Below are 53,529 nucleotides of genomic sequence, written 5' to 3' on the forward strand. Positions count from 1 at the left end.
ACTTCACCAGCTGCTTTAATCACAACTTCCGAAGAACTTGCTAATGAAACAGTGAAAGAGATTGAGCGTCAGCTTGAAACTCTTGCAACTGCTGATGTTGCCCGTGCTGCTTGGCAGGAATACGGAAAAATTATCGTTGTAGACAGTATTCAGGAAGCAGTAGTTGAGGCGGACAAGCTTGCTTACGAGCACGTTGAAGTTCTGACTGAGGATCCACGCAACTTCCTTGAGAACATGACCAACTATGGTGCGCTGTTCCTTGGGCCTGAAACAAACGTTGCTTTTGGTGATAAGGTAATTGGTACAAACCATACTCTACCGACTAAAGGCGCTGCACGCTACACAGGCGGCTTATGGGTTGGTAAATTTCTAAAAACCTGCACCTATCAGGAAATCAGAACACCAGAAGCAAGTGCTATGATTGGCGAATATGCTGAGCGTCTTTGCAACCTTGAAAACTTTGCAGGACACCGTGAACAAGCACTTCTTCGGGTTCGCCGATACAAAAAAGAAACTGTAACAAATTAATAGAGATAAAGAAGGGCGGCATGCTTCTATAAGCCGCCCATATAAAAAACCATATATCCATAGTGATAAATTTGGTAAAAATTAACTGAAGTATTTTAATTTTTTGAATTGCAAAGGGGTTAATCCGGCTGTCTTACAGCCGTTTTAATAAGGGAGAAATCACACGAAAACTTAGGAGGAACTATATGGAACTGATTGTTATTCTGCTTGCCCTGGGGCTATTAATGTTTATCGCCTACAGAGGATTCTCAGTAATCCTGTTTGCCCCGTTATGCGCTCTGTTTGCTGTATTGCTCACAGATCCATCACATGTACTGCCATTCTTCTCTAATATCTTTATGGAAAAGATGGTCGGATTTATTAAACTTTATTTCCCTGTATTCTTATTGGGTGCCATTTTTGGTAAGGTAGTAGAAACCTCTGGCCTTGCTGCTTCTATCGCTAAAACAATCGTTAAAGCAGTTGGAGCAAAGCGTGCTGTTCTTGCAATCGTATTAATGGCAGCTATTTTAACATACAGCGGTGTAAGTCTTTTCGTTGTTGCATTTGCGGCTTATCCATTTGCAGCTAAGTTGTTCCAGGAGGCTAATATTCCAAAACGCCTGATTCCAGGCACGATTGCTTTGGGAGCGCTTTCTTTCACAATGGACGCTCTTCCGGGTACACCACAAATTCAAAACGTTATTCCAACAACATTTTTCAAAACAGACATTTATGCAGCTCCAACTTTAGGTTTCATTGGTGCAATTTTTGTATTTGTCCTTGGTATGCTTTATCTTGAATCCCGCCGCCGTAAAGCTGCAAAAGCAGGTGAAGGCTATTTCGGAATTGGAGATTCTGCAAAGGAACAAATGGCAGCAGCGGCTGAACAAGCAGCTATTGCCCCAATTTCATTAGGTACAGAGAATGAAGGTGTTCTTCGCCAGGTTCTTGCTTTTGTACCACTGGTTCTTGTAGGGGTCATGAACAAGTTCTTTACGGTTTCCATTCCAAAGTGGTATCCAAATGGATTTGATTTCACAAAAATCGGTCTTGATGCTTTCGGAAAGGTTGAACTGCCAACCGTTCTTGGCGTATGGTCTGTTGAACTAGCACTGGTAATCGGTATCTTAGCAACAGTTTTATTTAATTTTAAATCTGTTACAGTTGATTTTAAAACTTCACTTAACGCTGGTATCGGCGGAGCTTTACTTGCTGCTATGAATACTGGTTCTGAATATGGTTTTGGTGGAATCATTTCCTCACTTCCTGGCTTTGGAGTAGTTCGTGATGGTATTTCTCATACTTTCACAAATCCGCTTGTAAACGGTGCTGTAACTACTAACGTGCTTGCTGGTATCACAGGTTCCGCGTCCGGCGGTATGGGTATTGCGCTTAGTGCGATGGGTGAAAAGTACGTGGAAGCTGCCAATCAGTATGGTATTCCTATGGAAGTAATGCACCGTATCATTGCTATGGCATCCGGCGGTATGGATTCTCTTCCGCATAACGGTGCTGTTATCACCCTGCTTGCAGTCTGCGGACTGACTCATAGGCAGTCCTACAAGGACATCTTTGCGGTAACTGTTATAAAAACATTGGCCACATTCTTCATAATTGGAGTTTACTCATTAACGGGCCTTATCTAAATAATGGAGGACAGGACACTATAATTTGGTGTCCTGTCTGTTTTAACAAACTAGAATTTATATCCTAAATTCTGAACGCAATAGAAAAACTAGGGCATTCACCTAAACGACTTGGCAGATGCCGAGTTTTTTTAAAAAATAAGAAAGTAAAAATTTTTGACCATTAAAATTGTCTGGCTCCAGCGCCCAGCGCCTAGTGTCCATCCCGTTTCTCCCTACGATAAGTCAACATCGAAATGCTTTGCATTTCGTGTTGTCCAGCTTCAGTGTCTAGGGGCTCGAGGTCATAAGCCAATCCGTCTGAAGGTTAAAGAACAACCTTCTCGTCGGCTCGTCTTATGCTTGTCGCCCCTAGTCAAGACACTTCAGCATTTCATTATCCTTTATCTCAGTCGAAGAGGAGGCGCGCAGGACGCGGGTCAGAAAGGCGTTGCCACAGGACGTGGCGACCTTAGCCTTTCTTCAAATGGCCATACGTCGCTGAACGGGCGCTTGCGCTTTTCTTAGGAGGGGTATTACATGGATTACTTTTCAGAGCTTCGTGGCAAAAAGGTATTAGTTACAGGAGGGAGTAAAGGGCTTGGATTGGATATTGCCCTTGCTTTTGCTGGTCTTGGGGCAAAGGTTGTTATAACAGGACGGCAGGAATCCGCTCTCGAGGAGGCCGTCAGCCGTTTAAAAGAACTACAGAGTAATAGTTCTTATATCACTGCTGATATGAAGGATGTTGCTAGTGTCCGAAAAATGGTAGATGAAGCCACCGAACGAATGGGCGGTCTCGACGTTCTGGTAAATAACGCAGGAGTTAATATTCCGAAGCCAGCAGAAGAAGTAACAGAAGAAGACTGGGATCAAATTATAGATACCAATTTAAAAGGTCTTTTCTTTTGCTCGCAGCAGGCGGGCAAATACATGATCCCGAATAAAAGCGGAAAAATCATCAATATCGTTTCTCAAATGGCGTTTGTGGGTTATTACAACAGAACTGCATACTGCTCCAGTAAAGGCGGTGCTGTTCAATTAACAAAAGCGCTTGCCGTTGAATGGGCAAAACACCATATTAAGGTAAATGCAGTAGCACCAACTTTTGTAGAAACCGAGATGACAAAAACAATGTTTGAGAATCGGGATTTTTATGAGGATGTAATGAATCGCATTCCTCTCGGTGAACTTGCCCGTCCTGCTGATATTACAGGTGCCGTCTTGTTCCTGGCTTCTGATATGGGAAACTTTATTACCGGTGAAACTATTAAAGTAGATGGCGGATGGACCGCTATTTAATAGAAAGGGAGAATGAGAATGCCTGTTAATGAAAAAGTAGCGATAATCGGATCGGGTACCATGGGCCATTCTATTGCCTTATCTGCCGCCATGGCCGGATTAGAAATAAAGATTTGGGGAAATAGCCAGGAGGACCTGGAAAAAGGGCAAAAGGGGCTTGAGGATAAAATTCAGGTACTAATCCGTTATGAAGTGATAGATTCGGATGAATTTGAAACTGTCAGAAATAGTGTCTATTTACAGACTCTCTTGAGGAATGTATTAAGGACGCAACTTTTATTATAGAAGCGATCCCTGAAAAACTGGACCTTAAACAGGAATGGTATGAAAAACTAGATGGACTTTGCGGACCGGATGTTATTTTAGCCAGCAATACATCAGGATTAAGCCCGACTGAAATTGCCTTACATACAAAAAAACCAGAACGTACAGTTGTAACTCACTTCTGGAATCCGGGACACCTTATCCCTCTTGTTGAAATTGTGAGGGGAAAGCACACCTCTGATGAAACGGTATCAAGGTCACTCGATCTATTGCGATTAATGAAGAAAAAGCCAATTGTGGTACAGAAGGATATTCTCGGTTCAGTTGGAAACCGAATACAATATGCCCTATTTAGAGAAGCCCAGTACATACTTGAACAGGGAGTAGCGACAATAGAAGATATCGATGCGGCTGTCCGCTATAGTATTGGCCGCCGCCTGCCGGTAACTGGGCCATTTATTACGGCAGATATGGGAGGCCTGGATGTTTTTCATTCCATCTCCAGCTATCTGTTTCCGGATCTAAGTACAGAAAGCGAATCATCTCCAGCAATGCGAGGGCTTGTAAATGAAGGAAACTTTGGACAGAAAAACGGAAAGGGATTCTACGACTGGCCATCCTCCTTTTCTGACCAAATGAACGATGAGCGCGAACGGGAACTGATCTCCTGGTTAAAAAAAGATTTAGCGGAACTTTAATTTAAAAGAGGACTACGGATTCCTGCTATCATTAGCGGAAACTGTAGTCTTTTTTATTTTTTCTACAAAAAAGCAGACCTAATCTACAAAAATGAAGATGTGTTCTACATTTTTGAATGGCAGTTCTACAAATATGTGTTTTTTCAACAATAAAGTAGATCTAATCTACAAAAATGAAGATGTCTTCTACATTTTTGAATGAGTGTTCTGCAAAATCGGGGGAGCATTCTACAAATATAGGTCTTTTCTACAAAAAAGCAGACCTAATCTACAAAAATGAAGATGTGTTCTACATTTTTGAATGGAGGTTCTGCAAAATCAAAGGAGACTTCTACAAATATAGGTCTTTTCTACAAAAAAGCAGACCTAATCTACAGAAATGAAGATGTGTTCTACATTTTTGAATGAGTGTTCTGCAAACTCGGGGGAGACTTCTACAAATTTAAGAAGGCTGTGTTAAAAAGCAGTGAAAGTTTTAATTTTATTATTGTAGTGGAGACCCCCAGCATTGGGAAAGGAGCGGTTTCGTTACCGGCATAAAATCGCCTATCCCAGCAATGATTCTTCAAGGAAGATTTGCTTTGTGGAGCAGAAACCATTTTTCCAATAGCGCCTTAATAGAGATCTATGAAAAAATATATTTTTTAACAATGAAACGAATCCATCTTCTACTGCGTCAAATAAATATAATTGAAATTATTTCTTTTTTTAAAATCTTTCATTCTATTACGACTAAAGGTTTGAGAAAGGGGTATAGGAATAGCAAAAGATAGAATATTCATGCCTGTTGCTTCGTATACTTAGCCAAGAACGAATAAGAGGAAGAGGATGGTAGAGATGTTAAAAAAATTGTTTTCGGGTTTTGCAATTGCTGCTATGCTTTTAGGAACTGTTTCTGTATCGGAGGCCCGGACAACCTCGCATCCAAAGCCGGTCACTGAAAACTCCCCTACATATATTACAAGCTTGAAAAGTGTGAACGGCCAACTTGTTGGCAAATTCGACTATATTCAATGGTATTTTGGTAAAGCTGCTGATCGTGAGTTTTTAAAGGACTGTAAGTGCAGTAAGGATATGCAGCATGCCCCGGATGGCTACTGGATCCGAAACGTGAATCCGCGAATCCGTACCTTCGCTATTTCAAAATATGCAACATACGTCCTTCAAACACGTGGGGAGGATATAAAATGGAACGAAAAGGTAACGAAAGCCCAATTCCTTGATTTCCTCAAAAAAAGAAATAAGGATGGCCAAATTCCATTCCACATTCAGGTGAAAAATGGAGTAGTGGTTAAAATAACTGAACAATACATTCCATAAAATGAACCCTCACCGGTTCATTTTTTTTGATTCAAAACGAACGGTTACTTAAAAAAATATTGCTGTTTCACAAATTGTTTGAAATGGCTTTCATTCCTGCTTTTCACTGGGTGTTATAATTTTTATAAGCACAGATTTATGGGAGGCAGGACATGAAAATCAAAGTCGTTTTCGGTATTATTTTATCGTTGATATTGGTCCTTGGAGGTCTGGGAACTCTTTTTTACACAGAGGGTAATGCCAAAAAAGCTGAAGAATATATAAAAAAAGCGAATCAAGAGACATCTTCTCTGTATAAAGAAATGGAAGAAAACCTTCAATTTGTACAGGAAAACGGTACTTTGGCAAAATTAGATGAAGATAAAATAAAAAAAGCAAATAATCAGTATAAAAAAGCAGCTGCTGCTTTGGATAAAGTACCACGTGGATTCAGAAAGAATGAGACAGAAGTTTTAGAAAACGCAGCTTCAAAACTTGATGAAATTGAAGACTTTCAGCAGGCTGCCATCATAGGGAAAAGCTTGGATATCCAGCTGAATCAAGTGCAAACGAATGAAGTTACTGATGAAATAGCTTTATTAAAAACAAAACTTTCTTATGAGAACCACAAATTTTCATATGTCCAAAACCAAAGGATAAGAGATGTATTTGAAACGGTTTATGGGAATAAGCTCATGCAGCTTGGAAATTCTCTTATCGCCGATAAATAAACTTCATAAAAAACCCCATACTAAATAGAAACTACTAAAGAAGGGACTGTATGTATGGGAAAATGGAATGAACAAGGGGCACCGAATAATAACCTGGCTCCTAAGACAATTGCAACATCTAAGCTTGTTGGCAAAAATACGGAACATGAATTTTCTGAAGAACTATCGGACGGCGGAGAGCGGGATCGCATCATTCAAAAACAAATTCTTGAAATGAATGAATAGGAAAGAAGCAGCTGCGGAAACGCACTGCTTCTTTTTTAGCTAATCAGAATCTACAACCATAAATTTTGATCTCACAACGGACAGGATGAGTCCTGGGCAGGTGTCTTTTTGAGCATGAAAAAGATGTAAAATTTTTCCGATAGGGGAAAATTGTCTAAACAGCTTATTTTTAGGGAAAAGGATAAGGACAACTTATAGGAGGGATTCAATATGGCAAACGAAAAGTTTGAAAAAGAAAACCTACTTGAAGTGGAAAGAAAAATGCAGGGGAATCAAAATCCCAAAAAGGATTCGACAGTGGAAGGACGCCTTCCCGACCAGCAAAATCGAATGAAAGATCGATTTGCATTATTTTAAAAAGAAAATCAAAGAATAATCGATTATTATTGTTGTTGCAGTTTTAAAACACATAAAAAGCCAGTTGTTTTTCCTGATATACCCCCTCTCAAACAAATAAATGCACGATTTCACCCAAGTAATGCACGATTTCCTCCAAGTAATGCACGATTTCACCCAAGTAATGCACGATTTCCTCCAAGTAATGCACGATTCCGCCCGAGTAATGCACGATTTCCTCCAAGTAATGCACGATTCCGCCCAAGTAATGCACGATTCATCGAAGCAAATGCCAATCATGACAAAATAAATCTCTCGCCTAAACAGCTAAATCGCGATTGCAATTTACTGGAAAACTTTATAAAAACTCACCACGGAAATAGCTCCAAAGCTTGATATAATCCCAGTTCCATTTAGCAATCTGGAATCAAATTGGCTCAAACCCAGCGGCATAACTTATGAATCCCTCAGGGTACAAAGCAATATCTTGGAGTGCTTTTTTAAATTGACGAAAACAGCGCCCCATCCTATACTGATGAAGGTAAATGTAAAGGGCAGGGTGAGCAAATGGACTTTGATATTAATTTCTTATCTTTTTTTGTTATACAAGTTGAGGGTAAGGGTGAACAGGCCGATAAACGCTACAAGCATTATCAGACGCTTGATGGTGAGGATTATGACGATAGCCCCTTAAAGGATTTCCTTGACGGTGAATTGGCCAAGATTGTGAAGCGAAAGGTGGACCGTCATCCGAAAACGGAGGAAGTACCTACAAAAATTGGTTATTTTGTTGTCGAGGAGGGCCATGATCTGACCTCTAACCCCAATTATAATTTATTTAACCGGGTACGCGTTGCGGATGAAAAGGAAGTATTTATGCAGCAAAGTGAGCAGTTTGTGTCTGCTTATATTGATACTAGCGCAGTTCGTGGCGGTGTTTTTATTGTTGTTTCCGCTAAATTAAACCGTTATTTCGATGACCCGTTTGTGTTTATTCTAAAATGTGATTTTGAACCGAAGGTGGCGTCTATTTCTGATGAAAAAACACTCATTCGGCAAGTAGAAATGGCCATTACGACAAAAAATATGAAGTCTATCCAGTATCCGTATATGGAAGAGGAAGGTATGCTGGAGGAGCATGAGCTGAAAATAAACCAGGCCTCACATGCTCGTTATTTTGAGGACTTTCTCAAGTATGTGGAATACGGGGAGTCAATGCCGGAGATTGTTAAGTCTCAGGTCATCGAAATGGTGAGAGGGCATATGGAAGAAGTTTTTGAACCTGAAAGTGAGGAACTGGAGCAGCTTGAATCAGCAATGGAGATTTGGGCAGCCAGTGAAAAAAGAGAGCTCCAGGAACGGTTTGATACTCAACAGGTAATAGAGGCAGCAGCTCAAATTGTTGAGCAAACTCCAGATCTTGAATTAAAAATGAAGATGGACCATATTTCTGTAAGAGGTCTTCTTGCCGATTTTGGAGATATGATTCACTTAGCAAAAGTAGGGGATAAGTATGTCCTTCTTATTGAAGCTGATTCGGTGGTTTTTGAAAAAGGCTTTTCTCCGGTGGAATTTTTGAAGCCAGACAGAATAGAAGATGTAATCGGAAAAATTCAAAGGAAACAAAGTTAAAAAACGCACAGCAGTGGAAACTGCGTGCGTTTTTTATTGTATTATTTCGGGCTGGAAAGCGTAAACCCCGATCTATTCCAAATATAAAAGATTCCCTGTTTAAACGATTTAAAGGTTTTGGCACCGATAAAAATCTGGTCCCTCACCATGGAACGTGCCATATCTGGCCTTATCCCTACATAAATAGGTTCTGCTCCCATTAATCTGAGTGCCCCCTGCATTTGCTGGAGGCGGGAGGCGGTTTGAGGGTCGAGCTCATTCAAAACTCCGGAAAAATCAAAAAGAATGTCCGATATTGGATTCTTAGAACAGAAGACAAGAACTTTTTCTTCAATATGGCTAATTCGTTCATCTGTCAGTTTTCCTAAAATAGGTACAAGAATAGAAATATCATTCGCAAGAGGGATGATGGGTGTATCGATCTCTTTTAATTGCTCGTCACGTTCTTTTAAGATATTGTCAAATTCTGTGAGGTCCTTCCACGTAAGGATATACCCAACTTTTTCTCCTGTCTCAGATGTTAAAACATTTACTACAATATTCGATTTGAATTTTTGAAATAATGTGATGGTTGCTGAATGAGGAAACGTCCCATTTTCTATGTATTCCTGTGAGCTTCGGCTGTGAAAACGTGAAAGGTTTTGACCAATAAAATCCTCAGGTTTTTCTATTTGAACAAAGGGGCCAATTATTTTAAGAAGTTCTTTAGCAGATTGGTTCAGCCACACAATATTATAATCAATATCGGCAATTAAAATATTTTCGCTAATTTTATCGAGCAGATGCAGAGTGTTCAGCTTTTTTAAAAAGTCGATGGCGAACCTCTCCTTTACTGTTAAGTATGATAAAAGTATATACAAGTTAATTAGATAACACAATTCAGAATGTTTAATAATAAAAAGACAGTAAAAAAGACACCTGCATAGCAGGTGTCTTTTTGCGTATTGAGGCGGAAAACCACACTCCACATAGTGTGCTCCAAAAAGGAATGTTTCCCGGCTTACACAACTCAGCTCATCGCTTATTTAATATAACATTATCCCTAAGAGGATACAAGTGGGAAGAGTTGGGTATTTACTAGTTTTCTTCGTTTGAAAAGGTTCTATCTTTATCTTCCACTCGGTCCTTGCTCGACTGATAAGAAAGCGTCCATGATTACCTTTAATTCCAAAAATGACGCAGCGGCCAATTTTCAAAGGAAAATGGATTGCAGCCCTAACGAAGAAAAGAAACTCCCAAAGGAAGAAGATCACTCAGAATCATGGAAGGTTAAGCTGACTAATCTGGTACTCCATAATGCCCCTCATATCGGAAAAATGTCACGATTGAAAGATAATGCGAAACTGGTGCCCTAAAAACGAAGTTTCTTAACAAAGAGCTGCTTCCTATACGGAAACAGCCGTCTTTTATAAATGGATAATAAAGTATAAAGTTTTACCTTTTAAATTGTCTAGCTCCAGCGCCCAGCGCCTAGTGTCCATCCCGCTTCTCCCTACGATAAGTCAACATCGAAATGCTTTGCATTTCGTGTTGTCCAGCTTCAGTGTCTAGGGGCTCGAGGTCATAAGCCAATCCGTCTGAAGGTTAAAGAACAACCTTCTCGCCGGCTCGTCTTATGCTTGTCGCCCCTAGTCAAGACACTTCAGCATTTCATTATCCTTTATCTCAGTCGAAGTGGAGGCCCGCAGGACGCGGGTCAGAAAGGCGTTGCCACAGGACGTGGCGACTTTAGCCTTTCTTCAAAATAGCCATACGTCGCTGAACGGGCGCTTGCGCTTTTCCTATCTCAATCCCCATCCAAAAGGTTGAAAATGCCTTTTGCTATACTTCCTTCATCACTATGTCCGCCTCGGGATGGCATCGCCGCAAATACTCGGCTTGCCAGCCTGCTGAATGGCAATGACTGCACCCAAACGGTTCCAGGCCCGCGCAATGTGGCAAAGAATAAACCTTCTCCTCCAAACAAAGCGGTTTTAATACCTTTTACCATTTCAATATCATAGTTAACACTGCTTGTCATGGCTACAAGACAGCCAGTATCCACACGCAGTACCTCGCCAGGGAGAAGTTCTTTTTTATGTATAGTCCCGCCGGCATGAACAAACGCGAGTCCAGCGCCTTCAAGCTTCTGCATAATAAAGCCTTCACCGCCAAAAAAGCCTGTTCCGATTTTGCGCTGGAATTCGATTCCTACGGTTACTCCTTTAGCTGCTGCCAGGAACGCATCCTTCTGGCAGATTATCTTTCCGCTCAGCTGGCTAAGATCCATGGGAATAATTTTTCCTGGATAAGGAGAGGCGAAGGATACATGCTTTTTACCATAACTCTGATTCGTAAAAGTGGTCATAAATAGGCTTTCCCCAGTAAGGACCCGCTTGCCGGCGTTAAAAAGCTTACCCATAAGCCCGCCGCCACCGCCGGAACCATCGCCAAAAATGGTTTCCATTCCGATTCCATCTTCCATCATCATTAAACTGCCGGCTTCAGCAACAACTGTTTCCTGTGGGTCCAGTTCTACTTCAACAAATTGCATGTCATCGCCGTAGATTTTGTATTCTATTTGATGGCTGTTCATCCAAAAACCCCCATAAAAAAGATATCAATTATATTTTAATAGATTGCCTAATTTAATGCTAATATTATCCAAAAAAGTACGAGTTGGATTTTTTTAGCTAATCAGAATTTATATCCATAAATTCTGAACGCATAAGCAAAACTAAGGCAACGCCAAAAAGGACTTGGCGAATGCCAAGTTTTTCTAATAAAAATTTTTACATAATTTGAAGGCGTTTTCCAATTTTGTCCGTCTTATTTATGGAAATATATTTGAGAGGGAAATGGGAGGATTTCATTGATTAAGGTTAAAAATGTGAGCCATGACTTTGAAATAGGAAAAAAAGGCCGGTCCACAATTATTCCGGTCCTTAGGGATATTAATTTTTCGGTTAATAGGGGAGAAATCGTTACAATTGTAGGCAGAAGCGGGTCAGGAAAATCAACACTTTTAAATTTAATAAGCGGATTTATCCGCCCAAAGGAAGGTGGAATCTGGATAAACGAGGAGCAGGTATCAAAGTTAAATGAAGCTCAGTTTGCGGATTTTAGAATTAAAAATCTTGGTTTTATTTTTCAAAGCTTTCAGCTGATTCCAAGTATGACTGCATTTCAAAATATAGAACTTCCATTGATTTTAAAAGGAATGGCTGAAAAGGAACGAAGGGATAAGACAGAAGAGATGCTTAAAAAAGTGGGTTTATCTGAATATCAGGACCACTATCCTGGTGAATTGTCGGGCGGCCAGCAGCAGCGTGTCAGCATAGCAAGGGCATTGATTGTTAATCCTCCAATTATACTCGCAGATGAACCGACCGGGAGTCTGGACAGCGAGACAGAAGAAGATCTTTTAAGCTTTATAAAGGAATTAAATCAGGAGTTGGGCATCACTTTTTTGATTATTACTCATGATGATAAAGTTGCCAGAATTGGTCAACGTACAATAGAACTGAGTGATGGCAGAATTACGGATGGGGTGCTGATATGAAGCTTAAAGATCAATTCCGCTTTGTACGGCAAAATATGAAAAAAAATCGCACAAGGGTGTTTATGACGATTTTAGCAACGGCGATGGGCTGTGCCTTTCTGATTGTTCTTTCCTCTGTTGGATTTGGTTTTCAAAAATCGATTGTAAAGGACATTACGGAGAGACAGGTTGTTACTGCCATTGACATTCATGGAAAGCAAGATATGGAAAATGGATTTACCCCATTAACAGATACAGATATCAAAGTTTTAGAAAAAATAAAGAATGTAAAGGCTGTGACAAGGAGAAAAATGCTCCAGCAAAACACACAGTTCCGTCTTAAGGATTATCAGATTGATACTCAAACCATTATTGCTGATTTTCCATCTGAGATGAAGGCTGGATTCAAACTCTCTTCAGGTCATCTTCCTAAAAAATCAGATGAAATGGTGGTTGGATACCATTTTTTAACCAACTTGGCTTCCAAGAATGCCAAACCGGAGGACATGTATGATAAAAGAGGGGTTCTAAAGGATGAGTACCGATATACCGAAGAACTGATTGGCCAAACAGTAGAGCTTCCGGTGAAACAGAATGAAAATGGAAAGGAAATAGAGAAAATCTTTACTTTTACGATTACCGGGATTGGAGTAAAGCCGACTAAGAAGTGGATTGAGGACAGGAATGCCTATATTTCAAACGATCGTTTAAAGGAAATTGAAGCCTTCACTGGTACTCCTAAGGGAATGTTAAAAGATTCAAATCTTGCAGAACAGCCTGTACCTAAGGAAGAAGGAGATGTTTACGATGAGGTAAAGGTTTATGCGAAGAATATGGAAGCTGTAAAGAACATCGATCAGCAGCTTAAGGATAAAAAGTATGAAACCTATTCAGTCCTTAATGAGTTGAAGGAAGTCAATCTTGTGTTTTTAGTTGTTAAGGCTGGTCTGATTTTTATTGGAACGATTGCGATTCTGATTGCCTCGATTGGAATTTATAATACAATGACGATGGCCGTAACGGAGAGGGCACCTGATATAGGTATCATGAAAGCGATTGGTGCAAACCCAAAGACGATCAGGCGTATTTTCCTGCTCGAAAGCAGTTATATTGGTTTGATTGGTGCCCTGATTGGCACGGTTGTTTCCTATATTATCAGCTACACGGTAAACTTTGCCCTTCCTCTTATTATAAAAAATGCATTTGGTGAAAACGCACCAAGCAATTTTACCTTTAGTGATATTCCGATCAGCCTTCCGCTAATCTGTATCGTGATTTGTTATGGTGTAACAATTATTTCGGGATTAAGGCCTGCACAGCGGGCAACAAGGGTAGATGTACTGAAGGCTATGAGAAGAGAAGTGTAATAAAAATTGAGCCAGCCCCTTAAAAAAGGGAGCTGGCTTTATTCTTTTAAAGATATTTATTGCTTGACCATAAACATGCTATAATTCACTGGAAAGAAACAGCAAATTTTCATTATATAATTACTCAAATTGGAATCTAGTCGCGGAGGTACATTTATTACATGGTTAATAATCTATTAAGGCATTTTCTGGCTACACTTTCTTATCGAACAACACTAGCTTTAAAAGGGGCTCCTGCCGATTACATCGTTCTTAAAGTGGGCGAAAATGGACGCTCTCCGTTAGAAATCCTAAATCATATTACCTTTCTTATGGCTTATACCATCAGCTGTTATAAAGACTACAATCTTGCTGAATACCGAAATATTCATAGCTGGGAAACTGAAACTCTGCGATTTTATGATACTTTAGAAGAGTTAGATGGAATTCTTCGTGAGGAAGTTTTGCCACTAACTCGTTCGCTGGAACAACTTTTGCAGGGTCCTTTTGCTGATGCGATGACACATGTAGGGCAATTAATGATGCTGCGCAGATTAGCTAATGCCCCTGTTCCCTATGAAAACTATATGGAAGCAGATATTGAAATTGGAAGAATACGACCTGGTTTAAAATAACGCTTGTGGAGCACATAGCCAGTATTTTATTCTAAAAAGAATGTATCTCCTGGTAAAATATTATAAATTTTAATAGAAGGGTCCTTGACCATATCCCGAAGTTTTTCTGGTGTGCCAGTTAAGAAATCATATCCAAAATGCATAGGAATCACTTCCTTAATGTTAAGGAGTTCGATTGCTTTGGCGGCCTCTCTTGGACCCATGGTAAAAACATCGCCAATTGGCAGGATGGCTGTCTTAGGATGATAAAGCTCTGAAATAAGAGCCATATCACCAAATACATTGGTATCACCAGCGTGGTAAATCGTAAAGCCATTTTCGAACCTTATAACCAATCCCATTGGCTCGCCGCCATATATTATTCTTCCGTTTTCTACAAAAGCTCCTGAATGATCAGCATGAACAGCGGTAACACGCAAATCCTCAATTGCCCGTGTGCCTCCTTTATTGATTGGAAGGACATTTTCCACACCTCTTTGCATCAGCAGCTGTGCCAATTCCCAACCGGCGATAACCTTAGCACCAGTAGCCTTTGCAAGTTCCACGGCATCTTCTGCATGGTCCCGATGTCCATGAGTTAAAAAAATATAGTCAGAATCCAAAATAGTTTTACGAAAGGCATTTGGAAAAAGAGGATTATTATGAATCCATGGGTCAATTAAAATTTTCTTTCCCCCCGGTGTGATAAAAAAGAAGGCACCAAAGCCCAGCCAGCTAATTTGAAGCTTCGAGTCCATCACAGTTCCTCCTTCTCCTGAAAAAATTCACGAACAATTTCAAGCGCATTTAGGGCCGTGGGGAAACCGTTATAAGGGATTAATTGAATCATAATCTCACAAATTTCCTCGCGCGTGCATCCTAATGTGACAGCTGCATTCAAATGTACCTTTAACTGTGTGGTTTTACCTGTGGCAGCGAGTGAAGATAAAGTAACCATCTCTCTCGTTTTTAAATCGAGGCACTCTCTGGAGTAAAAGTCCCCAAAATGAGCGGCAAGCAAGATGCCTGCATCAGGCGCCACCATATTTAACTTTTTTATGGTTTCACGAGCGGGATCTCCTACGAGTTCTTCCAGGAGCCTTTTGCCGCGGATATACCGTTTTTCTTGCATAAAATACACATCCTTTACATTTAATAATTAAAGGATAAAGCTTAGAGTGGAATCTAAGTCAACAAGGATTTATGATTAAGCTGTGTTAAAGTTCATTGTTGATTTGCCACAATGTTGATGGAGCGGAAAGCGAGCGCATAAAGCATAATTCATAATTCAACAGACACCCCTGCAAAAAAATTGGCGCACGACTAAATGAAATTACAGTTATCCACAGCTATTCAGGTTCGAGCTTATGATTAAAGGAAGAAAATATTTCGGAGGAATATTATGTATACAATCGGAGAGGCATCTGGAAAAACGGGATTGTCGGCACATACCTTGCGTTTCTATGAGAAAGAAGGAATTCTGCCCTTTCCAAAACGAGTAAATGGGAAGGACAGGGTGTATACTGCACAAGATGTGCAATTTATTCAATTCATTTGCAGCCTTAAGAGCACCGGGATGAGTTTACAGGATATTAAGGAAATTGTGAAAGAAGGCTGTATTCTCGAAAAGGATGTACCTGAAATTTCAGCTATTATTCTCATTCGTAAAACCATTCTTGAGAAGCATCTTCAAAAACTGCAGCACCAAAAAAATGAAATCGAATCCGTTATTGGGGTTACTGAAAAAAAGCTGGAAGTCTATAAATCTATGTTAATTTGAAACTAGTAGTTATGACGGAGACAAAATTAATTTTTGTATAGAAGGTGCCAGAATGGAATTGAATGAGTATATCAAATTAATAGAAGAAGAATTATTACCATATATTCAGTTAACAACTGAAAGTCCCTTTGATCCCATTCTGGTAAGAAATCAATCACAGTCCTGGAAATTGATCGGAAATGGAAATTATGCTGCCGTGTTTGTTCACGAGGCGAATCCGGACTTAGTTGTAAAGGTGTATGGAAGGAACGTTGAAGAGATAAAGAAAGAAATACAAGTATACACGCAGCTGGGGAAACATGAAGCGTACTCCACGCTTCATGCTTATGGCGATCATTATTTGGTTTTAAAAAAACTGTCCGGAATTACCCTTTTCAATGCCCTTGTTAAAGGAGTGAGAATTCCGGAAAGTGTGATTCGCGATATTGACAATGGTCTTGACTTTGCACGAAAAAAAGGTCTTAATCCATTCGATATCCATGGGAAAAATGTGGTGATGGATCAAGGACGAGGATATATTGTGGATATTTCCGACTTCCATAAAGAAGGGTACTGCAGCAAATGGAATGATTTAAAAAAAGCTTATTACCGAATTTATAAGCCTTTTATATATAAATTCCACCCACCAATTCCATTCGCTGTGGTGGATAGTGTACGAAAAGGCTACAGAATTTATAAAAGAACAAAAAGGAAAAGCAGTATCTTTTTTAAAAAGATCAAGCAAGCTTTTTAGCTTAGAATTATAAAATTGTTTATAATACAGCTTGAAGGAAAACTACGATTAAAGAGGTAAACAAATGAAAGCACTCGTTTTTAATGAATTTGGCGGTCCAGAGGTCCTGCAATATACGGATATTAAAGAACCAGAGTTTAAGAAAAGGGAAGTCCTTGTCAGGATGAAGGCCATTGGGCTGAATTTCGCCGATATATACCGGAGAAAAGGAAATTATCATCTGGCAGGGAACCCGCCTTTTATACTGGGGTATGAAGGAGCCGGGATTGTGGAAGAGGTGGGAGCAGAGGTCGATGGGATTAAGCCCGGAGACAGAGTCGCCTTTGCAGATGTTCCTTATGCGAATGCTGAATTAGTGGCAGTTCCCAGGGATAAGGTCATTCCTCTTCCGGATTCCATTTCTTTTGAAATTGCCTCCGCCGTTCTGTTACAGGGGCTTACTGCTCAATATCTTGCGCAGGACAGCTTCCAGGTAAAAGAAGGAGACGTTGTACTTGTTCATGCTGCAGCAGGGGGAGTGGGCCAGCTTCTTACTCAAATAGCAGGAATCTTTGGCGGGAAAGTGATTGGCCTGACTTCTACACCGGAAAAAGCCGATATCGCAAGGAAAGCAGGAGCTCATGAGGTATTTTTATATGGACAGAATTGGGCTGAAAAAGTGATATTGGCAACTGGGGGAAAAGGGGCTGATGCAGCATATGATTCAGTTGGCTCAACCTTAATGGATAGTTTTAAAGCAGTCCGGATTGGAGGAACAGTTGTGTTTTATGGCATGGCAGGAGGAGATCCTGAGCCGGTGGATCCAAGGATGCTGATGGACACCTCAAAAACACTAACCGGAGGAGACCTATGGAATGTGCTGACATCCTGGGAAGAACGTTATCAGCGTTCAAGACAGCTTTTTAGCTGGATAGAAGAAGGTAAATTAAAAATAGAAACCCCTAAACAATTTTCATTAAAAGATGGCTCCAAGGCACATGAATATTTAGAAAGCCGCAAAAGCACCGGTAAAATTCTATTGATTCCATAAATATCAAAAGGTAAAAGTACCGCTTCAGCGAAGCTTTTACGTGAGAAACATTGGGAAATTGGCTGCTTTGATTGGAACTGTCCAGCTTTAGGAACAGAGCATCCTCTAATAAGCTAAGGCACTTGAGCTATATTACATAAATATAGATTACAAAACATTAATAAAACCGCCAGCCCCTTGGGGATTGGCGGTTTTATCATTATTATTAAAAGGTTTCAATCGGTTTAGGATTCGGTCCATACTGGTTATCATTTGCCTGACTGTCCTGACAAGCAAAAACAAGCAATACAATGGCTCCAACAATAGGAACAAATGCAATGAAAATCCACGCTGCGCTTCTCCCTGTATCGTGCAATCTGCGGAATGTAACAGCTAAAGAGGGAAGAAAAACGGCTAGGGAATACAGACTAGTAAGAAGTGAATCTAAATGAGCAACGGACTGTACGATTAACAAAATGATCGAAATAATGGCATTAAAAAGGTAAAACATCCAATATTCCTTTCTCCTTGCTCGCCCCTGAAAACCAATATAATTTTTTAAAACCTTTAGATACCAATCCATTCTGCTTCCTCCCCCGTAATAGTTTCTTTTAAATATATGAACTTTTTCTTAAGTTATTTATAAAAAAGTGCTTTGCTTTTTTATAAATAAGGAATATACCCTGACCTTTTTCTTCTTTTTTTTGTATATAGAAGGTGAAAGGAGGTGATGGACAATGGCACAGGCAATGCTTGCAATCACTAGACTCAAAATGGTTTATGACGCCGGAATGGATGACAATGGAAAACCGCTTTACAAAACAAAAACCTTTAACAATGTTAAAAAGGATGCTACAGCTGACCAGCTGCTTCAGACAGCACGCGCTTTAGCTGCACTAAGCAATGAACCGCTAAGTACAGTTGAAAGAAATGACAGTTCTGAAATCATTGGTTAATAACTGAAAAAAATAAAGGATAGGAGGTGAAAAGAATGGCAAAGACATTGGAGCTTGAATTTGTTACGGAAGGCGGAAAACCCTCCAGAATTGTGATTGACAATCCGAAGGAACCAGTTGACCAGGCAGCAGTAAAACAAAGAATGGAAGAAGTAATCGCAGCTGGGATATTTGTTACTACTAGCGGAGTTTTATCTTCAGCAAAAGGAGCAAGGCTGATCGAACGCAATGTTACTGATTATCCATTGGCATAATCATGACCGGGAGGGCTGGGTATTTACCGGCCCTCTTCTTTAAGTAATCAGAATTATATCCATAAATTCAGAACGTATGACGGATACGACAGGGAAGGTTTCGTCAGCTATATCCTCGCACGAAGGAAAAGCACCTGCTTTTTCGATGATGTGGCGAACTTAGCCTTTCATAAAAAGTGCCATACGCCGTAAACTGAAGCTTTAGCTGTTCTCAGAAAGGAGGGTGTATCGTGGATAAAATTATTCCTTTCATCAGTGATGTAGGTTTTCCGATTATTGTTACGCTGTATCTCTTGTATAGAATAGAAGCCAAGCTTGATATGGTGGTGCAATCTATCCAAAGCCTTACTGAAAAATTGACAGAAAGGACATAGGAGCTGGAGAATATTCCAATCCTTTACAGTAATCATGTGAAAATGGTAAAATATAAGAAACCGTTACACGTGATAGCTTTATATTTCTCACTTATTCATAGTGTTTTGTAAACGTTTGGGTGAGAGATCTAACAATCTATCAGCGCTGTAATTTGGTGAATTTTACATGGCTTTAGTGCGAGCCAATAGGAGGGCTTTTTTACATGAAAAACGGTAAAGTTAAATGGTTTAATGCAGAAAAAGGATTTGGATTTATTGAAACAGAAGACGGAAACGACGTATTCGTTCACTATTCTGCAATCCAATCTGAAGGTTTCAAATCACTTGAAGAAGGTCAAGAAGTTTCTTTCGAAGTTGTTGAAGGAGCTCGTGGACCACAGGCAGCTAACGTAACCAAAAAATAATAATTGACTAATTCAGACAGTCCGCCCGGAAGAGGGGGGACTGTTTTTTTGGGTTCTTTAATATCTTTGTGCAGTGTTCCTTCATTGAATGGTTTAGAGACGTTGCAAATATAGTCTTTTCCAGGGGGTGCGTCAGCCTATTGTTTTAATAAGAACACTTTAAAGTCAAAATATAAGCCGCTGGATATAAATCCAACGGCAATTGAGATTACGGGTTATTCGTTATAAAGCCGTTCTTGCCACATGTTTCCGTCTTTCCAGTACCTTTCTCTGCGGTTAAAGTGCTCTGCGCTGGTTCTCCTAGTGCGTGAAGTGCGTCTTCTATGTGAAGAACGTCTGGAAGAACTACTGGAAGGACGCCTGGAGGAACAACTGGAAGAACGCCTGGAGGAACTACTGGAGGAACGCCTGGAAGAACTGCTGGTAGAACGTCTGGAGGAACGCCCGTAAGAACGTCTTAGCATGGAAGAAAGTATGTCTGAAATTCCCCCTAAAGAACCCCCTAAAGAACCCCAAGAAGAACGTCTCCGTCTTGAAGAACGTCTGGAAGAACGTCTTCGTCTTGAAGAACTGCTGGAAGAACGTCTTTGTCTTGAAGAACTGCTGGAAGAACGTCTGGAAGAGGAGCGTCTGGTTGTGTTTCTTAAATTACGAATTATTGTATTTTGACTTACTGCTCTTCTCGTTGTTTGTCTTACGGCTCTTCTCGTTGTTTGTCTTACGGTTCTTCTGGTTGTTTGTCTTGCAGTGCTTTGAGTACTTCTAGTTGTTCTTCTCTGCCTGGAAGTCCTCCCACGCGGATCAGAAAACATGAAGTCACCAAATCTTCTTGCCTGATTTGCCGCCCTTTGGATTTCCTGTGAAGTAATGTTTTGATCCATCTATCAAAACCTCCTTGAATTTATTAAGAAAGGTTATAAAGAAAGTATATAGTCCTTTCTATGTTAATAATCTACGCTTTTAACCAGTAAATGGATTGGGTCATTAGCGTATTTATGCAAAAAGGCGAAGCCCAATGTGCCAACGTTTATCTCTTCTTCATATTTATAAGGGAAGGAGGAATAACCAATGGACATTAGTGCAGAAATTCCTGTTTATCATATTTTCATTCATCCGATGGATATAAAAGAACTCAAGAGGGATATTTGGTGTGATGATCCTCTGCCAGCCCAAATGAAAGCTGATGGTAAAAGGCTGGAGGTTGATCTTCGTTACCGCGGCTCCCATATTCGTGACTTTAAGAAAAAGTCATATCAGATATCTTTTTACAAACCTCAAATTTTTAAAGGGGTAAAAGATATTCATGTAAACGCAGAATATATGGATACTTCTTTATTAAGAAATAAGCTGTCTTTTGATTTTTTTTCTGAGCTAGGCTGCCTTGCTCCCAGTTCCAGACATGTCTTTTTAAAAATTAATGGAAAAGCAGAAGGGGTTTATTTGGAGATAGAATCGGTTGATGAAAACTTCTTGAAGAAAAGAGGTTTACCAGAAGGTGCTATTTTTTATGCAGTTGATGGAGATGCCAATTTCTCGCTGGTCAGTGATTTGGATAAGGAAACTAAAAAATCTCTTTTTCTGGGATATGAACGGAAAGTTGGAACCGAGCGGGATAATTTTTGTTTGGAGCAGTTGATTTATAGGATTAATACCATACCTAATAATGAATTTGAACGTGAAATTGTTCATATGGTAAACGTCGACCAATATTTAAAATGGATGGCTGGGGTAATTATGACTCAAAACTATGATGGTTTTGTCCATAACTATTCTTTGTACAAAAACTCAGAAACCGGTCTTTTTGAAGTAATACCTTGGGATTACGATGCCACCTGGGGAAGAGATGTAAACGGAAAGTATATGTCAGCAAGTTATGTAAGAATTGAAGGATTTAATACTCTCACTGCACGTCTACTATATGTTGACAACTTCAGGAAAAAATACCGTAATCTTCTTGAAAATTCATTAAAAAAACTATTTACACTTGATAATTTAAAGCCGAAGATTGAAGCCCTTTACAATCATATCCGTCCTGTAATCTGCTTGGATCCATATATAAAGGATAAGATTGATTATTTTGATAGGGAACCAGAGTTTATTTATTCTTTTATAGAAAAAAGAAATGCGTTTATCAAAAGCGAATTAGGAAAATTTAATTGATGGCTAATAGGCAAAAGCTGAATTTTCCTAATTTGGGCAATTAATAGGTTCCGTGTCCCTGCATGATACGTATATATACATTATATAAATCACTATTAATGCTTAGGAGCATAGGAGGATAAACATGGAGAAAGCAAAAATGAATCGAGATGACGGTCAGCGGTCCTTTCATTCCTTTCTGGAAGCGTTAAAAGGGAAGGATGTAAAAATTTATAAAGGCGGACCATTATCCAAAACAGGAAAATTGCTTGATGTTAAGTCGGACTATATCACAATTTGTGTACAAAACAATAATAATGGCAACACAAACGGTAATCAAACCGAAAAACAGCAAAATCAAAAACAACAAGAGCCGACTATTGTTTATTACAATACAATTCATGTAAAAAGTATTATTGAGGATTCAAAATCAAATTCGATGCAATTAATGGAATTAGAGTTGGAAGAACCAGAATTTATTAAAGCTGAGAATTTCAACTTATTATTAGAAGAATTAGTGGACGAAACCATCCAGATAAATCTTTCAGCACCAGATTCAAAATTGGGATTATTGGTAGGAGTCTATAATGACTATATCGTTTTATTTAATGAGGATGATGGCATCCTTTATCTAAATTCACAACACATCAAGAGTGTATCTAAATTTCAAAATGACAACGGCCAGCAAAACGGTGAACAGGAAGTAATTGTTCCTAAGTGGCATAATCCACTGAATTTTCATGAAGTATTCAGCCATTTCTCACATCAGTGGGTTTCTATCAACGGTCACGGGCCGGAAGCAGTAGAGGGTGTATTGGTTGAAAATACTGGCGGCCATTACACGCTTGTTAACAACCAAGAAGTTATGAGGATTCATCCTTATCACATTAAAAGCATTTGCTTAGGACCAAAGGGGGCATTTAAGCAAAATAAAAAAAATAAGGAAAATAATGAACAGGAATCAAATCAAGAGCAACTAGGTGAGAATTCCAATCAAGAAAGCTCCTCATTTGAAAGCTCTAGTCATGAAAGATCAACAGGCCGCAGCGGTAACCGCAGAAGCTCTTCAAGCCGCAGAAGTTCATCCGATCGCAGAAGCTCATCAAGCCGCAGAAGTTCATCCGATCGGAGAAGTTCATCAGATCGGAGAAGTTCATCAAGCCGTAGAAGCGCATCAAGCCGCAGAAGAACATCAAACCGGAGAAGAACATCAAACCGCAGAAGCGCATCAAGCCGCAGAAGAACATCAAACCGGAGAAGAACATCAAACCGCAGAAGCGGAAACAGGAGAAATACTTCGAGAAGACGCGATGATGTGGGCAGCGTAGTTAGAGTTATTGATTATTTATGGAAACCATAATGGTCATAGGTGATCACTTTTAAAATAAATAGTTCCTTTGGCAGGTGCATTGGTAGCTTTTACTGGTGCACCGTTTTTGAATAACTTGTAATAAAACATGGAAGGATGTTAAAGGATGAACGGATTAAAAACACTTTTGGGAAAAGAAGTGGATCTGGAGATATCCGGGGGGACCATTTTTAATGGAATATTAATTGATTATGGTCTGGATATTATTGTGATTTTTAATGGAGTAAAATTTCTTTATATTCCTTTAGTTCATTTGCATAGTATCAGACAGAAAGCAGAACCTGAAATTTTTGGGGAACCGCCAGAAAACCTTCGGATACAAAATCCGGCTGAAACCCATTTGTCTTATCGAAAAACTCTAAATAATGCAAAGGGACAATTTCTAGAGATATTTGTTACTGGCAATCGGTCCATTCATGGGTATATTACCAATATAATGAATGATTATATATTATTTTACTCCCCGATTTATAAAACCATGTTTATTTCGATGCAGCATTTAAAATGGCTGACTCCTTACATTACCCAATTGACTCCTTACACCTTAAGCAAGGAAAATCTTCCACTGGTTCCATCTGGTATACCTGTATTAAGGACATTTGAGGAACAGCTTCAAAAATATAAAGGCCAGCTGGTGGTTTTTGATATGGGGGACAATCCTGACAAGGTGGGATTATTAAAAGAGCTGGAAAACAATATTGTTACTTTGGTTACCGCTGACGGTACTAATGTATTTTGGAAACTCTATCATCTTAAATCAGTTCACATGCCATAATAATCAAAACATTTGAGACGCTCCTGATAACCTGGAGTGTTTTTTCTTTTTTTTCTTCATTGTAAGGTAGATCCCTCTCTTTTTATATCGCTGTTTGTACGAAGAATGTTGTTACCGGATATAGTCTGAATGGACCCTGGATTCGGACAAGATGGCACTTGGAATTAACGAAGCAGTCTGAATGGACCCCGGATTCGGACAAGGAGATACTGAAAATTGTCGAAGTTGCCTGAATGAACACCAGATTCGGACAAGAAGGCACTTGGAATGGTCAAAGCTGTCTGAATGGACCCTGGATTCAGACAAGAAGGCACTTGTTTGTCAAAGCAGTCTTAATGAACCCTGGATTCGGACTTGGAGGCACTTGGAATGGTCAAAACAGTGTGAATGTAACCTGTATTCGGAAAAGAAGGACTTGGAATTGTCAAAGCAGTCTAAAGGGACCCTGGATTCGGACAAGGTGGCACTTGGAATTGTTAAAGCAGTCTGAATGGGCCGCTGATTAAGACAGGATCAATTGTAAAGTTACCGAAGCTGTCTGAACGGGTTGACTCGTCCTTCCATGGGCCAATAACTTTATAAGGAAAAAAATTTTACGAAAAGAGCCTTTTATAAAAAAATTAGGCTGCTTTGTTCAGGCAGCCTAAATGTTTTATCCGGTATTAAAAACTAATTTTATCCAGATATAGAGACATAGCAGAGTGAAGACGACGGTAGGTGGTATGACTATAAAGGTAATTCTTATATAATGACTCCAGGAAATTTTGAAACGTTCCCGCTTTAATATATGCATCCAGATCAGGGTCGCGAGTGTTCCGATAGGCAATAAAAGAGAACCAATGTCGCTTCCGATTATATTAGAAAGATAGATTGTTTTTAGTATAATAGGTGAGAGGTGCATCTCTGTCAAAGTTATTGTACCAACCATCAAAGCAGGGTGGTTGTTAAATATATTGGAGAGTACCGACAGAAGCCCTCCCATTATAAAGCTCGCGTGGAATAAATGTCCTGATATCATAGGCTCCAGATACCTGACAAGCTTTTCGGTAAGCCCGATATTATGGAGTCCATAAATAATCACATACATATTAAAAGCAAAGATGAAAATATGCCAGGGGGTCTTAGGAATGATATCCATTGGATTTATCTTAAGATAAATCCACCTCCATGTTAGTAATCCAATTGAACCAGCCACCGCAACGGCCGGTACAGGAAAGTGTAGATAGGATGCAAAAAACAGGGCGGCACGTACCAAAAAAACAAAGGCTAGAACAAGTATCATGATTTTATTTCTTTTTTGGGAATCGGCTATTTCGGGTTTTGATTGTAGTGGGTGAGAGACTCCTACCCCCTGAAAATGAGCGATTGAGAAGGAAGGAAGCTTTTTAGGCAGTTCCTTGTGAAAAACTGCATACAGGAGGAGAGAGAGTAAGATTAAGCCGGCTATGCCGGGAACAAAAATCATTTTAGTGTAAAGGTACAGGTCCATGTGTATGATCTCAAGAGAGATTAAATTAACAATATTACTTACGCCAATAGGTGCACTTGAAGCGGTCGCAATGATAGCGCCGCTGATTAAATAAGGAAGTTTTTCTTTCGGCCCCAGCCTCAGCCACTTTAATAAAAGCAGCAGAATGGGTGTTGTTATGAGAATACTTCCATCGTTATTAAAGAAAATAGTCATCATAAAGCAAAGCAGGTTTGTTAGCCAAAAAAGACGCTTTCCTGATCCATTAGATTTTTTGTAAACGATCGAAGCCATCCAATGGAAAAATCCAAAGCTTTCAAGTGATATAGCCATAACCATGGTAGCTATAATTGTAATAGCAGCACCGGTAACTTTTGAGCCTATATCTCCCAAATCAGCAGCTGTTACGGTTCCGCTTAGAATGACTAGGAGCGCACCTAGGGTTGTTGGTATTGCTTCATTTAATCCTCTTGGACGCCATAGCACAAGAACCATTGTTAAAAAAAAGAGAAGATTGTAAATCCTGCAGCGAAATTATCCATATAATTTTCACCTCTTTTCTAGGCAATCGACCCTCCTGATAGTTTGTCTGATATATATATTTGTACTGTATGTATACGTGCCGCAAGGGGTAGTTGTACTAAACGAATCCATTAATTTTAGAAAATTCCATGTTTTAACTAGTTTTTTTACGACAAAATCTTTGGGCAAGGGAACAGCGATGAACCGGAATGAAGGGCGCGATGCCTTTGATATGTCACCGGGGGATGGGCTTGATGAATATGTAGTATTATTTAGGTACTAACTCCAAGAAAACTTTGTTAAGATGAAAAAGAACAAATGTTCCAGTTTCCTGTTTTTACATAAGAAGATACATAGGCAACTTTGATATAATAAAAGAATCGTAAAAAAATAGAATTTAGTTTAAAAGGGGTGCAGAGGAATGAAGTTTATACATACAGCGGATTGGCACTTGGGCAAGCTGGTTCATGGAGTTTATATGACGAACGACCAGCGGGAAGTTCTGCTTCAGTTCGCCGATGTTGTAGCAGAGGAAAAGCCTGATGCCATTGTTATCGCGGGAGACCTTTATGACAGATCGGTACCGCCTACCGATGCAGTAGAACTTCTCGACGAGATTCTGTTTAAACTGAATGTAGAGCTGAAAACTCCCATTGTGGCCATCTCAGGAAACCATGACAGTGCGGAACGGCTTTCCTTTGGAAGCTCCTGGTACAAGCACAGCCAGTTTTATTTGGAAGGCAAGCTGAGAGCAGAGTTAAAGCCCGTGCATATTAACGGTGTTAATTTTTATCTTGTTCCGTTTGCAGAACCAGGACTTGTCAGAGAACTTCTCGGGGATGATACCATCCATTCTCATCAGGATGCCATGAAAGCAGTCATCGGAAAAATTGAAGAAAATCTCAATCCCAATGAACCGAATGTTCTTGTAGGGCATGCATTCGTATTAGGCGGTGCTGTCAGTGATTCGGAAAGAACCTTATCGGTTGGAACCTCCGGCTGCGTCCATTCTGACCTGTTTGCACCTTTTTCCTATACTGCACTGGGCCATCTGCACAGCCCAGAAGCGATTCGCCATGACACAATAAAATACTCGGGGTCTCTTCTTAAGTATTCTTTTTCGGAGGCTAAACATACAAAATCCATTTCCATCATTGAAATGAATGATAATGGCAGTTTTACACACCGAACCCGTTCTCTCTCTCCTAAACAGGATATGAGAGAGCTTGAGGGCCATCTTGAGGAACTGCTCGATCCTCACTTTTTTGAAAAGCAAAAGCTCGACGATTATCTTAAAGTCACTTTGCTTGATGAAGGGGCACTTATTGATCCAATAAATAAATTAAGACAAATTTATCCAAACGTTCTCCACCTTGATCGTAAGGTTGATTTAATCGATATTAAGAAAAAAACGGCGTTTTCTTCTGCCCAGCGTGAAAAGAAAACAGACCTTGAACTTTTTGAGCAGTTTTATGAGGAAATGACAACTTCCGAATTTACAGAAGAAAAAAGGGATGTTATGACAGACATCATTAACCGGGTTTTGAAGGAGGAGGTTCGGAGATGAAACCAATAAAGCTGACCATGAAGGCTTTTGGGCCGTATGCGGGTGAAGAGATCATTGATTTTGCCGAGCTTGAAAACCGGACGATGTTTGTTATATCAGGAAAAACAGGCTCTGGAAAAACAACGATCTTTGATGCGATAACTTATGCGATTTACGGTAAAGCGAGCGGGGAGGACCGGAACGGCCCTGACTTGCGCAGCCAGTTTGCCAGTGAGGAGCTCGAAACAGAAGTTTCACTTGTTTTCTCTTTAAGGGACAAGCTTTATCATATCACCCGTGCACCTCAGCAGGAACGGAAAAAGAAGTCTGGTGAAGGAGTAACCACCATTGGGGCAAGAGCCGAATTATATGCGTGGAATGATAAAGGTGAAAAAACCCTGATTGCTTCGAAGATTAATGAGGTGGAAGAAAAAATCAAGGAAGTTATGCTGATTGACAGCAACCAGTTCAGGCAAATCCTGATGATTCCCCAAGGTGAGTTCAGAAAGCTTTTAACATCGGACAGCAAAGACAAAGAAGTCATTCTTCAGCGCCTTTTCCATACCGAGATTTATAAAATGGTTGAAGAAAAACTAAAGATTGAGGCTGGAGCTCTTAAAAAGGAAATCGAAGAACAGGTGAAGGAACGTAATGAGGCCATCCGCCGAATAGATGCAAGAGCCAATGAGCCGCTAAAGGAGTATCTTGAAGCTGGAAGCACAAACGATGTCGTAATTCTGCCTTTGCTGGAAGAGGAAATAGCTTTAATGGCTGGAATGTATGAAGAACTTGCCAAAAGCGGCGATATGAAAAAAGCGGAAAGAGACGAACTGCTCCGCAAGCATCAGGAGGCAAAAAATCTTTCAGATCAATTTATCCGACATGAGGGACTAAAAGTTCAGAAGGAAACGCTCGAAGGGAAGAAGGAAGAATTTAAACAAATGGAAGCCTCTGTTGCTCTTGGACATAAGGCTAATCTTCTGGCTGCCAAAGAAGAGCTCTGTCACCGTTTAAAAAGTGAGCTGACGGAAGCTGAAAACGACGGGAAACAGGCACGTGAAATGGTTGAACTCCTGGCTGAAAGGCTTGAAAAGAGCACGGTTGAGCTTCAGCAGGAGACGGCCCGCGAACAGGAACGAATTGATGCAGCAGCAGAATGCAGCAGGCTTCAAACGATAAAGGAAGATGTTTATTCCTTTGCTGAAATGAAAAAGACAGCAGATCAGCTGCAAAAGGATTTGGGCAATAAGAAACGGAATCACGAAATGGCAGAGAAGTCCTTAGTGGCGGCAGAAGAACGGATGAAAGTTTTGCAGGCCGAAAAGGAAAACATTGATAAGGCGCAGGTTCTTTTTTCGGAAAATGAAAGAAAATCGGACAGGCTTGTAAATGAATGGAATCTCTTAAATAAATATGAAGCGTCAGTGATTCAACTGAAGGCGGCCGAAAAGGATTATGCACTGAAGAAGGGCGTATTTGAGAAAGAAGCAGCCAGTCTGGCCGACGCAAGGGTAACGGTTGAAGAACTGGAGCAGCAATGGAGAAACGGGCAGGCAGCTGTTCTTGCAGAAGGGTTAAGAAGCGGAGAAGCATGTCCGGTCTGCGGTTCAGAGCATCATCCTTTACCTGCTCACGCTGGTACTGCAGCCATTCCGGATGACAGAGAGATAAAGGCTGCCAAAGCACAGGCTGATAAAATGGAGCAGCAAAAGGGTAAGGCTGAATCTGCCTATTTAAAAGCCGAGTCGGATAAGAACAGCCTGGAAAGAGAAGTAAATTCAAAACTGGAAGATATTCTTTCCGTTCGTTCTGACTTTAGGAAAGAAGAGATCTCCGAAGCAAAGGGAAAACTCAGGAGCGATAAAGAAAAACTGAACCAGGAACAGGAAATGCTCTTCAGTAGGATTAAAAGCTTATCTAAGATTGTAGAAGAGCTTGACAGGCTTAGCAGCGAAAAAGAAAAATGGCGCACTCAGATTACCGAGCTTTCAGCAGAGATAACTGGCCTTACCGTGAAATATACACAGCAGACTACACAGCTTGAAAGAATGATTAAAACAATTCCTGAAAACCTTAGGACTGAATCTCTTTACGAGCAGGCAGTACGTGAAGCACAGGCAAAAAATGAGCTACTGAAAAAGAGACTGGAAAATGCGCAACAGGCCTTTCTAAATGCTAAGGAAAGTCACAGTACGTCAGCAGCCAGATTAGAAGCAGCGGAGAAACTCATTGATAATCGTAAGAGCAGCCTTGAAAAAGAACGCGAGGACTTCAAACAGCAAATGATCCAACAGGGCTTTGAAACCTATCGTCTTTACGAGGAAGCGAAAAAACCGGAGAATGAGCTAAATCGAATTGAAACGGCTATCCGCTCGTATTGGGAGGAGCTTCGTTCCATTTCCGATCAATTTAGCCAGCTTTCCGTTTTGCTAAAGGATATTCAACTGCCAGACCTTCAGGAAATTGAAAGCCAAATTAGGAGCATCACTGCGGAACTAAGCGAACTTGAAAACAGGCAGCGCGACCTATACCTGGCAAAACGAAACAATGAGGAAATACTAAAGAAGGTCCTTCAAATTAATAACGAGATGAAGGAAAATGAAGAAAGATATAAGACCATTGGCCACTTGTATGAAATATCAAAAGGGCAGAACCGATTCAGAATTACCTTTGAAAGATTCGTTTTGGCTGCCTTTTTGGATGATATTCTCCATGAAGCCAATACTCGCCTGTTAAAAATGACAAGCGGTAGGTATCGAATGCTTAGAAAGACAGATAAATCTAAAGGAAATGCGCAAAGCGGCCTGGAGCTTCTTGTATATGACCAATACACTGGCCAGGAAAGACATGTAAAAACCCTTTCCGGAGGAGAAAGCTTCAAAGCCGCATTGTCGCTTGCATTAGGTCTCGCAGATGTCGTTCAAAACTATGCCGGTGGGGTTTCTCTCGAAACCATGTTTGTGGATGAAGGCTTTGGCACGCTCGATCCGGAATCTCTCGACCAGGCGATTGAAGCCCTGATTGAAATACAGGGAAGCGGACGCTTGGTTGGTATCATCTCCCACGTACCTGAGTTGAAAGAGCGAATTGGAGCTCGCCTTGAAGTTACTGCCACTCAAACCGGAAGTAAAACACAATTTGTATTTTAAATAGAAAAAAAGAGGATTCCTCGGAGGGGGAAGCCTCTTTTCTATTACGAATACTCAATCGCCCCAAGAAAGATTTGTAGAAAGCTTCTTCGATTTTGTAGAACTGCCATTCAAAAAAATCATGTCTCACCCAGCCTTAAAAGGTGGTTTATTGTTTCGTTATGCAACTAAATAAAAGCCGAGTCGAGCCTCGATTAGAGAAGAAAGATGTAGTAATCCATTCTTCGTATAATTTCTAGTGAGCGAGCCTACTACCAGGGCTCGCTTATTCAACACTCTTTTATGTTTAATGCTATTTACGAAAGTATAAATTTATGACTTCAGTAATATGATGTGATAATCGAAACAATCAAGCAAACGCAAGAAACTAATTGGACCGAGGTGGGCTGGTTGAGAAAGTTAGCGATTGGTTTTCTCTTTGTTTTATTATTAGTGTTAAGTGCATGCAGTAATGAAACGGGATCTAAAAACGAAAAAGAAAAAGGAAAAGAAAAAGTAACTTCAACCACCACAACAACAACTGCTGCCTTAAAAGGGGATGAGGTATTCCAAAAGTCCTGTATTACCTGCCATAGTTCTGGCGACATTACAGGAGGGCAAATTAAGCTTGATTCAACCAAGGTCCATACCGATTTTAAGACGGAAGATGCTTTATCAAGTTTTGTCAGCACAAATATGCCAAAAAGCGCTCCAGGCTCTTTATCAAAAGAAGAGTATGCCGCCGTTGTGAAATATTTATGGGATCAAAAGTAACGCTCTATACATTTGGGGACATAGCAATCAAAATTAAATGTTACATTTCAAAATACCAAGAAAGCGCTGTTGATAAACAGTGCTTTTTTATGTGTGGCGTGGTATGTGCGGTTAGCAGAGTTCATGCTATTCTAACAGCCGGCGAGGGGGCAAAGGAGGAAGATAATTTAAGTTTCTGCCTCACACTTGAAATTCAAAATCATTGCAAGAAATGATCTTCCGTCTATAGCGGATTACTTTGCAGGCAGTGAATTGGCTGAAGCGTGGACCGCACTCACAGCGAAAGATTTAGAAGCCGGTAATTCGACCTCCTCCTTCTTAGGCTTTGGAGTTGTAGAACCCAACATCAATTTTGTAGAATAGGTCTGTTTTATTGTTGAAAAGACGCATCTTTATAGAAAACTTCTTCGATTTTGTAGAACAGTCATTCAAAAATGTAGAACACAACATCAATTTTGTAGAATAGGTCTGCTTTATTGTTGAAAAGACGCATCTTTGTAGAAGGCTTCTTTGATTTTGTAGAACAGTCATTCAAAAATGTAGAACCCAACATGAATTTTGTAGAATAGGTCTGCTCTTCTGTAGAAAAAACATATATTTGTAGAAAGCTTTTTTGATTTTGTAGAACAGTTATTCAAAAATGTAGAACACAACATCAATTCTGTAGAATAGGCAGCTTTATTGTTGAAAAGACGCATCTTTGTAGAAAGCTTCTTTGATTTTGTAGAACAGGTATTCAAAAATGTAGAACACAACATCAATTTTGTAGAATAGATCTGCTTTATTGTTGAAAAGGCGTATATTATCAAACCATTAAATTCTGCCAGGTAAATAGGAAATTAAGATGGCAGAGGTGAATCGGTGGGCATTTTACCAATAAAAGAATTTTTTCGTAAATCTAAATATTTAAATAATATATGATAAAATAAAGTAATAAATCCAATTGGAGTAGGAGGAAATAAAAATATGAGTCAAACAGTAACTTCGCCATATGGAAGCTGGAAATCTCCCATTACTTCTGATCTGATTGTGCAAGGCACACTTCCATTAGTTAATGTAAATTTTGAGGGCCATAATCTTTATTGGGCAGAGGCACATCCATCTGAAGCAGGACGCAACACCGTAATGTGCCAATCAGCCGATGGGAAAATAACAGAACTCACACCTGCACCGTATAACGTTCGGACACGTGTACATGAATATGGAGGGGCTCCATTTATTTCGAATGGGGGAGACCTATATTTCTCTAATTTCGAGGATAATTTGTTATATCTTTATCATGAGGGCAAGATTCGTTCACTAACATCTGACTCAAATCGCAGATATGCTGATGCAGCGGTTGATAAGCTGCGAAATCGTATGTACTGGATTCGTGAAGACCATTCCAAATCTGCCATTTTTGCTGAGACAACTATCGTTGCCATGGACCTGGACGGAAGGAATGAACGCATCATTGTCTCCGGAAATGATTTTTACTCAAACCCACGTATTAGCCCGGATGGCAAACAGCTTGCTTATTTAACATGGAATCATCCTAATATGCCATGGGACGAAACAGAACTTTGGGTTGCTGAAATAAACGATGATGGAACTTTATCCAATCCCAAGATGGCAGCGGGCGGAGCAGGGGAATCTGTCATTCAGCCGGTCTGGTCTCCAAGCGGTGTTCTTTATTTTGTTTCCGATCGGACAAACTGGTGGAACATTATGCGGTTAAAAGGTAATGAGGTGGAAGAGGTTTATTCTATGGATGCTGAGTTTGGGTCGCCAAGCTGGGTATTTGGAATTTCTGACTATGATTTTATCAACGACACAACCATTATTGCTGCTTACACTCAAAACGGAGCAAGGAACCTTTCCAAAATTGACGTTGAAAATGGGGTGCTTACTCCGCTTAACATAGGATTTACTCAATTTTCTTCCATTGCTTCAAATGGAACAGATGTTGCCTTTATCGCGGCATCACCTACAGAATTCCCACGTGTGATTCGAATGAACGCAGAGACCTGTCATCCAGAAGTGATCAAAGCGTCATCCGAATTGTCAGTGGATGAGCAATACCTATCTCTGCCAGAATCCATTGAGTATCCAACTGAGGGAAACAAGACAGCGTATGCCATATACTATCGACCGAAAAATCCTGACTTTTCAGCCCCTGCTGATGAAAAACCACCTTTATTAGTGCATGTGCATGGGGGACCTACTTCTGCGTCTTCATCTACTCTCAGTCTGTCAACCCAATACTGGACAAGCCGGGGGTTTGCTGTGGTTGATATTAACTATGGAGGTTCAACCGGATATGGCCGGGAATACCGCGACAGGTTAAAAGGCAATTGGGGAGTGGTTGATGTACAGGATAGCGCGAATGCCGTCCGCTATCTCATCGAAAAAGGGGAAGTCGACCAAAATCGAGTTGCCATTGCTGGAGGAAGTGCAGGCGGATATACCACCTTGGCATCGCTTGTATTTACTGATGTTTACAAGGCAGGAGCTAGCCACTTTGGACTAAGCGAACTGGAGGTTTTTGCTGGGGAGACTCATAAGTTCGAATCAAGATATATGGACGGTTTACTAGGTTCTTATCCAGAGGCTAAGGAGATCTATTACAAACGCTCACCGATTAATTTTACTAATCAATTGTCCTGCCCGGTTATTTTCTTTCAAGGACTTGATGATAAAATTGTTCCTCCAAACCAGGCTGAGCTGATGGTGGAAGCGTTGAAGAAAAAAGGTTTGCCAGTCGCATATATTGCCTTTGAGGGCGAGGGACATGGTTTCCGAATGGCTCAAAATATCAAGCGGTCACTCGATGGCGAATTTTATTTTTACAGCAGAGTCTTTGGTTATGAACCAGCTGATGAAATTGAACCCGTTTCTATCGAAAACCTCTAAAATTACATGTGCATCCCTCACAAAAGTGAGGGATTTTTTGATTAAGGAAGATTATAGTCTGCGCTTCCCTTTTTTTATGCTACCTTAATTACTTTTCCAAACGGAACACGTGGTAATGTCATTCCCGGCACGAGCCAAAACATTTCAAAATCAACTTCCTGTATTTCCTCAGATAGGAAGCCTGTTACATCCGTTACATAAAAGAGAGAGTCTATTTTCTCTTCCGCGGCCCATTCTAACACTAATGTATAAGAAGATTTGCCATGATTAAAGAATTTTATGGTATCACTCTTTGCTGGAGCAATACTTCTAATTTTATAATCGGCTTGAATAAGTATTGTATCGGGTTTAAGTTGTTCGAACAGCTTAACGATGTTGTTAATTAACAGGGCAGGGAACTCTGTAGTAGAAGTATCTACAGCCAACGCTACCTTTTTATCCTGACGCTGCTGTATCATGGAAAGAACCGTTTTATGCCATCTCAACCTAACCAACCCCTTTGTTTAAGTGAGCCAACAGTGCTTATTTTGGGATATTTTTAAGTAGAATATAAGTGGATAATGACGGCAAAATAACTTTTAGAACGCCACTCATTATAGATCTAAGACCAATCTTCCCTTCCCGCGGGATACACAGCTGAGCATCATTTGGTTTGAACATTGCTGTTCTTCCGTTAGAAACGAGTCGAAGTGTTTAATCTGCCCCTCTGCTACTTTTACTTCGCAGGTACCGCAGCCACCCGCACGGCATGAGTAGGGAACACTGATTCCATGCTGAAGTAGTACTTCTAGCAAAGAAGAATTGACTGGTATATCAAGCTGTTTACCACTCCTTTTAAGTTTTACCTGGAACGCCTGCTGATCCTTCTTTTGTGGAGGTGCAAACCGTTCTAGATGAATATTAAAGGAGGGATAACCAAAGGACTTTGCAGCTGTTGCAAACTCCTGAATCAGGTTCTCGGGACCGCAAAAATACACATGAGTACCGATTCGATGATCTAAAAGCTGAGTGGGCGTTAATCGCTTCGCATCATCGCCATTGGAAAAATAAAAGTGGCTCTGATGTGGATAGGTCTTGGATATGTAATCATAAAATCCGCAGTGCTCTTTAGACTTTGCTGCGAAATGAAGCTCAAAGGGACTGTTCTTTTCATCCAGCTCTGCCATCATGGAAAGGAAAGGAGTAATACCAATTCCTGCTGCATAAAACACATGACGTTTTGCCTGGAAGCTTAACGGAAAGTAATTCTTTGGGTAGCTTACAGATAATACATCACCCACTTGAACATTTTGATGCCAATATCGGGAGCCGCCTGTTGAGCCATCTGCTAAACGGACAGCTATTTCAAAAAGCCCTGCCTCAGGACCTATGTTAAAAATAGAATATTGCCTTTCAAGTATTCCTGAGGGAGATGGTAAAAAGGTTGTAATATGAGAACCGCCGCTAAAATATGGAAGCATAGAATGATCATTTGCCTCTAGGCTGAATCTTTTAATAGTGGAAGTCTCATTTATAATATTTCTAACACGTACTTGTAATGTTGAATTCAATCCAATGCTCCTCCAGCATGAAAATTATGATATCGATGTATAGCCGAGATAGGCCTCCAAACGGCGGGAATAATGGCTGGAAACTTCCAGGCCGATTCCGCAATGGTTACAGGTGATGTGCGAATTATTGTCATGGAATTCATTAACTCCATAACATTCACAACAAACCAACTTCTTACTTATTGGACCCACTATGTTTATTTGCATTTCATATTCAGAAAATCCTGCCTCCAAAGATAGTTTTTTTAATCGATTTATAAATTGCCACTCGCCGGATAAATACAAAAATGTTCCCATTCTTTGCTGGGTGAACCACTGCTCAAGGAAAGAATCAGATTGATCTTCAATAATCATGAAATCAAATGGTACCTTATCTTCCGTAAATTGTTTGACGAAATTATATAAATGCTCTGGCCCCTTTGAATCGGCACAAAATATATACTTCCTCTTACCTTTGCAATATAAAAACTCCTTCATCTTTTTTTCAATTCCTCTTCTAAATAATCAAGAACCTGTTCCCGATAAAGAGAAATCCCTTTATAGTCATAAATCGCTTTAGGGAGTTCACGAAGAATCGCATAAAATTGTTCCAGCCAAGGGGTTTGTTGAATGAATTTTTCTAAAGAAAGCATGTGAGAATGAATGGTGAATAATATTCCATTGCTTTTTGGAAGGCGAAACAGCTTTTGAACTTCTACCCTAAAGTGCACGAGTTGTCCCGCATTTTCCTTTGTTACTTGCTTTCGGGCCTGACCCCATTCTGAAAATGTTTCAAGCGAGGTATCCAGCCTGCTGCCTGCCATGAGTGACCAATTCTTTCTTCCCCAAGGAGAGCCCGCCTCCATTCTCATCAGAAATTGCAGGATTCGATTATCAAGGAAATCAGACTGAAAGCCGGGAATGGGTGAATGTATTTCTTTAAAATTCATACCCGAGTTAAAATACAAAGACCAATTTGCTGGAAAGCATAGCTGACCAGCATCTAAAAATAGATCACTGTCCCGCTGCATCATTAAAATTATATCTTCCTGAACATGGCGGCCGATAAAATCTAAAGGCTCTGTTTCAAGAGTAGTTCTGTCACCAAATTTAAAGGCAGCTGTTTCTTTTGTTAGTACGTTTGAAAATATCCATTGCCCATCTTTCTTTTCTAATTCAAATTTATCAGGATAATAAGTAACGAGGTTATTTATAATGAGGTCAACAATTTCCCACTGTGCAGCCATTGTATGAGGGGTTGAGTAATAGCATCGTTGAGGATGCGTTGTAAGCAGTTCTCTTTTTAGAGAAACTTCATCTAAATACTGGTCCGTCAACTCGATGCCGTTCTGAGGATGTAATAAGGAAGCATTATTAGAGTACTTATATACGTTACTGTCACTAAAGGGATAAGGAAAAGAGAAATGAGATGTCATATATTCACCTGTTTTCTGAATTTTTCACCTACTTATACTATACAAAAAACAAATAAATCATCAATATCTTTTAAAGATTCAGTTTAATCTATAATGTATTTCTAGTATAATAAATTTATGAAGGGCTCCCCCGATTAAAATGTATTAATTTCAGCTTATTACAAAAAGTAAAGATATTAAATAAACTGGTTATTACTATCCTAACCGCAATAAAATCAGAGACGGTAAATTTTTATTTTTTTTATAAAAATTACAATTATAATAATATATGAGACCTTATACCTATAAGAGGTGAATGAATTGTCATCGTTTTTTAAGAAAAATGTTTTAATAGTTGCAGCATCAATATTTATATTAACGATAGTCATCATCTATCATGCAGAAATTAGTTCAGCTATTAATGTGAAAAGCTACCCGGGGATTCATGCCATTTTAGAGTTTTTTACTATTTCTATCGCATTTTCTATCTTTACCTATGGCTGGAAGACGTTTACATACACGAAGTCATTACAGTTGCTATTACTCTCTTATACTTTTTTAACTGTCGGATTAATCGATTTGCTGCATGCATTATCCTATCATGGCATGCCGTTTTTTATAGAAGAAAGTTCAGATACTAATAGTACGTGGTTCTGGATTGCCGCCCGGATCAGCCAGGCTGTTTTATTGGTTTCTATTTTATTAATTTCCCCTAAAGTATTGTCAAAGGATCTCAGGCTTCCATTATTCGCAGGCAGTATCCTGCTGGTGCTCCTTGTTGCGGTTGGAGTATTTTCATATGGAGAAAAGCTTCCGGTTCTTGTGATAGAAGGAAAAGGAACGACTCCCTTAAAAAACGGAATGGAGTATTTTGTAGCATTTTTAAATGGAATCGCTATATTCGTCAGCTTTAAAAATTACAGAAAAAGCAAGGATGTTATCTATTTAAATATTATGATCGCATTCTTCTTTATGCTTATTGCGGAACTTATCTTTACTCAATATCTCAGCCTTCATAGTCCTTTGCACTTTTCCGGGCATGTAATCAGGGCGATTGGGTATTTTTATATTTTGAAAGGCTATTATTTTTCCCAGATTGATGCTGACAAAAGAAACGAAATGAAAATAGCCGATGCAAGGCATGAACTTAATATAATTATGAAGGAACAGCAGGGACTAATTTTTAAAATTATAAAAGTGGGCAATGAGTATAAACATACCTTGTTTGACGGTGAGCTTCGTGAAAAATTACATCTCACCCGGGAAGAGGTCTATGGAAAATCGGCTCAGGAAGTGATCCCTGAAAATTATCCGATCCTGCTGGAAAAATACAGAATTGCCTGGGAGGAAGGAGAAAGGGTTACCTTTGAAATTAAACATAGGGAATATTTCTTGTATGTTCTGTTAAAGCCAGTTTTCGAGGATGGAAAAGTCATTGAAGTGATTGGATCCGTTACGGATATTTCAAAAGTGAAGGTTTTGGAGGAAACAGTAAGAAATAATGAAAAGCTTGGTATACTTGGTGAATTGGCAGCAGGAATTGCCCACGAGGTAAGAAACCCTCTGACCACACTAAAAGGGTTTTTACAGTTAATTAAGCCTGAGGCAGGAGACAGAAATAAAATGTTTATCGATTTAATGCTCGCCGAAGTGAACCGAATTGAAATGATCACAGATGAGTTTATGTCGATTGCCAGGCCGCAGGCATTAATTTTTAAAGAAGAAAATACATACGGGATTATTGAGGAAGTTATTCCTTTTATGGAACCACAGTCCCTTTTAAAAGGTGTTACGGTTCATTTATATGCCAGTGCTGGAAACTATCCAGTGGTCTGTGAGAAAAATCAGCTTAAGCAGGTTTTTATTAATCTTATTAAAAATGCTTTGGAAGCCATGCCGGATGGCGGCAATCTTTACATAATCGTTAAGAAAAACAATGGCTATAATGAAATTTCTTTTGTTGATGAAGGCACAGGGATTCCGGAAGAAGTAATTAAAAAACTGGGACAACCTTTCTTTACGATGAAAGAAGGGGGACATGGGCTAGGTTTAATGATGTGCAACCGGATTATTGAGGCTCATGGAGGATATACCAACATAAAAAGCCAGGTAGGAAAGGGAACCGAATTTAAGATTTTTCTTCCGATGGAAAACAAACACTCCGAAGAACAAGGAACCATACATCATGCTTCTATTTAAAAAAGCTGACTCATGGAGAGTCAGCTTTTGTTTTTTGATTAAAAGAATAAAGCCCAGACAGCAATGGCCAAAACAAAACGATAGATAGCAAACGGAGTCAATTTCACTTTTGCTAAAAGCTTAAGGAAGAAGACAATGGCCATCATAGCAACGATAAAGGCAGTGATAAAACCTGTAAGGAAGAGGCCAGTATCATTTACTGAAAGGGAGTCAGCGCTCTTTATCAAATCGAGACCGCTTGCCGCAATCATCATAGGAACCGCTACTAAGAATGAGAACTCTGCCGCTGTTTTATGGTTGGTTCCAAGTAAGATACCACCGGCAATAGTTGCGCCGGAGCGGGAGAAACCAGGGAATAAGGCAAGGCATTGAAAAAGTCCTATTCCGAAAGCTTGTTTATAAGTAATCTGGTCTAGATTTTCAGAAGTAACGGGATGTTTTTTCTTTTCAGCATAAATCATTAAAATACCGCCCAGGACTAGGGTAATCGCTACCGTTTTGTAGGAGAATAATACATCTTTAATGAAATCATGAAAAAGAAGTCCAAGTATTACAGCTGGAATCATCGCTACGATGATATGAAGCAAATTAAGTCCGTTTTTCTTAAAAGTAAATAAGGAAAGTAATCTCTTAAAGTACAAGACAATAACAGCACAAATAGACCCAAGCTGGATAACAATTTCAAACGTTTTTGCTTTGTCACCTGTAAAATTCAAAAGTTCACCAGTTAAAATTAAATGGCCAGTGGAAGATACAGGGAGGAATTCAGTCAGCCCTTCAACAATCCCCATGATGATCGCAATAATATGTTCGGACATTTTTTACACCTTCTTTTAATAATTACTCACAAAGATTAATTATAGGGGAAGAAAGCCAAAAAGGAAAATATAAAATGGATGAAAAAAGCAAGAAAATGGCCGAAAAAATCGAAAAGCACACCCGCTTCGAGCGGATGTACTTCCGTTTACTTTAAATTATCGCAATAAATATTAATAGCCTCACGTAAAAATGGAGCAAGATTTTCACCGAATTTGTTAATATTTTTAGTAAACCGGGGATCAGCTACATAAAGCTCGCCAAGTCCTCGGAAAATCTCCGGAGTACACTCATAGAAATGATCGGTAATGAACTGTCTCCATTCTCCTATCGCAGTTTGGATATCCTGGTCTGATGGCCCAAACTTCATTCTTGAAGCAATAAAGCTGAATAATTCGTTCATTTTTGACTGAATTCCGGTCCAGTCATCTTGGTTATAATGTGCAACCCGCTTCTCGGATTGTTGCACCAATTCTTTACCATACTTTTCACGTGCTTCGTGAGCATATTTTTCCTGGTGCTTTTTAATATCTTCCATATTAAATCCTTTGAACATTTCCTCGTTTTCCATTCTTTCATCCCCTTCCATTGCCTGAAGAGTATTTTCTACTGTTAAAATCATTTTCTCAATCCGTTCCTTTTTCTCCATCAGCAGCTCCTTATGAGTACGAAGGGCTCTCTGCCGATCAAAGTCAGGACGGTCAAGAATAGATTTTATATCATCAAGCGCAAAGCCAATTTCCCTAAAAAATAATATTTGCTGAAGGCGTTCCAGGTTTTTGTGGGTATATAAACGGTAACCGGCCGTTGTTACCGATTCTGGCTGCAGCAGTCCGATATGGTGGTAGTGATGAAGAGTTCGTACGCTCACTCCTGCCATTTCTGCTACCTCTTTGATTTTAAACATATACTACTGAACACCTCCATCTTTATCGTAAAGGATGACATAACGTCAGAGTCAAGGTGAAAAAAATATTTTTTATATATTTGAAGGCTTTTTACATATCAAAAAAGAAATAGTTGAAAATCAAATTATAAGGAGTACATCATGATAAAATCTTTAGATTTAACGGACATTATACTGCTTCAGGAGTTATATGATCTTCAAAAAGCTTCCTATCAGGTAGAAGCAGAACGCATTGGTTTTTATGAAATTCCAGCTTTGAAGGAATCGATTGAAGAGCTAAAAGAATCTAAAGAAAAATTTCTCGGCTTCTTTTGTTCTGAGTTACTATGCGGAGCTATTTCCTGGACTGAAGAAGAAGGGAGTGTAACGATTTGCAAATTAATCGTTCATCCAGGATATTTTCGAAGGGGAATTGCTCAGGCTTTAATCAGTAAACTTGAAGAATCTGTCCTGAAAGCAAAAGGGTTTAGAGTATCAACGGGCCGTGACAATTCCCCTGCCTTAATGCTTTACAAAAAGAACGGTTTTCAAGTGATAGAAGAGAGGGAAGTAGCACCTTCTTTTTATATCAGCATACTTGAAAAAGAGTGAATGGTCTTTTTTGGAATGGAAAAAGAGGGTATCGTGAGTATATTGGTATGGTAATAAAGAATTGAATGGAAACAAAAGGAAATTTATTAACGCTTTAACAATGCCCCTGGTTTGAATTCCAAAAAAACAGGCTAATTTAAGAACAAATCATTTTTTTACTATAGTTCCTAAATTAGAGAGGGGAAAAACTGTATGAAAATTCTATACGGTTTAATGACTGACACTGGAAACGGCAATGAGTTTCTATATGACTTAGGCTTATGGGAAACAGAAGAAGCCGCCGCTAAATATTTAAATAATGAAATGCCAAATTCTACAGGGATTTGGGTTGAAGCGATAGTCGTAAATGATGCACTGCCAGATGATCTAGACGATGATACGGATAAAATGGCGGTTTGCTCACAGTGCGGGGTGGAATACAATAAAGCAGACCTAACAACCATTAATGATGAGGAAGTTTGTATTTATTGTGAGCCGGCTGTTAGGCAAAATATGCCAGGTTAATAGGTTGTTAATATAGTAAAAGAAAAACACGTCTCGGTGGAAAGAGACGTGTTTTTTCTCGAATGCCCGGTTTTTCTGAATTTTACTTCCTCTTATGAGAAGAAGGTTTGATAGATGAGCCACATGTTTAGGGAAAGAATCACTACCGCAATAAGGCAAGAGAGTATGGTAATATGCGGCTTGTTGGTGAGAACTCCCATCAGTTCCTTTTTCCTTGAAAAATAAATCAATGCAATGACTGGGAAAGGAAGGACAATGCTTAGCACAACCTGGCTGACTACCAATGTCATTGTCGGGTCCAGGCCAATAGCTACTATCACGAAGGTAGGAGCCATTGTTACCAAGCGGCGAACCCATACAGGTATGGTAAATCCGACGAAGCCCTGCATAATTACCTGGCCGGCCATCGTACCGACCACGGAACTTGAAAGACCAGAGGCAAGCAGGGAGATAAGAAATACGCTTGAAGCCGCCGAACCAAGCAATGGCGTTAAGGTATGATAGGCAGTTGTCAGGTCACCGACATTACTGTTTCCGCTTGTATTAAAGACTGACGCTGCCATATACATCATGGATAAGTTTACAAATCCGGCTAATGTCATAGCAATTAAAATTTCTTTTGTGCTGAATTTATGGATTTTCAGCTTTTCCATATCATTTCTTGGTACAATCCGTCCCTGTGTCAGGCTCGAATGAAGGTATATCGCATGGGGCATAACAGTTGCTCCAATTACCCCAACAGCGAGCAGTATGCTTTGGTTATTGCCAAGCCATGGTACAACACTGTGATACGCTATTTGTGAAAAATTCGGCTGTGAGAGGATTGTTTCGCCTACATAGCACAATCCAATCAATGCAGCAAACGCAGCTATAAATTTTTCCATTGGTCTGAACCCGAAACGTTCGAGCATTAAAATCAAGTAAGTAACTATTCCTGTTATGATGGTAGCAACAATCATTGGTATACCGAAAAGTAAATTTAATGCGAGTGTTGCTCCTAAAAACTCTGCTATATCCGTAGCCATTGCTGCCAGCTCTGATACAACCCACATGATATAGGTCAGCCATTTTGGCATATTCTCCCTGCAGATCTCAGGAAGGTTTTTACCTGTTGCAATCCCTAATTTTGCAGACATGTTTTGCAACAGCATTGCCATTAGGTTGGCTAAAACAATAACCCAGAGCATTTTATAGCCAAACTTGGCACCGCTTTGTATATTAGTGGCAAAGTTCCCGGGGTCAACGTAAGCAATGGAAGCAATAAACGCTGGTCCCAGGAAAGGCAGTAGTGCCTTAAATCCCGTAATTTTTCCATTTATAGCGTCCCTTGCGGCCGCGACCGTCTTGCTTGATGCGGTCTGTGTGCTGTCAACAGCAACAGAATTGGATTTACTCATAGTTTCTCATCCTCTCTCTTTTGCTTGGACGCTTAATTCTTTACTGTGTCAATAAAAGTTTCCTTAGTGCAACTTTATAATAATATTATATTTTATATTTGATGTTTTGTGAACTGATTTGTGCTAAATGATTCTAACGCCTGCATAAATTTTTTTATTGACATATTTTTCAACTTGATATTTGTGGTTAAAAACAAAATGAAACCCAGACCGGAGTCTGGGTTCATTTTACTGCTTCTGAAATAGCTTCATTTGTTTCAATGGAGGAACCGGCCGTTGTCCCAACTGTTAAAAGGGAATAATGGCCAGCCTTATCAGCTAATAATTGAGGATATGCGAAAGAAGTTTTTAAACTGCTTACATGGGTTTCTTTCTTTTCACCTGCATTCACTTTAGACGAAGTGGTTTTGGTTTTTTCCGCTTCCTTTTGACAGCCTGAAAGGATTGTAAACACAGCTAAAAATAATATTAAGAGTTTTTTCATATTTTTTCTTCCTTTTGGGATGAATTTTTTCTTCTTTTGTTCAAGGTAACATGAAACCAGGGTATGTGAACCGGACTTTTGTGAAGGAATCGTGAAAGAATAGGCAGGAAATTAGAGATTGAAAATCAAATAAAACATGTAGGAAGTACGCTCTTTTAGTCAAAAGACGAGGAGGAATACTGATGCAAAAGCTGGGAATTGATGCAGGAGGAACTTTAATTAAGATTGCAGTTGAAGAGAATGGCAAATATCATTTAAAAATGTATCCGCTTGATGAATTAGAAAGTGTGATGTCGTGGCTAAAAATGACTGCGCCTATCGCGAGGATAGCTTTGACAGGTGGGAAGGCCCATCAGCTTCAAAAGCAACTTTTTCATGATGCAATTATGGTCGAGGAGTTTCAGGCAACATGCGATGGAGCCCGGTTTCTTTTAATGGAAGAAAAAAAGGAATTACAGGCTCCATATTTACTTGTAAATATCGGTACAGGAACCTCCTGGTACCATATTAAAGGCAGCGAATCCGAACGAATCCTTGGCAGTGGGCTTGGCGGTGGAGCATTTATGGGGCTTGGGTCCCTGCTGGCAAAAGAAGAAGGGTTTCACCAGCTTTCAGAACTTGCTGCCTTGGGCAATAAGGGGAAAGCAGACTTACTCGTAAAGGATATTTATGAAGGAGAAGAACCGCCGATTGGGGCAGATTTAACAGCAGCCAATTTTGCGAAGGTATCAAAAGGCTCACCTTCTAAGGAGGATCTTATAGCATCCTTATCCAATATGATTGCCGAAAATATTGTTTTAATAAGCCTCCAGGCAGCAGCTATCCATCATGTGAAAGATATTGTCTATATTGGCAGTACTCTTAGTGGAAATTCAGCTTTAAAAAATAGTCTTGAATCGTATACGGAGATGCTTAGACTTACCCCTCACTTTCTGGAAAAGGGTGAATTCTGCGGTGCCTATGGTGCTCTGCTGAGCCTTTAGAAAAGTATCTTGAAGAAAGAAGGATTTAGGGCTACAGTAGTAGGAGACAGAATTAAGTAGGTGGCTGAATTGGATAAACGCTATTTTACAATCGGAATGGCCGGCCATATTGACCATGGAAAAACCTCATTGACAAAGGCATTAACCAACGTCGATACGGACCGTTTAAAAGAAGAGAAAGAGCGGCAAATTTCTATTGAACTTGGATTTGCCCCTTTATATGAGGATGAGGAGCTACAAATTTCAGTTATTGATGTGCCAGGGCACGAACGCTTTATCAGGCAAATGATTGCGGGTGTAGCAGGCATTGACCTGGTTGTTCTGGTGGTAGCAGCTGACGAGGGTGTCATGCCACAAACACGTGAGCACCTTGATATTCTCGGTTTCCTTGGAATAAAAAAAGGTATTGTAGCCATTACCAAAATTGACAGGGTGGAAGAAGAATTTATTGAACTCGTGAAGGAAGATATATATTCAGAGTTAGAAGGCACCGTTTTCGAAGAAGCCCCATTTGTAATGGTTGATAGCCTCTCGAAAAGAGGGATAGAAGAGATACGTAACCTGATTATCAATACGTTAAAAGAGCAGGAAATGCGAGATGCCAAGGGAGCTTTCCGTCTGCCAATTGATCAGGTTTTTACTGTAAAAGGCCAGGGGACGGTCGTTCGCGGTACCGTATATGAAGGCTCGGTAGAGGAGGGGCAGGCTCTGACGATTATGCCTAGAAACATCGAAGTCAGGGCCAGGCAGCTGCAGGTACATCATAAACCAGCACAAAAAGCCTATGCAGGCCAGCGTGCTGCCATTAATCTTTCCGGGATTTCCCGCGAGGAGCTCGAACGGGGAGACGTACTGGTGTCATCCGAACATTTTATTGTGACTAAAACGGTAGATGTTGCGATAAGAGTGGTTGAGGACCTAGAGCATATCATTAAGCAGCGGATGCCAATAAAGCTTCATATAGGAACAGCAGAGGTGATGGGCCGAATTGTCTTTTTCGACCGGAATGAACTCAAGGAAGAAAATGGGGAAATCCTATGTCAGCTGAGGCTTGAGGAAGAAATTCTCACTAAGCGTGGCGACAGGTTTATCCTCAGACGCCCAAGCCCGCAGGAAACCATCGGAGGCGGATGGGTGATTGACCCACGTGGGAATAAGTACCGATTTGGGGAGCAGACCATTGAAGAACTAGGCAAGAAAAAGGAAGGATCACCAAAGGAACGAATTTCCGCTGCTTTATATGAAGAAAAAAGCCTTCAGCTATCCGAATTAATTAAGCGGACAGCGCTTGATGAGGAGGTTCTCCGGCAGCATTTGCAGGATGAGGATTTCGTTTTATATAACGGAAAAGAGTACACTCTAGGTTCCTTAGTCCATGCGATTGAGGAGGATATTTACGATAGGATTCAGGAGTTTCATTTGGCTAATTCAATGAAAACTGGTTTAAATAAGGCAGAGCTCCTGCAGTCTATGCAAAAAAGGTTCCCAAAATCCTTACTTGATTATGTAGTCGAAAATGGGATTAGCCGAGGAGTTTTTGCAAGAAAAGGACAGTTTGTATCGCTTGCGAGCTTTACTCCGCACGTCCCAAAAAACTGGCAAAAGCGTTCTGAAAACCTCGTTGAGGAACTTAAAAAGGATGGACTTCAGGTACGTTATATTCAGGATTATTTTACGAAGGCAGGAATCCCGGACAATTTGACTTGGGATCTAAGAAAGCTCCTCGAGGATGAGGGTCTTGTTGTCTTGCTTGATGAGCAATTTGCCTATCATGGAGCTATTTTTGAAAAGGCGGTTGCGGACCTTAAGAAGGGAACAGGAAGTGAATTTGAAGTGGGAGATGCCAAGGAAATTCTTGGACTGTCACGAAAATACATGATTCCTTTTCTTGAGCGTCTTGATGCGAATGGCCTAACAAAACGCGCTGAAAGTAAGCGAGTATGGATACAGAAATAAGGATTAAGGCAGGGCCCGATAGCGGCCCTGCTTTTTTAAGTTTACCAATTTTATTAAGCCACGAGGACAGGAAAAGGAAGACTTCGTCAGTTTAAACAAGGAGATTTTTTAGGAAGCCTAGTCAGGCGAAAAGCACAGTACAAGAAAGACATAGTTAGTTTAACATCGTACGAAGGAGCCTTTTTGAGGATGTGCCGTGATAAACAAACTAGCGCTCCGCCAAAAGGGCTTGGCGAATGCCATGTTTTCTATGAAGGCTTAGCCGTAAATCCTAAAACACAACACTATGCTATAAAGTGGAGGTTTTTTCCTCACTATCCAATATTGTATTCTTTTTGGTAAATGTTATAATTACAATTGTCTGTGAAAAAAGGACTATAAAAATGACATAAATTAAATAATGAACTAGAAAAAGGCAAACCTGTCTAAAGGCAGCGGCGCAAAGCTATAGGGGCTAAGGGGAATTTGTCTATGCCAGCCAGCATGCCGAATAGTTTCGGATGAAGCTATTCTTTTTGGGATGGCTTTTTAGTGTGGATTTAAGTTTTTTAAATAATATATAACAGCAAGGAACAGACAGAAAGGGAATGGTTTTATTGGTTACAATCAGCAGAAAGTTGTACAGTGGTTTTTTGGCTATTTTAATCCTGATGGGAGTTATTATCTCACTTGGTTTTTACGAGATTTCGAGAGTAAATGATTCTTATGAAAACTTATTACAGGACCGGGTTGATAAGGTGCTTCGTGCAAAGGATATGGTTATAGCCGTTAGGGAACGCCAGGTCGCTGGAAGAGGCTATCTTTTAACAGGAAATCTTGAAGATAAACTCAGTTTTCAAGACTTGCAAAAGGAATTTCAAAAATCGAGCAAAGAATTAGATGCTAAACTTAAAACAGCTAAAGGCAAAAAGCTTCTTAAGGAAATTATTGAAATAAATAAAGAATATGATGACTTAATGGAAAGAGCTTTCAATTTGAAAGACGAAAATAACACGAGAGCGTATACTACTATCGTTTCTATTGAAACCCCTCCAGTAGTGGAAAAGTTTGCTGCAAAGTCAGATGAATTTATTAATTATCAAAACAGTATGCTAGCAAGCCAACGTAACGCAGTAGAAGAGGGAACTAAAGCTACTCAATTTTGGATGCTCCTGATTGGTATTATTTCTCTGGCTGTTGGTCTGGTTGTTGCCTATTCTATCAGCAGGGTCATCTCCCGCCCGGTTAAGAGAATGGCCGTTGTTGCTGAACAAATTGCTGGCGGAGATCTTACTGTTGATTTTATTAAAATTAAGAACAATGATGAAATTGGCCAGCTGGCGAACTCATTTAATAGTATGGGCGAGAATCTTCGCCAATTAATCCGTCATGTGTCGTCCACATCTGAACAGGTAGCTGCTTCCGCTGAAGAGTTAATGGCTAGTGCAGATCAAACTGCCAGAGCAACTGAACAGGTTACGATGTCCCTCCAGGATGTGGCTGCTGGAGCAGAAAAACAGGTTAGCAGCCTGGATGAAAGCTCTAATGCAGTAAATGAAATGACCATTGGCGTCCGTCAAATTGCAGCAAGCGCTCAAAATGTTTCAGACCATATGGGAGAAACTTCTGAGGCTGCCCAGCTTGGCGGAGAAGCTGTTCGTGATGCCGTTCAGCAAATGGGAGAAATCAATAAAACGGTCACTGACTTAAACCAAGTTGTTAAAGGACTTGGAGAACGTTCCAAGCAAATTGGACAAATTGTAGACGTAATAACAGGCATCGCCTCCCAAACCAACCTCCTTGCGTTGAATGCTGCAATAGAAGCGGCAAGGGCGGGAGAACAGGGGAAAGGATTTGCGGTGGTGGCAGACGAGGTAAGGCAGCTTGCCGAACAGTCTGCTGCTTCAGCCCGCCAAATTGCGGGATTAATTCAATTAATTCAATCCGAGACAGATCATGCTGTTAACTCGATGACGCTTACAACGCGGAAAGTAGAGGAAGGAATTAAAGCTGTAGACCATACCGGAACATCATTCAAACAGATTCAACTCTCTGTAGAACAGGTTGCCTCTCAGATTGTGGACGTATCTTCGGCCACGCAGCAAATGGCGGCAGGTGCAGAACAAATAGCAGGAAATATGGACACCATCTCAAAAATTTCAGAGGAATCGGCAACTGCCAGCCAAATGGTTTCCAGCTCTGCGCAGGAACAGCTTGCAAGTATGGAGGAAATTACAGCTTCAGCGAATTCACTAACCAATATGGCAGTAGAACTGCAGGAGCTAATCGGGAAATTTAGAATTTAAAAAAGAAGGCTGTCAAAGCCTTCTTTTTTACCGGGCCGAACCCTTACGGCCGATCTTGAAGGGGGATTTTGATAGAGATAAAGAACTTTTCGATAGAAACGAAGAACTTTTTAGAGGAATTGAAGAAATTTTTGAAAAAAACGTAGAACTTTTTAAAAGAAATGAAGATTTTTAGAAGAAATGAAGAACTTTTTAGAGGAATTGAAGAACTTTTTAGAGGAATTGAAGAAATTTTTGAAAGAAACGAAGAACTTTTAATAGAAACAAAGCTTTTTTAAAGGAAATGAAAAACGACGTGAAAGAAATGCACGAATTTTAAAAAGAAATGCACGAATTTTTAAAAGAAATGCACTATTTTTAATAGGAAATGCACGATTTCAAGATGGAAATGCACGATTTCGAGCAAGGAATGCATGTTTTTTAAAAGGGAATGCACGAGTTTGACTCAAAATGCATGACCTAATCGGCTTATGCACGAAAATTCGTGTAAATGCACGAGTCTGTAGCCGTAAGGAGTTCGGGATTCCAGGTCATTAGATTTAAAAGAACTGTCCTTTTGGGGGTCACCTCATTTGGGCAGTTCTTTTGTATGTTCCCAAAAAAGGAATAAAGTTTCCAGTATCGAATCTAATTACTATATTGAAAACTTTAAAGTTTGTCTAGCTTCAGCGCCTAGGATCGAGGTCATAAGCCAACCCGTCGGAAGGTTAAAGAGCAACCTTCTCTCCGACTCTTCTTATTCTTGTCGCCCCTAAACAGTCGCTTACGCTTTTCTGTCAATCTTAAGAAATTCTTAAGATTTTTGCAGAGTGAATGTTAAGATTCGTTGGTTACTATAGATTTATCGAAGGAAAGGAAGGGAGGTTTCAAGATGAATCCATATTTTGTACTTGTCGTGGATGATGAAAAAGAGATTCGGGATGCTATCGAAATTTATTTGAAAAATGAAGGAATTACGGTATTAAAAGCAGGAGACGGAATAGAAGCACTGGAAATATTGGATGAACATAAGGTGCATCTTATTATTCTGGATGTGATGATGCCCCGTCTGGATGGAATATCGGCGACCTTTAAAATTAGGGAGAAGCAAAATATACCGATCATTATTTTAAGCGCAAAAAGCGAGGATACCGATAAGATATTGGGATTGCAGGTAGGGGCGGATGACTATGTAACAAAACCATTCAATCCAATGGAACTCGTTGCACGGGTTAAATCTCAGCTTCGCAGATATGTTGCACTAGGTACATATGAAGGTTTTTCAAAAACGATTGACTTAAACGGTCTGTCACTCGACCAGGCTGCAAAAGAGGTAAGGGTTCATGGAGAGCCGGTAAAGCTTACACCAATCGAATATAAGATAGTTGAACTGCTTATGAAAAATGCTGGCAGGGTGTTCTCCATTAATGAAATCTATGAGCTGGTCTGGAAGGAATCCTGCTATAACGCTGAAAATACAGTGGCTGTCCATATTAGGAAAATACGCGAAAAAATTGAAATTGATCCGAAAAATCCAAGATTTTTAAAGGTGGTGTGGGGTATTGGGTACAAGATGGAAAAATAGATGGAACTTGGCTTTTCTGGCAGTGCTGTTTACTTTTGGTTTAAGCGGTGTCTTTACTTTTATAGCCAATGGCACAAAGTATATGCAGCCGGATTATTTTAAAACCCCAAATTTCCAGGCGCTACAGGAGGAATTTGGCTCCTACCTTAAAGAGTTTGAATTAAATGAGACGACAAAGAATGATGCTAAAAAGTCTATTACTGTTTCAAAAGATGAAATTGAAGAGTATCGGAATCGTTATGGAAATTTAACCGATCAGATTATTAATATAAAGAGCCAATATGATTCAAAGATTGAGGAAGCTCAAGCGGCAAAAGACCAGGTTTCAGCGGATACATACAGAACGGAAAGAGACAAAAAAATAGCTGACATTACCAGGAACTTTCAAGATGAGGACTATGTGAAGGAAAAGATTATAAAGGAAAAAGAAAAGAAGCTTGATGATTACTTTGCAGAAAGAGAAAGCAGCCGCCCGCAGTTTCTTCAGCTAAAAAGAGCTTTTAAATATTATTTAAAAAATAGTGAGACTGATAAACTATATACCAATTTAAATATTTCGGATGATGACTCACCTAGTGATTATATGAATAACAAAAATATGCTATCTATTACTCACTATACCGCTAATGCCTTTTCTAATGTGACCATCACAATTGATGGCCAGGAGCTGCTTCCAAATGATACAGGAACATTTGATGGATGGATTGGCGTTTCTAAATCTGCACCCTTAGAAAGCAGGGTAATACAGGATTATCATAACTATAAAACGAAGCAGCTATTTTTACTCATCTATACTGGAGCGAGTGTTTTGGCGCTGGTACTTAGCATTTTTCTGGGCAGACGCTCTAAAGTAATACCTCTAACCATTGAAAAATGGAGGCCCTATTATAATAAGCTTCCTATTGATTCAAGGACAGTTCTTTTTGGAATCTCGGCCATTGGCACCATTCTCTTTTTGTTCGTTATTACCGATCAAGTTCTTAATTTAAATGAATACCCTTATCAGTTCATTCCGGATGTTCTTACAGGCATCATATTTGGCGCCATCTTCATGTCACTCGCCATCCTGCAGGGAAAGCTGATTGCAGATGAATTAAAAGATTGGTCAAATGTTAAAAAGGAATGGGAAAGAGGGTTAGTCAGCAAAGGTTGGCATAAAATGAAGGGCTCCATCCACCATACAAAGGAAAGCCTTCAGGATGCGTTTTCGAATCAATCCTTTGGCACTCAGCTTCTCCTTAGTGTTACAGTGGTATTTTTCATCAGTCTGGCAATAGCTATTTTCGCAACAGCAGCTAATATACCGGTTTTGATGTTTTATGTTTTACTTCTGCTTTTCATAGGAACACCTATTTTTCTATTGACCGTAAAAAAGGCTGGATATTTTAATTCTATTATTCAAAAAACCAACGAGCTTGCAGCAGGAAGGATTGGCCCGGACCTGCCCGTTTCTGGAAAGTCCGTCTTATCAATTCTTGCTGGAAATATTAATGAGTTGAAACAAGGTGTGAAAAAATCGCAAACGGAATTCGCGAAGAGTGAGAGACTGAAGACTGAGCTGATCACAAATGTCAGCCACGATCTTAGAACACCATTAACTTCTATTATTACTTATACAGAACTATTAAAAGCCAATGATATAGCAACGGAAGACCGGGTGGCATACTTGGATATAATTGACCGTAAATCAAAACGCCTCAAGATCTTAATAGATGATTTATTTGAGGTATCCAAGATGGCAAGTGGGAATATGGAACTTACAAAGGAAAAAATCAACCTGGTGGAACTATTGAACCAGGCACTTGCTGAACATGATAGCCCTTCAAATCTGCAAATTCGTCTGACAGTCCCAGATGAACCGGTTTACTCCCTAGTGGACGGACAAAAGCTTTGGCGTGTTTTTGATAACTTAATACAAAATATTTTCAAGTATTCTTTTGAAAATTCGCGTGTTTATATCACCTTAAAAACAGCGGAAGATGAAGCGATCATCACCTTTAAAAATGTCTCTAAATACGAATTGAGCGAGAATGTCGATGAGCTTTTTGAGCGATTTAAACGCGGAGATAAATCCCGCCATACCGATGGTTCCGGCTTAGGGCTTGCGATAGCCCAGTCAATTGTTGATCTTCATGGAGGTGTAATGGCGATAGAGGCAGACGGCGATTTGTTTAAAGTCTCCATTATCCTAAAAAAAGAAGCAAAATAACCAAAGTGAAAGGACCTTTGAAAAGGTCCCATATTGTTGAAAAACGAATTTGTCAATGAAATCCTGTGAATTTTCAGGATTTCATTATTTTTTTTGTATAGTGAATTTGAAGGATTAAATGGAATCCTCTATAATTTTATATGTGAGGTGTAGACCAATATTCTGTAACGATCGGAGTTTGGTCCACTTTTTCAAGTTTTGAATGATGGCAGTCATCAAAACTTGGGTCATCACTTTTGAAACTCCACGGTAACGCGCATAGCGTAAACCGTGGAGTTCTTTACTATGCGCGAAACTTAATTCAATGGTTGCCGGCCGGACCAACTTTAATATTTTTCCACGGTACGAGAGTCGCTGTTCGTGCAGTTTGTCATATACTTACTGGTGTATAGATATTCGCAATATGCGGTCTTCCCCGGGTTTTTTGGCGAATGGACACCCATTACAGCCTCCTTTTGTAGGCTT

At 39.9% G+C, this 53,529-nt stretch carries 51 protein-coding genes, 1 pseudogene and 1 riboswitch (1 of these 53 cut by a window edge); of the genes and pseudogenes, 37 read left to right on the forward strand and 15 right to left on the reverse strand.

All coding sequences use genetic code 11. The annotated features are described in order from the left end of the window. The 10 genes and pseudogenes from hisD to AC3WR0_RS15090 all read left to right on the forward strand — a co-directional run. On the forward strand, positions 1-528 hold the end of the coding sequence (hisD, locus tag AC3WR0_RS15045) for a histidinol dehydrogenase (RefSeq protein WP_492553073.1). 765 nt of this gene lie to the left of the window's left edge; the window shows 528 of its 1,293 coding nt (coding positions 766-1,293); its start codon lies beyond the left edge, outside the window; its stop codon occupies positions 526-528. A gap of 185 nt (positions 529-713) precedes the next feature. After that, the gene (locus AC3WR0_RS15050) at positions 714-2,156 is read left to right on the forward strand and encodes a GntP family permease (RefSeq protein WP_492553074.1); all 1,443 of its coding nucleotides are present in this window, start codon (positions 714-716) and stop codon (positions 2,154-2,156) included. Positions 2,157-2,675: 519 nt separating this feature from the next. Beyond that, complete coding sequence (locus tag AC3WR0_RS15055; protein WP_492553075.1) at positions 2,676-3,437, forward strand: SDR family NAD(P)-dependent oxidoreductase; 762 nt, start codon at positions 2,676-2,678, stop codon at positions 3,435-3,437. A gap of 90 nt (positions 3,438-3,527) precedes the next feature. Beyond that, a pseudogene (locus AC3WR0_RS15060) lies at positions 3,528-3,952 on the forward strand (3-hydroxyacyl-CoA dehydrogenase family protein); the annotation flags it as partial. 27 nt (positions 3,953-3,979) lie between these two features. Then, the gene (locus AC3WR0_RS15065; RefSeq protein ID WP_492553119.1) at positions 3,980-4,399 is read left to right on the forward strand and encodes a 3-hydroxyacyl-CoA dehydrogenase family protein; all 420 of its coding nucleotides are present in this window, start codon (positions 3,980-3,982) and stop codon (positions 4,397-4,399) included. Between the two features lie 837 nt (positions 4,400-5,236). Next, positions 5,237-5,719, forward strand: coding sequence for a hypothetical protein (locus tag AC3WR0_RS15070; RefSeq protein WP_492553076.1), 483 nt, complete (start codon positions 5,237-5,239; stop codon positions 5,717-5,719). A 152-nt stretch (positions 5,720-5,871) separates the two neighbouring features. Next, positions 5,872-6,429 carry a hypothetical protein gene (locus tag AC3WR0_RS15075; RefSeq protein WP_492553077.1) on the forward strand — a complete coding sequence of 186 codons (558 nt, stop codon included), beginning with the start codon at positions 5,872-5,874 and terminating at the stop codon, positions 6,427-6,429. A 54-nt stretch (positions 6,430-6,483) separates the two neighbouring features. Then, the gene (locus tag AC3WR0_RS15080; RefSeq protein ID WP_166028913.1) at positions 6,484-6,654 is read left to right on the forward strand and encodes a hypothetical protein; all 171 of its coding nucleotides are present in this window, start codon (positions 6,484-6,486) and stop codon (positions 6,652-6,654) included. Positions 6,655-6,864: 210 nt separating this feature from the next. After that, complete coding sequence (locus AC3WR0_RS15085) at positions 6,865-7,011, forward strand: hypothetical protein (RefSeq protein WP_492553078.1); 147 nt, start codon at positions 6,865-6,867, stop codon at positions 7,009-7,011. 546 nt (positions 7,012-7,557) lie between these two features. Then, on the forward strand, positions 7,558-8,622 hold the full coding sequence (locus AC3WR0_RS15090; protein ID WP_492553079.1) for a DUF3900 domain-containing protein: 1,065 nt from the start codon (positions 7,558-7,560) through the stop codon (positions 8,620-8,622). A 41-nt stretch (positions 8,623-8,663) separates the two neighbouring features. Here AC3WR0_RS15090 and AC3WR0_RS15095 read toward each other — a convergent pair whose 3' ends face one another. Both AC3WR0_RS15095 and AC3WR0_RS15100 read right to left on the reverse strand, forming a co-directional pair. After that, complete coding sequence (locus tag AC3WR0_RS15095; protein ID WP_492553080.1) at positions 8,664-9,482, reverse strand: STAS domain-containing protein; 819 nt, start codon at positions 9,480-9,482, stop codon at positions 8,664-8,666. A 926-nt stretch (positions 9,483-10,408) separates the two neighbouring features. Further along, on the reverse strand, positions 10,409-11,197 hold the full coding sequence (locus tag AC3WR0_RS15100) for a TIGR00266 family protein (protein WP_492553081.1): 789 nt from the start codon (positions 11,195-11,197) through the stop codon (positions 10,409-10,411). A gap of 276 nt (positions 11,198-11,473) precedes the next feature. On the opposite strand from AC3WR0_RS15100, the gene AC3WR0_RS15105 reads away from it, so the two are divergent. The 3 genes from AC3WR0_RS15105 to AC3WR0_RS15115 all read left to right on the forward strand — a co-directional run bounded on the left by AC3WR0_RS15105 (position 11,474) and on the right by AC3WR0_RS15115 (position 14,123). Continuing rightward, positions 11,474-12,163, forward strand: coding sequence for an ABC transporter ATP-binding protein (locus AC3WR0_RS15105; RefSeq protein WP_492553082.1), 690 nt, complete (start codon positions 11,474-11,476; stop codon positions 12,161-12,163). Next, the gene (locus AC3WR0_RS15110; protein WP_492553083.1) at positions 12,160-13,509 is read left to right on the forward strand and encodes an ABC transporter permease; all 1,350 of its coding nucleotides are present in this window, start codon (positions 12,160-12,162) and stop codon (positions 13,507-13,509) included. The genes AC3WR0_RS15105 and AC3WR0_RS15110 overlap by 4 nt, the downstream gene beginning before the upstream one ends. 161 nt (positions 13,510-13,670) lie before the next feature. Next, entirely contained in the window at positions 13,671-14,123 is a 453-nt protein-coding gene (locus AC3WR0_RS15115; RefSeq protein WP_492553084.1) for a hypothetical protein, read from the forward strand. 26 nt (positions 14,124-14,149) lie between these two features. Here the strand turns inward: AC3WR0_RS15115 and AC3WR0_RS15120 are convergent, their stop codons facing one another. Together AC3WR0_RS15120 and AC3WR0_RS15125 are read right to left on the reverse strand one after the other, a co-directional pair. Then, positions 14,150-14,860, reverse strand: a complete 711-nt coding sequence (locus tag AC3WR0_RS15120; RefSeq protein ID WP_492553085.1) for a metal-dependent hydrolase — start codon at positions 14,858-14,860, stop codon at positions 14,150-14,152. After that, positions 14,860-15,234, reverse strand: a complete 375-nt coding sequence (locus tag AC3WR0_RS15125; RefSeq protein ID WP_492553086.1) for a carboxymuconolactone decarboxylase family protein — start codon at positions 15,232-15,234, stop codon at positions 14,860-14,862. Before AC3WR0_RS15125 ends, AC3WR0_RS15120 begins: the two co-directional genes overlap by 1 nt. A 270-nt stretch (positions 15,235-15,504) precedes the next feature. On the opposite strand from AC3WR0_RS15125, the gene AC3WR0_RS15130 reads away from it, so the two are divergent. From AC3WR0_RS15130 to AC3WR0_RS15140, 3 genes are all read left to right on the forward strand, one after another. Then, entirely contained in the window at positions 15,505-15,882 is a 378-nt protein-coding gene (locus AC3WR0_RS15130; protein ID WP_492553087.1) for a MerR family transcriptional regulator, read from the forward strand. A 52-nt stretch (positions 15,883-15,934) separates the two neighbouring features. Continuing rightward, positions 15,935-16,615: a protein kinase family protein gene (locus AC3WR0_RS15135; RefSeq protein WP_492553088.1), complete on the forward strand. Its 681-nt coding sequence runs from the start codon at positions 15,935-15,937 to the stop codon at positions 16,613-16,615. Between the two features lie 64 nt (positions 16,616-16,679). Beyond that, positions 16,680-17,645, forward strand: coding sequence for a quinone oxidoreductase family protein (locus AC3WR0_RS15140; protein WP_492553089.1), 966 nt, complete (start codon positions 16,680-16,682; stop codon positions 17,643-17,645). Between the two features lie 205 nt (positions 17,646-17,850). Here the strand turns inward: AC3WR0_RS15140 and AC3WR0_RS15145 are convergent, their stop codons facing one another. After that, a complete protein-coding gene (locus tag AC3WR0_RS15145; protein ID WP_492553090.1) occupies positions 17,851-18,207 on the reverse strand; it encodes a DUF805 domain-containing protein in 357 nt (118 codons plus the stop codon). A gap of 154 nt (positions 18,208-18,361) precedes the next feature. Here AC3WR0_RS15145 and AC3WR0_RS15150 point away from each other — a divergent pair, with 154 nt between their 5' ends. The 9 genes from AC3WR0_RS15150 to AC3WR0_RS15190 all read left to right on the forward strand — a co-directional run bounded on the left by AC3WR0_RS15150 (position 18,362) and on the right by AC3WR0_RS15190 (position 23,895). Further along, a complete protein-coding gene (locus AC3WR0_RS15150) occupies positions 18,362-18,580 on the forward strand; it encodes a DUF1659 domain-containing protein (RefSeq protein WP_027323946.1) in 219 nt (72 codons plus the stop codon). A 35-nt stretch (positions 18,581-18,615) separates the two neighbouring features. Beyond that, positions 18,616-18,834, forward strand: a complete 219-nt coding sequence (locus AC3WR0_RS15155) for a DUF2922 domain-containing protein (RefSeq protein WP_492553091.1) — start codon at positions 18,616-18,618, stop codon at positions 18,832-18,834. 230 nt (positions 18,835-19,064) lie between these two features. Then, positions 19,065-19,208 (forward strand): YvrJ family protein, encoded by a 144-nt coding sequence (locus AC3WR0_RS15160; protein WP_027323944.1) that lies wholly within the window; start codon positions 19,065-19,067, stop codon positions 19,206-19,208. Between the two features lie 203 nt (positions 19,209-19,411). Beyond that, positions 19,412-19,612, forward strand: coding sequence for a cold-shock protein (locus AC3WR0_RS15165; protein ID WP_492553092.1), 201 nt, complete (start codon positions 19,412-19,414; stop codon positions 19,610-19,612). Positions 19,613-19,915: 303 nt separating this feature from the next. Further along, entirely contained in the window at positions 19,916-20,062 is a 147-nt protein-coding gene (locus AC3WR0_RS15170) for a hypothetical protein (RefSeq protein ID WP_492553093.1), read from the forward strand. Between the two features lie 24 nt (positions 20,063-20,086). Then, positions 20,087-20,281, forward strand: a complete 195-nt coding sequence (locus AC3WR0_RS15175) for a hypothetical protein (protein WP_492553094.1) — start codon at positions 20,087-20,089, stop codon at positions 20,279-20,281. Between the two features lie 399 nt (positions 20,282-20,680). Further along, complete coding sequence (locus AC3WR0_RS15180; protein ID WP_492553095.1) at positions 20,681-21,772, forward strand: CotH kinase family protein; 1,092 nt, start codon at positions 20,681-20,683, stop codon at positions 21,770-21,772. Between the two features lie 124 nt (positions 21,773-21,896). Beyond that, positions 21,897-23,111 carry a spore coat protein gene (locus tag AC3WR0_RS15185; RefSeq protein ID WP_492553096.1) on the forward strand — a complete coding sequence of 405 codons (1,215 nt, stop codon included), beginning with the start codon at positions 21,897-21,899 and terminating at the stop codon, positions 23,109-23,111. Between the two features lie 115 nt (positions 23,112-23,226). After that, positions 23,227-23,895 (forward strand): DUF2642 domain-containing protein, encoded by a 669-nt coding sequence (locus AC3WR0_RS15190; protein WP_492553097.1) that lies wholly within the window; start codon positions 23,227-23,229, stop codon positions 23,893-23,895. A 652-nt stretch (positions 23,896-24,547) separates the two neighbouring features. Here the strand turns inward: AC3WR0_RS15190 and AC3WR0_RS15195 are convergent. Then, positions 24,548-25,885 (reverse strand): arsenic transporter, encoded by a 1,338-nt coding sequence (locus AC3WR0_RS15195; protein ID WP_492553120.1) that lies wholly within the window; start codon positions 25,883-25,885, stop codon positions 24,548-24,550. Between the two features lie 421 nt (positions 25,886-26,306). Here AC3WR0_RS15195 and AC3WR0_RS15200 point away from each other — a divergent pair, with 421 nt between their 5' ends. The 4 genes from AC3WR0_RS15200 to AC3WR0_RS15215 all read left to right on the forward strand — a co-directional run bounded on the left by AC3WR0_RS15200 (position 26,307) and on the right by AC3WR0_RS15215 (position 34,225). Further along, entirely contained in the window at positions 26,307-27,452 is a 1,146-nt protein-coding gene (locus tag AC3WR0_RS15200; protein WP_492553098.1) for an exonuclease SbcCD subunit D, read from the forward strand. After that, positions 27,449-30,580, forward strand: coding sequence for an AAA family ATPase (locus AC3WR0_RS15205; protein ID WP_492553099.1), 3,132 nt, complete (start codon positions 27,449-27,451; stop codon positions 30,578-30,580). Before AC3WR0_RS15200 ends, AC3WR0_RS15205 begins: the two co-directional genes overlap by 4 nt. Positions 30,581-30,970: 390 nt before the next feature. Beyond that, the gene (locus AC3WR0_RS15210; RefSeq protein WP_492553100.1) at positions 30,971-31,333 is read left to right on the forward strand and encodes a c-type cytochrome; all 363 of its coding nucleotides are present in this window, start codon (positions 30,971-30,973) and stop codon (positions 31,331-31,333) included. A 966-nt stretch (positions 31,334-32,299) separates the two neighbouring features. Beyond that, entirely contained in the window at positions 32,300-34,225 is a 1,926-nt protein-coding gene (locus AC3WR0_RS15215) for a S9 family peptidase (protein WP_492553101.1), read from the forward strand. 74 nt (positions 34,226-34,299) lie between these two features. Here AC3WR0_RS15215 and AC3WR0_RS15220 read toward each other — a convergent pair whose 3' ends face one another. The 4 genes from AC3WR0_RS15220 to AC3WR0_RS15235 all read right to left on the reverse strand — a co-directional run bounded on the left by AC3WR0_RS15220 (position 34,300) and on the right by AC3WR0_RS15235 (position 37,190). Next, the gene (locus tag AC3WR0_RS15220; RefSeq protein WP_492553102.1) at positions 34,300-34,710 is read right to left on the reverse strand and encodes a vWA domain-containing protein; all 411 of its coding nucleotides are present in this window, start codon (positions 34,708-34,710) and stop codon (positions 34,300-34,302) included. Between the two features lie 108 nt (positions 34,711-34,818). Next, positions 34,819-35,775, reverse strand: a complete 957-nt coding sequence (locus AC3WR0_RS15225) for a PDR/VanB family oxidoreductase (RefSeq protein WP_492553103.1) — start codon at positions 35,773-35,775, stop codon at positions 34,819-34,821. Between the two features lie 24 nt (positions 35,776-35,799). Beyond that, positions 35,800-36,252, reverse strand: coding sequence for a dimethylamine monooxygenase subunit DmmA family protein (locus AC3WR0_RS15230; protein WP_492553104.1), 453 nt, complete (start codon positions 36,250-36,252; stop codon positions 35,800-35,802). After that, entirely contained in the window at positions 36,249-37,190 is a 942-nt protein-coding gene (locus AC3WR0_RS15235) for a heme-dependent oxidative N-demethylase family protein (RefSeq protein WP_492553105.1), read from the reverse strand. The genes AC3WR0_RS15230 and AC3WR0_RS15235 overlap by 4 nt, the downstream gene beginning before the upstream one ends. Before the next feature lie 300 nt (positions 37,191-37,490). On the opposite strand from AC3WR0_RS15235, the gene AC3WR0_RS15240 reads away from it, so the two are divergent. Next, positions 37,491-39,368 (forward strand): MASE3 domain-containing protein, encoded by a 1,878-nt coding sequence (locus AC3WR0_RS15240; RefSeq protein ID WP_492553106.1) that lies wholly within the window; start codon positions 37,491-37,493, stop codon positions 39,366-39,368. A 38-nt stretch (positions 39,369-39,406) separates the two neighbouring features. Here the strand turns inward: AC3WR0_RS15240 and bacA are convergent, their stop codons facing one another. Then, complete coding sequence (gene bacA, locus AC3WR0_RS15245) at positions 39,407-40,186, reverse strand: undecaprenyl-diphosphate phosphatase (protein WP_027323930.1); 780 nt, start codon at positions 40,184-40,186, stop codon at positions 39,407-39,409. A gap of 146 nt (positions 40,187-40,332) precedes the next feature. Continuing rightward, positions 40,333-41,091, reverse strand: a complete 759-nt coding sequence (locus tag AC3WR0_RS15250) for a MerR family transcriptional regulator (RefSeq protein ID WP_492553107.1) — start codon at positions 41,089-41,091, stop codon at positions 40,333-40,335. 141 nt (positions 41,092-41,232) lie between these two features. Here AC3WR0_RS15250 and AC3WR0_RS15255 point away from each other — a divergent pair, with 141 nt between their 5' ends. After that, positions 41,233-41,682: a GNAT family N-acetyltransferase gene (locus tag AC3WR0_RS15255; protein ID WP_492553108.1), complete on the forward strand. Its 450-nt coding sequence runs from the start codon at positions 41,233-41,235 to the stop codon at positions 41,680-41,682. A 192-nt stretch (positions 41,683-41,874) separates the two neighbouring features. Continuing rightward, complete coding sequence (locus AC3WR0_RS15260) at positions 41,875-42,186, forward strand: hypothetical protein (protein WP_492553109.1); 312 nt, start codon at positions 41,875-41,877, stop codon at positions 42,184-42,186. Positions 42,187-42,278: 92 nt separating this feature from the next. Here AC3WR0_RS15260 and AC3WR0_RS15265 read toward each other — a convergent pair whose 3' ends face one another. After that, positions 42,279-43,583: an Nramp family divalent metal transporter gene (locus tag AC3WR0_RS15265; protein ID WP_492553110.1), complete on the reverse strand. Its 1,305-nt coding sequence runs from the start codon at positions 43,581-43,583 to the stop codon at positions 42,279-42,281. 223 nt (positions 43,584-43,806) lie between these two features. Beyond that, positions 43,807-44,067 (reverse strand): hypothetical protein, encoded by a 261-nt coding sequence (locus AC3WR0_RS15270; RefSeq protein ID WP_492553111.1) that lies wholly within the window; start codon positions 44,065-44,067, stop codon positions 43,807-43,809. Positions 44,068-44,249: 182 nt separating this feature from the next. Here AC3WR0_RS15270 and coaW point away from each other — a divergent pair, with 182 nt between their 5' ends. The 5 genes from coaW to AC3WR0_RS15295 all read left to right on the forward strand — a co-directional run bounded on the left by coaW (position 44,250) and on the right by AC3WR0_RS15295 (position 53,064). Next, positions 44,250-45,050: a type II pantothenate kinase gene (coaW, locus tag AC3WR0_RS15275; RefSeq protein WP_492553112.1), complete on the forward strand. Its 801-nt coding sequence runs from the start codon at positions 44,250-44,252 to the stop codon at positions 45,048-45,050. A gap of 69 nt (positions 45,051-45,119) precedes the next feature. Then, a complete protein-coding gene (gene selB, locus AC3WR0_RS15280) occupies positions 45,120-47,006 on the forward strand; it encodes a selenocysteine-specific translation elongation factor (protein WP_492553113.1) in 1,887 nt (628 codons plus the stop codon). A 404-nt stretch (positions 47,007-47,410) separates the two neighbouring features. Beyond that, positions 47,411-47,497, forward strand: a riboswitch (cyclic di-GMP riboswitch). A 105-nt stretch (positions 47,498-47,602) separates the two neighbouring features. Beyond that, a complete protein-coding gene (locus tag AC3WR0_RS15285) occupies positions 47,603-49,291 on the forward strand; it encodes a methyl-accepting chemotaxis protein (RefSeq protein ID WP_492553114.1) in 1,689 nt (562 codons plus the stop codon). A gap of 871 nt (positions 49,292-50,162) precedes the next feature. Continuing rightward, on the forward strand, positions 50,163-50,855 hold the full coding sequence (locus tag AC3WR0_RS15290) for a response regulator transcription factor (RefSeq protein WP_492553115.1): 693 nt from the start codon (positions 50,163-50,165) through the stop codon (positions 50,853-50,855). Then, positions 50,833-53,064: a HAMP domain-containing sensor histidine kinase gene (locus tag AC3WR0_RS15295; RefSeq protein ID WP_492553116.1), complete on the forward strand. Its 2,232-nt coding sequence runs from the start codon at positions 50,833-50,835 to the stop codon at positions 53,062-53,064. The genes AC3WR0_RS15290 and AC3WR0_RS15295 overlap by 23 nt, the downstream gene beginning before the upstream one ends. A gap of 114 nt (positions 53,065-53,178) precedes the next feature. On the opposite strand, the gene AC3WR0_RS15300 is transcribed toward AC3WR0_RS15295, so the two are convergent. After that, positions 53,179-53,430, reverse strand: coding sequence for a transposase (locus tag AC3WR0_RS15300; protein WP_492553121.1), 252 nt, complete (start codon positions 53,428-53,430; stop codon positions 53,179-53,181). Positions 53,431-53,529: the final 99 nt, after the last annotated feature.

Source organism: Neobacillus sp. FW104-15D2, from assembly GCF_058790155.1.

Bases quoted from the DNA above. Each gene is read 5' to 3' on its own strand.
- AC3WR0_RS15115 (WP_492553084.1), top strand. From the start codon at position 13,671: ATGGTTAATAATCTATTAAGGCATTTTCTGGCTACACTTTCTTATCGA.
- AC3WR0_RS15250 (WP_492553107.1), bottom strand. From the start codon at position 41,091: ATGTTTAAAATCAAAGAGGTAGCAGAAATGGCAGGAGTGAGCGTACGA.
- AC3WR0_RS15075 (WP_492553077.1), top strand. From the start codon at position 5,872: ATGAAAATCAAAGTCGTTTTCGGTATTATTTTATCGTTGATATTGGTC.
- AC3WR0_RS15055 (WP_492553075.1), top strand. From the start codon at position 2,676: ATGGATTACTTTTCAGAGCTTCGTGGCAAAAAGGTATTAGTTACAGGA.
- AC3WR0_RS15120 (WP_492553085.1), bottom strand. From the start codon at position 14,860: ATGGACTCGAAGCTTCAAATTAGCTGGCTGGGCTTTGGTGCCTTCTTT.
- AC3WR0_RS15080 (WP_166028913.1), top strand. From the start codon at position 6,484: ATGGGAAAATGGAATGAACAAGGGGCACCGAATAATAACCTGGCTCCT.
- AC3WR0_RS15260 (WP_492553109.1), top strand. From the start codon at position 41,875: ATGAAAATTCTATACGGTTTAATGACTGACACTGGAAACGGCAATGAG.
- AC3WR0_RS15145 (WP_492553090.1), bottom strand. From the start codon at position 18,207: ATGGATTGGTATCTAAAGGTTTTAAAAAATTATATTGGTTTTCAGGGG.
- AC3WR0_RS15085 (WP_492553078.1), top strand. From the start codon at position 6,865: ATGGCAAACGAAAAGTTTGAAAAAGAAAACCTACTTGAAGTGGAAAGA.
- AC3WR0_RS15155 (WP_492553091.1), top strand. From the start codon at position 18,616: ATGGCAAAGACATTGGAGCTTGAATTTGTTACGGAAGGCGGAAAACCC.
- AC3WR0_RS15140 (WP_492553089.1), top strand. From the start codon at position 16,680: ATGAAAGCACTCGTTTTTAATGAATTTGGCGGTCCAGAGGTCCTGCAA.
- AC3WR0_RS15235 (WP_492553105.1), bottom strand. From the start codon at position 37,190: ATGACATCTCATTTCTCTTTTCCTTATCCCTTTAGTGACAGTAACGTA.
- AC3WR0_RS15175 (WP_492553094.1), top strand. From the start codon at position 20,087: ATGTCTGAAATTCCCCCTAAAGAACCCCCTAAAGAACCCCAAGAAGAA.
- AC3WR0_RS15185 (WP_492553096.1), top strand. From the start codon at position 21,897: ATGGAGAAAGCAAAAATGAATCGAGATGACGGTCAGCGGTCCTTTCAT.
- coaW (WP_492553112.1), top strand. From the start codon at position 44,250: ATGCAAAAGCTGGGAATTGATGCAGGAGGAACTTTAATTAAGATTGCA.
- AC3WR0_RS15270 (WP_492553111.1), bottom strand. From the start codon at position 44,067: ATGAAAAAACTCTTAATATTATTTTTAGCTGTGTTTACAATCCTTTCA.
- AC3WR0_RS15130 (WP_492553087.1), top strand. From the start codon at position 15,505: ATGTATACAATCGGAGAGGCATCTGGAAAAACGGGATTGTCGGCACAT.
- AC3WR0_RS15135 (WP_492553088.1), top strand. From the start codon at position 15,935: ATGGAATTGAATGAGTATATCAAATTAATAGAAGAAGAATTATTACCA.
- AC3WR0_RS15150 (WP_027323946.1), top strand. From the start codon at position 18,362: ATGGCACAGGCAATGCTTGCAATCACTAGACTCAAAATGGTTTATGAC.
- AC3WR0_RS15230 (WP_492553104.1), bottom strand. From the start codon at position 36,252: ATGAAGGAGTTTTTATATTGCAAAGGTAAGAGGAAGTATATATTTTGT.
- AC3WR0_RS15100 (WP_492553081.1), bottom strand. From the start codon at position 11,197: ATGAACAGCCATCAAATAGAATACAAAATCTACGGCGATGACATGCAA.
- AC3WR0_RS15255 (WP_492553108.1), top strand. From the start codon at position 41,233: ATGATAAAATCTTTAGATTTAACGGACATTATACTGCTTCAGGAGTTA.
- AC3WR0_RS15190 (WP_492553097.1), top strand. From the start codon at position 23,227: ATGAACGGATTAAAAACACTTTTGGGAAAAGAAGTGGATCTGGAGATA.
- AC3WR0_RS15090 (WP_492553079.1), top strand. From the start codon at position 7,558: ATGGACTTTGATATTAATTTCTTATCTTTTTTTGTTATACAAGTTGAG.
- AC3WR0_RS15125 (WP_492553086.1), bottom strand. From the start codon at position 15,234: ATGCAAGAAAAACGGTATATCCGCGGCAAAAGGCTCCTGGAAGAACTC.
- AC3WR0_RS15215 (WP_492553101.1), top strand. From the start codon at position 32,300: ATGAGTCAAACAGTAACTTCGCCATATGGAAGCTGGAAATCTCCCATT.
- AC3WR0_RS15200 (WP_492553098.1), top strand. From the start codon at position 26,307: ATGAAGTTTATACATACAGCGGATTGGCACTTGGGCAAGCTGGTTCAT.
- AC3WR0_RS15180 (WP_492553095.1), top strand. From the start codon at position 20,681: ATGGACATTAGTGCAGAAATTCCTGTTTATCATATTTTCATTCATCCG.
- AC3WR0_RS15110 (WP_492553083.1), top strand. From the start codon at position 12,160: ATGAAGCTTAAAGATCAATTCCGCTTTGTACGGCAAAATATGAAAAAA.
- AC3WR0_RS15205 (WP_492553099.1), top strand. From the start codon at position 27,449: ATGAAACCAATAAAGCTGACCATGAAGGCTTTTGGGCCGTATGCGGGT.
- AC3WR0_RS15265 (WP_492553110.1), bottom strand. From the start codon at position 43,583: ATGAGTAAATCCAATTCTGTTGCTGTTGACAGCACACAGACCGCATCA.
- AC3WR0_RS15065 (WP_492553119.1), top strand. From the start codon at position 3,980: ATGAAGAAAAAGCCAATTGTGGTACAGAAGGATATTCTCGGTTCAGTT.
- bacA (WP_027323930.1), bottom strand. From the start codon at position 40,186: ATGTCCGAACATATTATTGCGATCATCATGGGGATTGTTGAAGGGCTG.
- AC3WR0_RS15050 (WP_492553074.1), top strand. From the start codon at position 714: ATGGAACTGATTGTTATTCTGCTTGCCCTGGGGCTATTAATGTTTATC.
- AC3WR0_RS15070 (WP_492553076.1), top strand. From the start codon at position 5,237: ATGTTAAAAAAATTGTTTTCGGGTTTTGCAATTGCTGCTATGCTTTTA.
- AC3WR0_RS15290 (WP_492553115.1), top strand. From the start codon at position 50,163: ATGAATCCATATTTTGTACTTGTCGTGGATGATGAAAAAGAGATTCGG.
- AC3WR0_RS15165 (WP_492553092.1), top strand. From the start codon at position 19,412: ATGAAAAACGGTAAAGTTAAATGGTTTAATGCAGAAAAAGGATTTGGA.